A 56,344-nucleotide genomic window follows, 5' to 3' on the forward strand; every position below is an offset into this window, starting at 1 on the left:
CAGGATGAGCCCCGGCGGACGTGCCCGCGTCGAGCCGGAATTCTTCGCTGCCATGGTCAACGACCGCAGCGCCTCGGTCGATCCGGTCGACGACGATGTCTTCGACGACGAAGGGGCCGACCTCGATGATTTCGACGACGAGGAGCCAGTCCAGCGCCGCGCCAATGTGCGCAACTTCCGCTCGGACGCGGCGACCCGCGTGGAGGCTCCGGCACCGCGCCCGGTGCAAGGCGCGCGCGTCCAGCGCGAGGCGCAGACCTCGCTGATCGGCTCCGGCACGTTCGAGATGCCGTCGCTGCATTTCCTGTCCGAGCCGAAGAACGTGGCGAAAGACCCGAGCCTGTCGAAGGATGCGCTGGAGCAGAACGCAAGGCTGCTCGAAGGCGTGCTGGAGGATTTCGGCGTCAAGGGCGAGATCATCCATGTCCGCCCGGGTCCGGTTGTAACGCTCTATGAGCTCGAACCCGCGCCCGGCATCAAGTCATCGCGCGTCATCGGCCTTTCCGACGACATAGCCCGCTCGATGAGCGCGATCGCCTGCCGCGTCGCCGTCGTGCCGGGCCGCAACGCCATCGGCATCGAATTGCCGAACGCCAAGCGCGAGACGGTCTATCTCAGGGAGATCATGGCCAGCCGCGACTTCGAGACGACCAAGGCGAAGCTCGCGCTGGCGCTCGGCAAGACTATCAATGGCGAGGCGGTCATTGTCGACATCGCCAAGATGCCGCACGTGCTGGTCGCCGGCACCACCGGCTCGGGCAAGTCGGTCGCCATCAACACCATGATTCTGTCGCTGCTCTACAGGCTGACGCCGCAGGAATGCCGGCTGATCATGATCGATCCGAAGATGCTCGAACTCTCGGTCTATGACGGCATCCCGCATCTTTTGACGCCGGTCGTCACCGATCCGAAGAAGGCGGTGGTGGCGCTGAAGTGGACGGTGCGCGAGATGGAGGACCGCTACCGCAAGATGTCCAAGGTCGGCGTGCGCAACATCGACGGTTTCAACGCGCGCGTCAGCCAGGCCGAGAAGAAGGGCGAAAAAATCTCGCGCACGGTGCAGACCGGCTTCGACCGCCAGACCGGCGAGGCGATCTACGAGACCGAGGACCTCGACCTCGAGCCGATGCCCTACATCGTCGTCATCATCGACGAGATGGCCGACCTGATGATGGTGGCCGGCAAGGACATCGAGGGCGCGGTGCAGCGCCTGGCGCAAATGGCGCGCGCCGCCGGCATCCATGTCATCATGGCGACGCAGCGTCCCTCGGTCGACGTCATCACCGGCACCATCAAAGCCAATTTCCCGACCCGCATCTCCTTCCAGGTGACGTCGAAGATCGACAGCCGCACTATCCTTGGCGAGCAGGGCGCCGAGCAGCTGCTCGGTATGGGCGACATGCTCTACATGGCCGGCGGAGGGCGCATCCAGCGCGTCCACGGGCCGTTCGTCTCGGACGACGAAGTCGAGAGGATCGTCGGGCATCTGAAGCTGCAGGGCGTGCCGGAATATCTCGACGCCATCACCGAGGATGACGAGGAAGACGATGAGGACGGCGCCTCGGGCAGGGGCGGCTCGGGCGGCGGCGGCAATTTCGAAGATTCGGATGATCCCTACGACCAGGCGGTGGCGGTGGTGCTGCGCGACGGCAAGGCCTCGACCAGCTACATCCAGCGCCGGCTCGGCATCGGCTACAACCGCGCCGCCTCGATCATCGAGAAGATGGAGAAGGAAGGCATCGTCGGCCCGGCCAACCACGCCGGCAAGCGCGAGATACTGGTGCCGACGGAAGACGATAAGTTTTAGCCCGGCGGCGACCACAGGGGACGGCCGGCAACTTTGAACCTTCTGGCGCGTTCATGCGACCAAGCGCCGTGTGACCCGCCAAACTTAGGCCCAACTGGGGGTCCAGACACTGCGACGACACAAATCACAGGAAGTGACCGGCATGAAGACCCAGACTGAATTCGCCCCAACCCGCCGACAGGCGCTCGGCCTTGGCCTTGTGCTCGCGGGCGCAGCAGCCATCAACGTCGTGCCGGGCTTCCAGCTTCTGGCCCGGGCGCAGGCCGCGGTTCCGCCGGCTGCGCAAAAGATCGCCGACCACTTCTCCTCGGTCAAATCGATGAGCGGCGAGTTCGTGCAGTTCGGCCCGAAGGGCGAGCAGACCGGCGGCAAGTTCTTCCTCGAACGCCCCGGCAAGATCCGCTTCAACTATGACGGATCATCCAATTTCCGGGTGATCTCCGACGGCAAGTCGGTGGTCATCCTCAACAAGAAGCTGAACACCTCCGACCTCTACCCGCTGTCGAAGACGCCGCTGAAATTGCTGCTGGACGACAGGATCGACCTCTCCGGCGGGCGGGTGAAGGCGGTCAAGGAAGAGGACGACCTCACCACCATCCAGCTTTCCGACAAGTCGGTGTTCGGCAATGCCCGGATCACCATGATGTTCGATCCGAAGAGCTGTGAGCTGCGCCAGTGGACGATCACCGACGCGCAGGGCAAGGACACGACGGTGATGATCTTCAACGTCAAGGAAGGCGTCTCCATCCCGGACGACACCTTCGCCATCGACTATACGGCGAACAGAGAGCTCAATACGAAGACGCGGTAGATTCAGCTGCTGTGAAGGTTTTCCGGCGTCGGCGCTGCCCCTCACCCTTACCCTCTCCCCGTGAAGAACGGGGAGAGGGGGGCCACCGGCGGCGGAGCTTATCCCTTCTCCCCGTCACTATACGGGGAGAAGGTGCCGGCAGGCGGATGAGGGGCAGCCCCGACCTCTGCAATTATCGCCGGCTTGTCTTTATGGCGCGCGGCTGGCAGTAGTTCGGCGACCTACGCCGTCCCCGGACCCCGCCGCATGCCCTTCACCATCGCCACCTGGAACATCAACTCCGTGCGCTTGCGCATGCCGATCGTCGAGCGGCTGCTGAAAGAACATGCGCCGGACGTGCTCTGTCTGCAGGAAACCAAGGTTCCGGACGAGCTTTTCCCCGAAAAGGCCTTCCGCAAAGCGGGTTATGAGCACATCCTTTTCCATGGACAGAAAGGCTATCACGGCGTGGCGACCGTGGCCCGCCGCCCGATCGAGCTGGTCGAGAAGCGGCGTTTTTGCGAGATCGACGACAGCCGGCATCTGTCGGTCAGGGCTCAGGCCGGCGGCAGGTCGATCCTGCTGCATAATTTCTACGTTCCGGCCGGCGGCGACGAGCCGGACCCGGACATCAACCGCAAGTTCCGGCACAAGCTCGACTTCGTCCACGAAATGAACGGCGTGCCGGCAAGCCTGGACGATGCCTCGATCCTGGTCGGCGACCTCAACATCGCGCCGCAGGAGCATGACGTCTGGTCGCACAAGCAACTGCTCAACGTCGTCAGCCACACGCCGGTCGAGACCGAAAGTTTCGAAGCGATGCGGCGAGCCGGCGGCTGGGTCGACCTGATGCGGCTCAACGTGCCCGCCGAGCAAAAACTCTACACCTGGTGGAGCTACCGGGCGAAGGACTGGGAAGCATCGGACCGTGGCCGCCGGCTCGACCATGTCTGGTCGTCGGCCAATCTGGTGCCGAGCTTTGCCGGCTACGAGATCCTGAAGGCGGCGCGCGGTTGGGAGAAACCGTCGGACCATGTGCCGGTGATCGCGAAGTTTGACTTGGAGTAGCGTCGGCGACAGCTGGGGGCGCAAGCCTTCGCGTTCGTCATTCTAGGGCGAAGCGACGCGAAGCGGCGCCCAGACCCTAGAATCCATTCCGTTACCTGTGTCGAAGGATGCAACGATGCAGAACAGAGGGTAACTCCTTCCCTGCATATCGATCGTCGCCTGGAAACCTCATTCTGCAACGCGGCAAAGCGTCAACGTCACGGCATGGATTCTAGGGTCTGCGCGCGTCGCTGCGCTCCTTGCTCCGCCCTAGAATGACGAACGCGCCATTGAGCCGCCCCTTGTGCATCACCCCGTAAACCTCGGTGCCAGCGCCTCGATGCGGGCGAGCATCTGCTGGAGTTCCTCCAGGATGCGCTCGTGCAGCTGCGCCGCCAGTTCCGGATACTCTTCCAGGATGCGGCGGAACATCTTGCGGCTGAGCCGGATCACTTCCGAATCGGCCGCCGCCGAGGCGCTGGTCAGCCGGTTGGTGTCGGCGATCAAAGCGAGCTCGCTGAGCATTGCGCCCGGGCCGGCCGTGCCGATCGGGATGCGCTCGCCGCCATGCTCGCGATAGAGCGCGATCAAGCCGCTGACCACGATATAGGCCGAGTCGGCCTCGTCATCCTCGCGGTAGAGCTTGTGATCGGCCTGCAGGAAGGTGTTTTCCGCGCCGAAGGCGAGCAGACGCAACTGTTCCTGCGTGAAGCCCTGAAAAAGCTTCACGGCGGACAGGATGCGGATGTCGTCATCCAGCGCCATCCTAGCTGTGTCCCCGAGCGGTCAGTCCAGTCCCTCCTTTGGAGCACCGCGTGCTCCCGCACGCTTGCGCTCCAACCTTCCAATCACGCATCGTGCGATGCGTCCAGCGAGCCGATCCATCACCCTCCAGCACCAGGATCGTACCCGAAGCGGTCCCGCCCGACCGCTCTTTGCTGTTTGTTTCGACGCAATTCCGGATGGAAAACCGCTTCCACACTTTTCCTGGAATTGCTCTAGATCATGAAATGTTTAAGGAACCAGCTTGTAGCCGCCGCTTTCTGTCACAAGAATTTCGGCATTGGAAGGATCGCGCTCGATCTTCTGGCGTAGCCGGTAGACATGGGTCTCCAGCGTATGCGTGGTGACGCCGGAATTGTAGCCCCACACCTCTTCCAGGAGCACGTCGCGGGTCACCACTTTCTGGTCGGCGCGATAGAGATATTTGATGATAGAGGCCTCCTTTTCGGTCAGCCGCACCTTGGCGCCGCGCGGATCGATCAAAAGCTTCTGGCTGGGCTTGAACGTGTAGGGGCCGACCGAGAAGGTGGCGTCCTCGCTCTGCTCGTGCTGGCGAAGCTGCGCGCGGATGCGCGCCAGGAGCACGGCGAAGCGGAAGGGCTTGGTGACATAGTCGTTGGCGCCGGCCTCGAGGCCCAGAATCGTGTCGGAATCGGTGTCGTGGCCGGTCAGCATGATGATCGGCGCCTTGTAACCGCCCTTGCGCAGGATCTTTACCGCCTCGCGGCCGTCCATGTCGGGCAGGCCGACATCCATGATCAGCAGATCGACGAGGCCGCCGCGCGCCGCGGCGACGCCTTTTGCGGCGGTGGATTCCTGCTGGACGTCGAATTCCTCGTAAAGGGCCAGTTGCTCGACGAGAGTGGACCGCAAGTCGTCGTCGTCGTCAACGATCAGAATGGTGCGTGATGTCATGGATCAATCCGTTGTTTTAAAAAGAATATTCAGTTGACCTCCCCCCATTTATGCGGAAGCTCACCGGCGCAACAGCCGATCACAGTGATTTGTTCCGTGACACAATCATACAAGAAAAAACGCGCGCGCAATGAGGCGGGTGAATTTTTGCCGAAAGGCCTGCGTGTCCTGACTGTGCGCGCGAGGCCCGGCAACCCTGCGCAAGGGCTCTTGCAGGCCGGCAAAACGGTGTTTCCCTGCGCGATTGGGCGCGGCGGCATCTCGACAAACAAGCGCGAGGGCGACGGCGCGACGCCGCTGGCCGCGATGCGGATATTGTCGGGCTATTTCCGCAACGACCAGTTTCCCGGCGGGCGGCGGACGAGGCTGGCGATGGCGCCGATCGGCCCGGACCTCGGCTGGTGCGAGGTGCCGGACGACCGCAACTATAACCGGCCGGTAAAGATTCCTTATGGCGCGAGCCATGAGCGGATGAAGCGCGACGACCGGCTCTACGATGTCTGCCTGGTGCTCGACTGGAACCTCGCGCCGCGCCGGCGCGGCCGCGGCAGCGCGATCTTCTTCCACCTGGCGCGGCCGGGCTTCACGCCGACGCAAGGGTGTGTGGCGGTGACGGCCCGTACCATGGCAAGGCTGCTGCCGTTGCTGTCAGACAGGACGGTGGTGAAAGTGGTGAGGTAGGCAGTAGGCAGTAGGCAGTAGGCAGTAGGCAGTAGGCAGTAGGCAGTAGGCAGTAGGCAGTAGGCAGTAGGCAGTAGGCAGTAGGCAGTAGGTCTCTCTTTCCCTACTGCCTATATCGTCTTGGACGCTGCCAGCCCGCATCCAGCAAGCCGATGCGGCCAAGCTCCCTGTCCATCGCCTTGGTGACGTTCCGGCGCTCGGCACCGATGTCGCGCAACTGGCTGTCGGGGAGATCCTCGACGGACTCGTTGGGAAGCCGGGTGGCGACCCGGGCCTGGCGCAGCCAATCGCGTGCCGATCGCAGCCAAAGGGTGAAGCCGGAAGGGGATTCCTGGGTCGTGCAGGACTTCAGAACGATCTCGGTCATGGCTCTATCCGTGTTTCTCCGGACATCAAATCCGGTTTGATGGTGTTTCGATGAAGCCATCTTGCCGGATTGAAAAACAAACGGGAAACGAGTAGTTCTTATTTGATCATCAAGTTTTATTTGGAGATCATATGTCCAAGCTGCTGCCCGGAACGCGCGCGCTGAGGACCTTTGAAGCGGCGGCCCGGCACCTCAATTTCACCCGCGCGGCCGACGAGCTCGGCCTGACGCCGGCGGCGGTCAGCCACCAGATCAAGGAAATCGAGGATCAGCTCGACCTGGTGCTGTTCACCCGCACCAGCCGCACCATCCGGCTGACGGAAGCGGGCAACGTTCTGTTCGAGGCCTCGATCGATGCGCTCGACCTCCTCAGCCGCGCCGTTACCCGCGCGCGCAAAATGACCAGAGGCACGGCGCTCTTGAAGATCACGCTTGACGCGCAGTTCGCGACCAAATGGCTGATGCGGCGCGTCGACGATTTCCGCAGGCAGCGGCCGGGCATCGAGCTCCGCTTCGACATCGCCTCCAAGCTGCGCGACTTCGATCGCGACGATGTCGATGTCGGCATCCGTTTCGGCGCCGGCAAATATCCGGGGCTGTGCGCGGACCGGCTGTTCGAGAACGTCATCATTCCTGTCTGCAGTCCGGCTCTGCTGCGGTCCGGACCGTCGCTGAACGAGCCGCGCGACCTCTTCCATCACACGCTCGCTCATATCGAATGGTCCCGCCAGGGTATCACATGGCCGAACTGGCGCATGTGGATGGCGGCGGCCGGCGTCGATGATTTCGACGACAGCCGGACCATCGTGTTCGACAACTCGACGGATGTCGTCCAGGCGGCGCTCGACGGCGTTGCCGTCGCGCTCGCCGATTTCGCCATGGTGGCCAACGATCTGTCCGAGGGCAGGCTTATCCGACCCTTCGAGCTCGGCATCAAGGTCGCGCCGGAGTTCGCCTACTTCCTGGTTTATCCTGAAGCGGTGAAGGACGACGCGCGCATCGTCGCTTTCCGCGAATGGCTTCTCGACGAGGTCGCGAAAGACGCGGACGCGGCGTGATGCCCGAAACCGTCGTGCGTATGCTCTGGAGCAGTTCACCGTTTCACGGAAACGCCGAACTGCTCTAACTATTTGTTTCTACGCAATTCCGGACGGAAAACCGTTACACACTTTTCCTGGAATTGCTGAAAGCGCGTCGCGATCTTTCAGATTCGCTCCATGCGCTTCAGTTTTTGATTTTACGCATGTCTTTGTCCCGAAACCGGTTCCTACTTTCGGGAGACATGCTTTAGCCCGCGGGAGCTGCCGGGGCGCCGAACCAGCCGACGATCGCACCCATGATCAGCAGCACGCCAAGCCAGTGGCCGGCGTCGATCAGGGTGAGGCTCCAGCCGAAGCCTTCATAGCGGTGGTTGACCGAGAGCGTGGTGGCGACGAAGCCCAGCCAGAGCACGAAGCCGAACAGCAATCCTGCGACCGGGCTCGGCTCGCCGCCGGTTATCGCGCCGACCACCAGCGTCAGGACCAGCGCCATCACCAGTTCGGCGATGAAGCTGACGATGAACGGAACGGGCGAGCGCTTCATCGTCGCCGGATCGAGTTTCGCCGCCTGCAGCCAGGGCTTGCTCAGGGCCATGTACCAGACGGCGCCGAACAACCATGCGACGATAGCAGCGACGATCACCGCCAGCCAATTCACGACCGAAAAATCCATGAAATCCCCTCCCCGACGCATGTCGCTCAAAAGTGCGAGCGGTTTTGAGACAACGACATGCATGAATTGAATAGGCCGATGGAATCCCTGTTCGCCGGCGGCGTCAAGCGGGACCCCACCGCCATACCGTCGTGCGCTTGATCTCGGCATCCTCCAGCACGCGCGTCACCGGCACCTGGTAGACGGCGAGCGATTGCAGCCCTTTCTTCGGCAGATAGGCGCGGCCGGGATCGCCGACGAGGATGTCGGCGCCGCGCGCCTTCAAGCTCGTGAACCATGGCATCAGCCTGTCCGCCAGCGGCTTGTCGTAGAAGACGTCGCCGGCGAGCACGACATCCCAGCCGTCATCCGTATCGATGCAGTCCGCATCCAGGAATTCGGCTTTCACGCCGTTAGCTTCCAGGTTGAGCGCTATCACCGCCTCGCAAAAAGGGTCGATGTCGGCCGCAATCACTTCAGCCGCACCGGCCTTCAAGGCGGCGATGGCGACCATGCCGGAGCCGGAGGCGAAATCGAGCACGCGTTTTGCCCGCACCGTCGCCGGATGGTCGAGCACGTATCGAGACAGTCCTTGGCCGCCGGCCCAGGCGAATGCCCAGAAGGGCGGCGGCAGGCCGATCTCGGCCAATTCCTCCTCGGTGCGCAGCCACAGGTCATGCGCCTCGTCGGCCAGGTGCAGCAGCACTTCGGGCACATGCGGCGGCGCCATCAGCGCCGTGTTGTCGAGGATGAATCTTTTCGCGGTTTTTGGCGTCAGCCGTTTCACGGGGCCGGGTTGAGATCCGCCATGCGGCAGACCTCTTTCCATTCGGCCGGCGTCACCGGCTGCACGGAAAGCCGCCCGAGACGGACCAGCGCCATGTCGGCAAGCTTCGGATTGGCCTTGACCTGTTCCAGCGTCACCGGCTTCGGCACGTCCTTGAAAGCGCGGATGTCGACGCATTCCCAGCGCGGATCGTCCGTGGTGGTGTCGGGATGCGCGAGCGCGCAGACCTCGGCGATGCCGACGATGTCGAGGCCTTCATTGGAATGATAGAAGAAGCCGAGATCGCCGATCTTCATGGCCTTCATGTTGTTGCGGGCGGCGTAGTTGCGCACGCCGTCCCACTGCGTGCCGGCCTTGCCCTTGGCCTTCAGCGCCTCGAAGGAAAAGACCGAGGGTTCGGACTTGAACAGCCAGTAATTCATCTCAGTTGTCCCCTTGCCGTTTTCAATTGGCCATTATTCAGCGTTGGCGCTGCCCCTCACCCTACCCTCTCCCCGTAAGGACAGGGAGAGGGGGTCGCCAGCGTTGGAGCTTATCCCTTCTCCCCGTCAGACGGGGAGAAGGCTGGCAGGCGGATGAGGGGCAGCGCAAACTAACCTCATTCGGTCGCGGGCTTCTGGAAGACCCAGTTCCACGCCCGGATTTCGACGCTTTCGAACAGGCCGGCCTTGGCATAGGGATCGGTGGCCGCCAGGGCTTGCGCACCGGCCATGTCGGGCGCCTCGATCATCACCAGGCTGCCGTCGGGCTTGCCGTCGGCATCGAGGAAGGGACCGGCAAAGGCAAGTCTGCCTTCGCTGATCAAGCCTTCCAGGAAGGCCGCGTGCGCCGGCCGCGTGTCGATACGCAGCTGCAGGCTGCCGGGCTTATCCTTGCAAATCAACGCAAACAGCATCTCTAAAACTCCGAGGGTTCAGATGTCGGTTTCGGTTTTGAGCGGGCGCGTCATCAGCGCCGTCACGGCCTGACCGATGGTGATCTTGCCGTCGAGGATGGCGGCGACGGCGGACACGATCGGCGCCTCGATTTGGCGCTCGGCGGCTATGCGGGCGGCGATGCCTGCCGTCGGCACGCCTTCGGCGAGCGGCAGGCCGGCAAGCGGCTTGCCCTGGCCGAGCGCCAGGCCATAGGCGAAATTGCGCGACTGCGCCGAGGAGCAGGTGAGCAAAAGGTCGCCGAGGCCGGAAAGCCCCATCAGCGTCTCCGGCTTGGCGCCGAAGGCGGCGCCGATGCGGCGCAATTCGACGAAGCCGCGCGTCACCATGGCGGCCTGGGCGCTGGCGCCGAGCCCGGCGCCGGTGACGGCGCCGGCAGCGATGGCGAAGACGTTCTTCAGCGCACCGCCGATCTCGACGCCGATCAGGTCGTCGCTGGAATAGCAGCGCAGGTTCTCGGCCGAAAAGCGCGCGGCAAGCTCGGCCGCCAATTCTCCATTCCGGGCGGCGACGACGACGGCCGTCGGCAGGCCGCGCGCGACATCGCTGGCAAAGCTCGGGCCGGAAAGGGCTGCCACCGGGTTGTTCGGCAGGCTCTCCTCGACGATCGCCGACAGCAGCGCGCCGGTGTCGCGCTCGATGCCCTTGGCGCAGAGGACCAGCGGCACGCCCTTCGGCACATGGCCCGCGGCGGTAGCCAGCATCGCACGCAGCGATTGCGCCGGCGTCACCGCCAGCACGCAATTCGCACCGTCGAGAGCGGCGGCGATATCGCTGGTGGCGACGATGCCCGGCTCGATCGCGATGCCCGGCAGGTAGCGCGGATTCTCGCCGCGATCGATGGCAGCGACAGTCTCGTTGTCGCGCGCGTAAAGCCGCACGAAATGGCCGGCGCGCAGCATGGCCAAAGCCAGCGCCGTGCCCCAGGCGCCGCCGCCCAGCACCGCGACGCGCCAGCCGCTCGCCGGCCTCCTGCTGGTCGTGCTTTTCCCAGTCATGGCTTTCTTGGTCATGCCTTGGCACCGCGCCGGCCAGAGCCGACCAAGGGAGCGGAAACGCTGTCCAGCGGCCAGCGCGAGCGCGGCACGAAGTCGGCCGCATTCTCGCCCACTATCCCCGCGCGCAGCCGCTCGATGCCGGCCCAGGCGATCATCGCGGCATTGTCGGTACAAAGCTTTTGCGGCGGCGCGACGAATGCGAATCCGGCTTCGGAGCAAAGCGCTTCAAGTGTCGCCTTGATCGTCCGGTTGGCGGCGACGCCGCCGGCGACGACCAGTGCGGGATTCGCCTTATCGGAAAATTCCTGGCGGAAACGGGCCAGCGCCCGCGCGACACGGTCGCCCAGTGCATCCGCCACCGCCGCCTGGAAGGAGGCGCAGATGTCGGCGACGTCCTGGTCGCTGAGCGGCGCGATCGCCGTCGCAGCCTGGCGCACCGCCGTCTTTAGCCCCGAGAAGGAGAAATCCGGCTGCGCCGAGCCCTTCATCGGGCGCGGGAAGGCAAAGCGCCCGGCATCGCCGCTCGCCGCCGCCTTCTCGACATTCGGGCCGCCGGGATAGGGCAGGCCGAGCATCTTGGCCGTCTTGTCGAAGGCCTCGCCCAACGCGTCGTCGATGGTCGTCGCCCAGCGCTGGTAGTCGCCGACGCCGCGCACCGCGACGATCTGGGTGTGGCCGCCGGAGACGAGCAAAAGCAGATAGGGAAAATCGAGACCGTCGGTTAGCCTTGCGGTCAGCGCGTGGCCTTCGAGGTGGTTGATGGCGATCAGAGGCTTGTTCGCGGCGGCGGCGATCGCCTTGGCGGTCATCAGTCCAACGATCAACCCGCCGACCAGGCCCGGTCCTGCCGTGGCCGCGACGGCATCGACCTCGTCGAGCGATACGGCCGAATCGGCCAGCGCCGCCTCGACGATGCCGTCCAGCGCCTCGACATGGGCGCGCGCCGCGATCTCCGGTACGACGCCGCCGAAGGCCGCATGCTCCTCGATCTGGCTGAGCACGATATTGGACAGGATCTTGGGCGCGGAGCAGCCGTCCAGCGCCACCACGCTCGCCGCCGTCTCGTCGCAACTCGTCTCAATGCCCAAAACGCGGATCAATTCGTCGCTGTCCTCGAAGATTGTGTCTCCGGCCTTTCCTATATAGGAGGTCTGTCGATATTCAGGTGATGCCGGCCTGCAAATGGCGGTTTCTGCGCTTCCGGTGCTCACGTACCCAAAAGTACGCTCCGCTCCGGTTCTCGAAATCCACCATTTTCGGCTCGGCCTGACCTGAATCTCGGCAGACCTCGAAAATCGCCCCGGGGGTTATCACGGACCGCGCGCCATGCAAACTTTGAAAATCGGAACACGCGGCAGCCCGCTGGCGCTCGCGCAGGCGCATGAGACGCGGGCGCGGCTGATGAAGGCGCACGGCCTTCCCGAAGAGGCGTTCGAAGTGGTGCCCATCTCGACCAGCGGCGACCGCATCCAGGACCGGCCGCTGTCGGAAGCCGGCGGCAAGGGCCTGTTCACCAAGGAGATCGAGGAGGCGCTGCTCGACGGCCGCATCGACATCGCCGTGCATTCCTCCAAGGACATGCCGACGGTGCTGCCCGATGGGCTGGAGCTCTCCACCTTCCTGCCGCGCGAGGACGCGCGCGACGCCTTCATCGGCAAGACGGTGAAACGGATCGCCGAGCTGCCACGCGGCGCCAAGGTCGGCTCGTCGTCGCTGCGGCGCCAGGCGCTGATCCGCCGGATGCGGCCGGATCTCGACGTGGTGATGTTCCGCGGCAATGTGCAGACGAGGCTGCGCAAGCTGGATGAGGGCGTCGCCGAGGGCACCATCCTCGCCTATGCCGGGCTGAAGCGGCTCGGGCTCGAGAGCGTCGTTACCGACCTGATGCCGCTGGATGTCTTTCCGCCGGCGCCGGGCCAGGGCGCGATCGGCATCGAAAGCCGGATCGGTGACCGGGCGGTCGAAAAGATGCTGGCGGCCATCCGCGATGCGCCGACCGGCCAGGCATTGGCCTGCGAGCGCGCGTTCCTCGCCGCGCTCGACGGCTCCTGCCGCACGCCGATCGCCGGCCATGCGACGATATCGGGCAAAAAACTGTCTTTTGCCGGGCTGATCATCTCGCCCGACGGCACCGAATCGCATGAGGTCAAACTGGACGGCTCGGCCCAGGACGCGGCGGCAATAGGCGCGGAAGCCGCGCGGACGGTGCGCGCCAAGGCCGGCGCAAAATTCTTCGACGGCTGGGCCTAATGGTCCGCGTCCTGGTGACGAGGCCGGAACCGGGCGCCTCGCGCACGGCCCGGCGGCTCGAAGCCCAGGGATTTCAACCCATTGTGCTGCCGCTGACCGAAACGGTGGCGCTGCCGGTCGAGGCAAGCGTTTTTCCTGCTGCCGTTGCGGTCGCCATCACAAGCGCCAACGCGGTTCGTCATGCGCCGAAAGCGTTGATCGCGGCGCTTGCCGCCTTGCCTTGCCATGCGGTCGGGAAAAGGACGGCCGACGCCTGCCGCGCGGCCGGATTTACGTCCGTCTCCGAAGGTCCGGGCAATGCCGAAGCGCTGGCCGGCGCGATAGCCGACGAATTCGCAGGCAAAGAGATGGTCTATCTTTGCGGCCGTGTGCGCCTTCCGGTGTTCGAGGAGCGGCTCGCGGCGGCCGGCATACGGTTCCATGCGGTCGAGACCTATGACACGGCTCGGCTTGCCTGTTCGGACGAAGAGATCGTCGCGCGCCTTTCGACCAAGCCCGTCGACGCGGTGCTGCTCTATTCGGCCAAGGCCGCCGAGGCGCTGAGTCCGCTGATCCGTCGGCCCGCCTTGCGTGGTTTGTTCGAAAACGCGGAATTCCTCGCGCTGTCCGCCCGTGTCGCCAAGGCATTGGCCGAGGTCGGCGGGCAAAAGGTCCGCATTGCCTCGCAACCCGACGAGGACGCTCTGCTGGCGCTTTTGTCGCTGCCGCGCTGAGCCCGCGTCATCACACCGCCCCTTTTCACCGCTTGGTGATGTGCTAGAGCATCCCCTAGACCCTTCGAACCATCCACAAGCCAGTTCGCGGAGCCCAAGCATGGTCAAGACGCCGAAGACGCGACATTCGAAGGTCCGCCGCGAGCCGGTGACGATCGAGCTCGAGCCCGGCGCCGTCTCGCGAATCGCCGACGAGGATGCCGCCAAGACCGAGACCGATACGGAACCAACCGACGAGGCGAAGGCGGAGGAAGCCGCCGCCGCTTCGCAACCGGAAGTTCCGGAAGAGCCGATCCATGCCGAGCAGGCCGACATCGAGCCGTGGGAACACGCCGACGCGGCCCAGGCTGGGGCTGATGGATCCGAGGCCAGGAGCAACGAAGAGGCGGAGGCGCCCTATCCCGGAGGTTCGCAGGCTTCGAAGAGCGAGCCAAAGGGCTTCGGCTACGATTTCGAGGACGCGTCGGCGACCGGTTCCAGTTCCGCCGCCTCGGCGCCGAAGCCGAGCGAGAGCCGGGGCGACGATCGTGCGACGTCGCCATCCGGACGCGCCGGCGTGCGCACCATCGCAGCCGGTGTCATCGGCGGCGTGATCGCGCTGGCCGGCGCCGGCCTTCTGCAGGCGGTTGGCCTGCTCGGCTCTCCGGCCTCCAGCGGAGCGCATCTCGACGGCGTCACTGGCGAGATCGCCTCGCTGAAGAGCGAGATCGCGGCGCTGAAGGAGACGGACGCTGCCGGCGCCTCCGCCAAGGTCGATGGCCTGTCCTCGGCGCTCGACCAGGTGAAGTCGGATATCGCGGCGCTGAAGTCGTCGGCCGGGCAAAGCGGCGATGGCGCCGCGCTCAAGGCGCTCAACGACAAGGTCGGCCAGATCGAGACGGCGGTGGGCGACCTGCAGAAGGCCGGCAGCGCCGCGCCGGTCGATCTCGGCCCGCTCAACGAGAAGCTCGCCGGGCTCGACGCGCTGGTGAAATCGGCCGGCGACGCGGCGAAGGCGCAGGACGGCCGGATCGCGGCGCTGGAACAGTCGGTGTCGCAGCTCTCCGGCAAGGTCGAGGCGCAGGCCTCGCAGCCGAAGATAGCGCTCGCCATCGCCGCCTCGGCGCTGAAGGCTGCGCTCGACCGCGGCGCGCCCTTTGCGACCGAGCTCGACACTTTCGCGGCGATCGCGCCGGACGCGCCGGAGATCGTGGTGCTGCGGTCCTATGCCGAGAAAGGCGTGCCGACGCGCGCCACGATCGCCGCGGAGGCCGACGCCGCGGCCACCGCCATGGTCGAGGCGGCGACGCCGGTCGACCGGAATGCCGGCTTCTTCCAGAGCCTGGTGTCGAGCGCCGAATCGCTGGTCAAGGTGCGGCCGGTGGGCGCCGTCGAAGGCAAGGGCGCGCCGGAAACCGTCGCGCGCATCGAGGTGGCGGTCAACCAGGGCGACTACGCCAAGGCGCTCGGCGAATACGACACGCTGCCCGATGCGGCGAAGGCGGCCGCCGCCGATTTTGCCGGCAAACTGAAGGCGCGGCTCGAGGTCGAAAAGCAGATAGAAGCGCTGATTGCCGGCGCGACGAAGGTGTGAGGACCATTCGATGATCCGCATCCTCGCCTTCCTCGCCGTCGTCTTCGCGCTGGGGCTCGGCTTCGCTTGGCTGGCCGACCGTCCGGGCGAGATGATCGTCACCTTCAACGGCTACCAGTACCAGGTCACGCTGATGGTGGCGGCGGTGGCTATCGTCGCCGTGGTCGCCGCGGTGATGATCGTCTGGTGGCTGATCAAGTCGCTGTGGAACAGCCCCTATACGATCTCGCGCTATTTCAGGGTGCGTCGCCGCGACCGCGGCTACCAGGCGCTGTCGACCGGCATGATAGCGGCGGGCGCCGGCGACGGCGCGCTGGCGCGCAAGAAGACCAAGGAAGCGGCCAAGCTGATCCGCTCCGACCAGGAGCCGCTGATCAACCTGCTCGACGCGCAGGCCTCGCTGCTCGAAGGCGACCATGAGGGCGCGCGGGAAAAGTTCGAGCGTATGATCGACGACCCGGAAATGCGCTTGCTTGGCCTGCGCGGGCTCTATCTCGAAGCCGAGCGTCTGGGCGACCGCAACGCCGCGCGCCACTATGCCGGCCGCGCCGCGGCGGTGGCGCCGCAGCTTGCCTGGGCGGCGGAATCGACGCTGGAAGAACTGACCGAACGTGGCGACTGGGACGGCGCGCTGAAGCTGGTCGAGGCGCAGAAGTCCACCCGGCAGATCGAGCGCGACGCCGCCAACCGGCGCCGCGCCGTGCTGCTCACGGCCAAGGCGCAGGCGCTGGTCGACAGCGATCCGAATGCCGCCCGCACCGCGGCGCTCGAAGCCAACAAGCTGGCGCCGGATTTCGCGCCGGCGGCAGTCGTCGCGGCCAATATGCTGTTCAAGCAAAACGACGTGCGCAAGGGTTCCAGGGTCCTGGAGACGGCCTGGCGGGCGGAGCCGCATCCGGACATCGCCGAGCTCTACACCCATGCAAGGCCGGGCGATGCCGTGCTCGACCGCCTCAACCGGGCAAAGAAGCTGCAGGAAATGAAGAAGAACCACGCCGAATCGTCGATGGCCGTGGCGCGCGCCGCGCTCGACGCGCAGGATTTCGCCACCGCCAGGCGCGAGGCGGAAGCCGCGATCCGCATGGACCGCCGCGAGGGCGCCTATCTGCTTCTGGCCGACATCGAGGAGGCCGAAACCGGCGATCAGGGCAAGGTGCGGCAGCTGCTGTCGAAGGCGGTTCGGGCACCGCGCGATCCGGCCTGGGTCGCCGACGGCGTCGTCTCCGATCGCTGGGCGCCGGTGTCGCCGGTCACCGGCAAGTTGGACGCCTTCACCTGGCGCGCGCCGATGGAGCGGCTTGGCCAGTTGATCGAGAGCGAGACGGACGTCGCGCTGCCGGCAATTTCTGCCGCGCCGCCGGCCGTGCCGGCCGAGAAAGCAATCGACATTGTCCCCGATGCACCGGCCACGAAGCCGGCCGCTGAAACGTCGAACGGCATAGAGGAGGAAATCGCGGCCGCCTTGGGCGATGGCGCGGCCGCCGAGCAGGCTTCGGAGCCGCCGCCCTTGCCGGATGATCCCGGCGTCGCGCCGGAAGACCAGGCGGAAAAATCGCCGCGCCGGTTTCGTTTGTTTTGAGGTCCGGCTTTGGCGGACAGGGAAAAGGTATCGATGTTCGAACGCGTGTTGTCCTTCCTGAGGGATTTGCCGGCGGGTGGGGCCAAGCCGAGCGCGGACGATCCGCGCGTCGCAGCCTCGGCGCTGCTCTATCATGTGATGAATGCCGACGGCGTGCGCCAGGATGTCGAGTGGGAGCGCTTCAAGGAGATCCTGGCCGAGACCTATTCGATCAGCGGCGACGAGCTCGACGCGCTGGCGGCCGCCGGTGAGCGCGCCGACAATGAGGCGATCGACCTCTACGCCTTCACCAGCGTGCTCAAGCGCAATCTCGATGCCGAGGCGCGCAAGGCCTTCATCGGCCTGATGTGGGAGATCGTCTACGCCGACGGCGAATTGCACGAGCTCGAGGACAACACGGTCTGGCGCGTCGCCGAACTGATCGGCGTCGAGCGCCAGGACCGGATCGAAGCGCGCCGCAAGGCGGCGGCCGAAGCGCCGGACGCGCGCGGAACATCGAGCGACGAATAGGACCTCGCCTGCCCATGCCACCCAGACCGAGGCCGAGACCAAAAATCCTGATCGTGCTGCATCAGGAGACGTCGAGCCCCGGCCGCGTCGGCCATATGCTTCTGGAGGAAGGTTTCGACCTCGACATCCGCCGGCCGCCGCTTGGCGAGGAGCTGCCCTCAACGCTGGACGGCCACGCCGGCGCGGTCATCTTCGGCGGGCCGATGAGCGCCAATGATGGGGACGAGTTCGTCCGCCGCGAGACCGACTGGCTGGAGATCCCGCTCAGGGAAAACCGGCCGTTTCTCGGCATCTGCCTCGGCGCGCAGATGCTTGCCAACCATCTCGGCGGCAAGGTCGAAGGCCATGGCGAAGGGCTGGTCGAGATCGGCTGGTATCCGCTGAAGGCGACGGAAGCCGGCAAGAAACTGCTGCACTGGCCGGAGATGGTCTACCAGTTCCACCGCGAGGGCTTTTCGCTGCCGAAGGACGCGACGCTGCTCGCGACCGCCGAAACCTATCCCAACCAGGCTTTCCGTTATGGCGACAATGCCTGGGGCATCCAGTTCCACGGCGAGCTGACCAGGGTGATGATGCAGCGCTGGGTGGTGCGCGGCGCGCACCGCTTCGAATTGCCCGGCGCGCAGCCCGGCCGCGATCATCTCGGCGGCAGGCTGATCTGGGACATGCACCTGAAACGCTGGCTTGGCGAGTTTTTGGGGATGATATTTGGTAAGCCGGCGGTGGGGTAGGGCAATCCGGTTGGCGGGAACGGCTGAGCTTGATTCCGAAGATGGCTTACGTCTGCCAAGGCGTGGACGACTGCTTTGCGCCGCATCTCGGCCGTAGAGGTCGGCTTCGCAGCTTCCTGAAAGCGGACCTTGCCGGCGATTAGGCTGGAGGTCGTGGTCGCGCCAAAAACGGACGATCAGCCATTGCCTATGTCCTACGGATCGCCGACAGGGCTTGAGATCGAGCAGGTGCTTTGCCACAGGCGCCCCCAGTGCTGGCCCACGCGACGAGTTGGGATCAGTGACCCCACCCCTGATATGACGCGGGATCGCTTGTACGGCGCCCTACGGCGATTTGTGCCGGGCCGACGCCACCCACATTGCGGTCTTTGCGATCTCGGTGCGTTCCCAACTCGCGATCGGTATGCGCCAACCTGGCAGAGCTATTCCGGCAGCCCAGCCTTTCGCAAACCTTCTGAAAGCAGAGCCATATCGGCCGCACGCCTGATTGAAACGACGTCGGCGAGATTGGAAATTCGTTGGCTAGGATCGAGGGCAAGAATTCGGCTCACCACCTTTTGCGCATCCTCGGTTCGGCCAGCGTGAGCATAGCTTGCAGCCGCAAAGCGCAACGACGGCAAAAAGTCCGGCTTTTCCCGCAACGACCTTTCCGCCCAAGATGATGCCTCCTCAAATCGACCAGCTAAGAGATGAGCCACTACAACCGCATTCAGCATATCGAACATGAACGGGTCGACTGGGCTCATGCGTATCGCAGTGGCCAGGTGCTGGAGGGCGGTTTCCGTATCGCCGAGGTCGGCTCTGACCCAGCCGCTGAATAGCCACGCAGTAGCCAGGTTCGGATTGAGCGCAAGCGCGCGATCAATGAACGCTGCCCCGCTATTGTAGTTGCCCACGACAAACGCGAGCGCTTCCCCGCCGAGTGAGAGCGCAACCGCGTCATCCCTGCCCAAATCCACTGCCTTCAGAGCCAGGCGTTCTGTCTCGACGGTTTCCTGCTCACGATCGGCCATCCAGCCGTTCGCCTTGCGCATGACGGCACACAACGCGGCCATGCCGTATGCCGAGGCGAATTCAGGGTCGAGTTCGATGGCCTTGTAAAACAACTGAAGGGCGTTTGCGTTGGATTCCCTGGTCAACTGATGAAGACTTGCTATCCCGCGCAGATAGTAGTCGTAAGCGTCAAGGTGCTCGGTCGGCTTGCGCTTGGCCCGCTCGATCTCTGCCTGTTCCAGCTTCGGACCGATCGCGCCGACGACGCTCCGGGTCACTTCCTCCTGCAGGTCAAAAACGTCCTCCAGCCCGCCGTCGAAACGGTCGGCCCATAGATGTGCGCCCGTTGCCGCGTCGATGAGCTGCCCGGTGATGCGCACCCTGCTCGCCGCCTTGCGCACGCTCCCTTCAAGCACATAGCGCACACCAAGCTCGCGCCCGACCTGCTTAATGTCCACTGCCCGGCCCTTGTATGTAAAGCTAGAGTTGCGCGCGATGACGAACAGCCAGCGCGTCCGGGACAGCGCGGTGATGATCTCCTCCACCATGCCGTCAGCGAAGTAGCCCTGCTCGGGGTCGCCACTTATGTTGTCGAATGGCAAGACCGCGATGGACGGTTTTTCGGGAAGCGTCAGCCTCTCCCTTGTCGAGAATACCGAAGTTGGTTTTGCTCGACTGACCTGATAGGCGCGTACCGCCTCCACGATGTTGTGGACCTGATGGCTACCGAGGTCGGTGTAAGCATAGTCTAGTTTGCCCTTGACCTGCTCGTAGACGTTGCTCGCGACGCAGACGCCGCCAGGTTCTGCAAGCTTCTCGAGCCGCGCGGCGATGTTCACACCATCACCGTAGATCGTGTCGTCCTCTGCAATCACGTCGCCCAAATTCACGCCCATGCGGAAAGTCATGCGCTTGTCTTCGGGCAAACTTGCATTGTGAGCGGCCAATCCCTCCTGGGCTTCGACCGCGCACTGTACCGCGTCGACCGCGCTGGCAAATTCGACAAGCAGACTGTCGCCGGCGGAACCAACGATGCGTCCATGGGCCTCCGCGATCCTAGGCTCGATCACCTCGGCGCGAAGGTGCTTCAACTGCGTGAGCGTGCCAACCTCGTCGGCTCCCATGAGGCGGCTGTAGCCGACGACGTCGGCAGCAAGGATTGCGGTGAGGCGTCGCTCCATACTTGTGTCCTGCCTCTTCCGTAGGTCGAAGCTCCGGGCGGCGAGCGTATTCTAGTCCTACCTCGAATGCGAGCGTGCAGTGCCGGCGCCGACAGCGATCAACTCACCACGTCCCTTGGGCCATTCCTCACACGGCGTCGTTTATGGTCCGATCGCGGGTGCTGCCGACGGGCTACTTTGGGTCAGGTCACGACTATGTCCCCGTTCAACCGAACGTCCGCTTTTGAACAACCGCAGCCTGAACCTGCCAGTCCGCTGTCGGCCCCATCTAAGCCGTCGCCGGCGCGAGCTGATCGGCCAGCGCGTCGCCTCCAGCGGCTTATATCCAGCGCCCAATTGCCGCTGTAGAGGTGCCGCGCTTGCCGCAGCGCCGGGAACAGATAGGCCCACACGGCGACAGCGCCGATGCCGCCGATCATCATGGCCGGAACCGTGCCGATTGGTGCCGCCATCGTGCCGAGCTGACCAGGGTGATGATGCAGCGCTGGGTTGTGCGCGGCGCGCACCGCTTCGAATTGCCCGGCGCGCAACCCGGCCGCGATCATCTCGGCGGCAGGCTGATCTGGGACATGCACCTCAAGCGCTGGCTGGGTGAGTTCTTGGGGCTGATCTTCGGCAAGCCGGCTGTGGGATAGAGTAAAAGCCAATTTCTCTGAGTGGCAAAGCTTGAGCCAAAGACGACTTCGCTGGAAGTCGTGGTTGCGCCATGAAAGGTCATTCGAATGTGAGTCACGGAATCACCGGATTTTGTGCGCATGGCCGCTGAACGTCACCCACGATCGAGCGCCGCCAATGCCGTCGCTGGTAGAGTATGTTCACTCTGGCAGCCCTGTCTTCCTCAGCGCGCTGGCGAGTTTGTCCATCAGTTCAGGCCGCATTAACTCCATGCGCACGAAGCCGCTGATCGTCCACTCCGGCGCCACTTCCAGCAGTCGCGTGGCCGCCGCCCGCGCAGCATCAGCTCGACCTAGTTCCGCCTGTACAGCTGCGACCGCTGCATGAAGGACGCTGAAGCCCGGGTTTGCCTCAAGCGCCAATGCCGCGTAGGTCGCGGCCTCAGTCAGACGCCCTGTGAAAAAACAGGTCCAGGCGAGCGCGAGGTAGGGATGGTAGTTGAGTGGATCGAACGGGCTCAGTCTTAGAGCCCGTGCAGCGTCGTCGCTCGCCCGCTCGTAGCGCTCGGAGAACATGTGCACAAGCGAACTAAAGCCCAAGGCAAGCGCGGAATTGGGATTTACTTTGAGTGCTCGGTCGAGCGTCATGACGGCCGCGTCATAGTCATGCGTAATGTTGCCCAGAACGAAGGCACCGATGGCGAGTGCCTGCGCATCGTCCACGCCGAGCGTGAGGGCGAGGTGCGCGTGCCTTTGGGCCGCCCCGCGATCATCCGGGCGGAACCCTCCGCGCAGGAAACGCTGTTCGAAAACCCAGGCAGCGTAGGCATGTGCCGCGGCATATTCCGGATCGAGCTTCAGCGCCTGACCGAGCAGCGCCAGCGCCTGGTCGTTGTCCGCGGACGTGTTGGCAAACGCATGCGGCAGGGCGCGAAGATAGAGGTCATAGGCACCCAGGCTTTCCGTCCGCTTGAGACGCGCACGCTGGATCTCTGCGCGCCGGAGGGAAGGCTCGATGGCACCAACAATACTCCCTGTCAGCTGATCCTGCAGATCGAAAACATCTTCCAGAGGACCCTCGAACTTGTCGGCCCAGACATGCGTCCCGGCCGCACCCTCAATCAGCTGCCCGGTGATGCGCAACCGGTTCGCCGACTTCCGCACACTGCCTTCGAGGACGTAACGTACACCGAGATCCTTCGCCACCTGACGGACATCAACGGCCTTCCCCTTGTACGGGAAGGTCGAATTTCTTGCGATGACGAAGAAGCCCGGGAACTTGGATAAGCCGGTGATAACGTCTTCCACCAACCCATCGGCGAAGTAATCCTGCTCGGGATCGCCGCTCAGATTGGTGAAAGGAAGTACGGCGATTGAGGGTCGGTCGGGAAGCGCCAGCACTGTTTGTTGTTGGTCAATCACATCGACATTCCTGGGCTCGGTTCGCGTCTCGATGCGATAGACATGGACGGGTCGGGCGATGTTCTTCACGCTGTGTTCGCCCAGATCGGCAAAACCGATCGGAAGCTTCTCGACGACATGCTCGCGAACGGTGGCGCTGACGCAGATCCGGCCGGGCTCGGCAAGTGTTTGGAGTCGCGCAGCAACGTTGACGCCATCGCCAAAAATGTCGTCGCCCTCTACGATCACGTCACCCACATTGATGCCGACGCGAAAGCGGATGCGGCGACTTTCATCGACGTTCGCATTGCGGCTCTCAATTCCCTGCTGGATTACGATGGCGCAGCGCACCGCGTCGACGATCGACGCGAACTCTATGAGAAGGCCATCGCCCGTCGTCTTGAAGACGCGACCTTGATGTTGAGCGATCAGCGGATCGATCACTTCCTTGCGGTGGGCCTTCAGTGCTGCGAGCGTGCCTTCCTCGTCGATGCCCATTAGACGCGAGTATCCCACCACGTCAGCGGCAAGGATTGCCGCGAGCCGGCGCATCGTGCGGGACTCTTCGTTCATTCAATTGCCCTCAGGCCAGTGCCCGATCCCAATTGCCGCAAATTCATGCCAACAGTGCCGAGGCATTATTCTCGCATGTCCTGCGTCACAACGCGAGCCGAGCCCAATCCGCCGGACTATTGTTCGCAGAAAACCTGGCCGGGTCTGGCTGAGCGAATTTTTGCAGCTGATCTTCGGCAAACCGGCTGTGGGATCGAGCAAAAGCCAATTTCCCAGTGGCAGAGCCAAAGACGTGTGGAGAAAGCCGGCGTTGTTGCCGCTGCGCAAGCATGATCGCCACTGGGATGGCGAATGCATCGTCCTTCGTCGCCGGCGCTGTGTACCGGCAGCCTCCTTGGTATCGACGGAGCCGCAATCTGTGCTAAGCCGCCGCCCAACCAATCAAAGGACGACAGCTGTGAACGAACTGACCGTGGCCGAGGCGACCGAAAATATCTATGCCTCACTCCGAGCGGACAATGCCGATATCGATGCACATATCGCGACACTCAAGGCAGCGCTGTCGCGAGAGGGGAAGAAGCAGGCGGTGTTCGATCCGGCCAGGTTGGTGCAGAACAACCGCGCCGGCCGTAAGTTGATGCAGGCCTATTTTCGGCAGCGCGGCGTCAGCGTGAGCTTTTCGGAGTAGAATATCTCCAGACAGGATCTCATTCGTTGCCGGCGCAGCCTGCCTGGCCCACGCGTCGGATTCAGCGGCCTGATCCAGAACTCAATCAGTTCCGGCTGTTGAGATGCCGCACCTGCCGCAGCGCTGGGAACAGATAGGCCCAGAGGCCGGCGACCGCGATGGCGCCGATGCCGCCGATCACAACCGCCGGCACGGTGCCGATCAGCGCCGCCATGGTGCCGGCGCGGAACTCGCCGACCTCGTTGGAGGCGCCGACGAAGACCTGGTTCACCGCGTTGACGCGGCCGCGTACTTCGTCCGGCGTCCAGAGCTGGATCAGCGTCTCTCTGATATAGACGCTGAACATGTCCGTGGCGCCGAGCATGGCGAGGGCTGCGATCGACAGCCAGGTGATGGTGGAGATGCCGAACAGAACGGTGAAAGCGCCGAACAGCGCGACGAAGCCGAGCATGATCTTTCCGGCATGGTCGTGGATCGGGTGGCCGGCGAGCCAGACCGCCACGGCAATGGCGCCGATGCCGGGCGCCGAGCGCAGCAGGCCGAGGCCCCAGGGGCCAAGCTCCAGTATGTCGCGCGCATAGACCGGCAATAGCGCCGAGGCGCCCGACAGAAGCACGGCAAAAAGGTCGAGCGAGATCGCGCCGAGCACGATCTTCTCACTCCAGATATAGCCGAAGCCGGCAAACAGCGTCCGCATCGTCGGCTTGTCGGTGGCCGTCTGCTGGGCGGGCTTGGGAATGGTGAAGACGAGCAGCGCGGCGACGAGCATCAGGATCGCCGCGGTGGCGTAGGCGATCTCCGCCGAAAGGCCGTAGAGCAGGCCGCCGGCGACCGGGCCGACGATGGTCGCCGTCTGCCAGGCCGAGGAGTTCCAGGCAATGGCGTTGGCGAAATGTTCAGGCGGCACAAGATTGGCGACCAGCGAGGACGATGCCGGCCCGTAGAAGGCTCGGGCGATACCGAACATGGCGAGCACGACGAAGATCGGCAGCGGGCCGCCAAGGCCGCGCAGCGTCAACAACAGGAGAGCGAGCGCGCAGCCGGCTTCGACGAGCGACGACAATGTCATGATCAGGCGGCGGCCGAAGCGGTCGGCGACGACGCCGGTGACCAGCACCAGGAGCAGCGACGGCAGGAACTGGACGATGCCGACGATGCCGAGGTCGAAGGGATTGCGCGTCAGGTCGTAGATCTGCCAGCCGACGGCGACGGAGACGATCTGGGTGGCGAAAGTGGTGAGGAAGCGCGCCGTCCAGTAGCTGAGATACGGTCGGTGACGGAAGGCGGCGTAGCGCTGTTCAGGTGAAGTTGCTTCGATGGTCATGGTTCAAGGGCCCCGTTGCGGCATCGGCCGGCGGGGCACTTCCACGGCGGGCGCTGGTCCGGCCAGAACCCTTTAGCTGAGTTCGTCCTACCTTGCGCGAAAAAAAACGCGCCGGATGGAAGAAATCTGGAATTATCGTTCGCGAAGGAAAGAGGCTCAGCCTCTCAGAGCAGCCGAGATGGCTTCCAACCCGCCGCGCAATTCAGTCTCCTTCGGCCAGCCGAAGCCGACGCGAAAGAAGCGCTTCGGCATTTCGAACCAGTGGCCTGGCCCGACATAGGTGCCGTGCTCGTCCAGAAGCCTGGCGTAGAAGCGGTCGAGGTCGAAGCCGGCATCGACGTTCAGCCGCGGAAAGCCGACGACGCCGCCTTGCGGCCGCACCCAGTCGACCAGCGGTTCGCCGTCGATCCAGGATTGCACAATGTCGCGCCGCTTCGCCATCTCCGGCAGCAATGAAGCCAGGAAGGCGTCACGGCGCTCGAGCATGGCACGGGCGATCGCCTCGTCGATGACGCTGCCGCAGATGCCGATCTGCTCCTTGGCGGCGAGGAACGTCTCGCGCAACTCGGGGTCCCGGGTGACCAGCCAGCCGATGCGGATGCCCGGGATGCCGAAGGCCTTGGACAATGAAGAGACGCTGATGGCGCTTGGGCTGAGAGATGCCGCCGCAGGCAGCCGCTCGCCATAGGAGAGATCGCGGTAGGTCTCGTCGACCAGCAGCCGGCAATGCCGGCTCTCAGCGAGCGCGATCAGCGCGTCGAGATCGGCGCGGCTCATCATGGTGCCGGTCGGGTTGTGCGGGCAGGTGACGCTGATCAGCCTGGTGTTCGGCAGAACGGCAGCTGCGACGCGTTCGACGTCGATCGCGAAGCCCTCGTCGAAATCGAGATCGACATAGGAGATGGCGCAGCCGATCGCCTTGGGCGTCTCGATGTTGGTGGCGTAGTTCGGCCGCACGACCACCAGATGATCGCTGGCCGAGAGCAGCGAGGTGGCGATGATGAACAGCGCGCCGGCGGCGCCCGCGGTCACCAGAACGTCGTCAGGCGAGAGCCCATTGTCCTGCGCGGCGATCAGCGCGCGCAGTTCCTTCTCGCCGCGATGCTCGCCGTAGAACAAGGTGAGGTCGGGCAGCGAGAGACCGATGTCGGAGAGTTTTTGGTCGGCGATCGAGCTTTCGGAAAGATTGTAGCGGATGCGGTCGTAGCCGTATTCCTCCGGCGCTTCCTTCTCGATCACCATCCTTGCGTAGTTCATGGCCGTGCTCCCCGACAAAGTTTGGGTATCCAAGCCACAAAAGCAGGAAGCCTGCCAAGGCGGAATCGCCGGCAGGCTTCTTGAACCGTTGGTGCAGGCAGGTGACGCTTCAGGCGGAGGCCTTGGCCTTCCTGCCCCTCTTGACCGGTTCGGCTTCCGCCTTGCGGCCGAGGCCGATCGACTTGGCCAATTGCGAACGCGAAGCCGCATAGTTGGGCGCGACCATCGGGTAGTCCACGGGGAGGCCCCATTTGGTGCGGTAGGCCTCAGGCGACAGCCCGAAATGCACGCCGATATGGCGCTTCAGCGATTTGAACTTCTTCCCGTCCTCAAGGCAGATGATGTAGTCCGGCGTCACCGAGCGGCGGGGGTTGACGGCGGGGACGGGCGGGGGTGCAGGCGGCACCAGCGGCTGGCTGAGCCCGCCGATCGAAGAGGCGACGCTGGCGATGAGCCCGCCCAGGTCCGAAGCGGGCAGCCGGTTCTTGGCGACATAGGCCGACACGATGTGAGCGGTGAGCTCGAGCAGGTCGACTTCTTCCTTGGCTGTGTTGGTGTCCTCGTCCACGTAATTCCTCCTCTATGCCGCATGGCCGCGAAAATGGGGATGTGAGAGCAGCTGCCGCGTCCTTCGTGCGCCGGGGAAGACGCATGGCGCGGCAGGCCGGCGAATTCCTAGTCGGCAAATGTGCAGGGCGCAACGATCAGTCGCGCGGGTACACGTTATTTTGAACAACTATACTGAAATGTAACAATATCAGACGACCAGCGCCTTGTCGCGCCACAGTCGAAATCCACCTTCGAAGGCGCGAGTGTTGTCGCCACGCCTGGATTTCTCGGGCAATTCATCGAGCTTGTCGACATTGCCGCCGCCGATGACCACATAATCGGGCTGCAAGGCGGCGCGAAGCCTGTTGACGACGTCGAAAACGTATTTGCGCCATTTTTTCTTCCCGTGCTTTTCCAGGCCACGCTCGCCGACATAGTCCTCGAAGCTCAAGCCTTTCCGGTAGGGAAGGTGGGCAAGCTCCATCGGTTGCCCGACATTGTCGAGGATCATCGCGGCGCCCAGGCCGGTGCCCAGGCCGAGAAAAAGCATGCGGCCGCCCTCGTAGCTGCCGATCGCCTGCATGAGCGCGTCGTTGACGAGTTTCACCGGCTTGCCGAAAGCGGCGCTGAAATCATAGCCCTTCCAACCCTTGCCGAGATTGAAGGGATCGAGTGAAGGCTTGTTGTCCCGCACCGGACCGGGATAACCCATCGAGATGACGTCGTAGCTCAGGCCCTCGGCGAGTTTGTTCACCGAAGCAACCACCCGCTGCGGCGTCAGGCCCGGTCCGGATTCGGCGCGGCGCATCTCGCCGCCGGCGCTGGTGAGGATCTTCACATGCGAGCCGCCGACATCGATCGTGAGCACGACCTGATCGCCTTTCGCCGCAGCCGGTTTTGCCGCCTTCGCCATTTCGTTGCCTCCGAAACTATTTCGTCGGGTTGATCCAGCCATTGGGCGGGCCGAAGCCGTTCATGGCATCGGCCGGCCCCCAGGTCTTCGGCGCATAGATCTGCGGCGGCGTGGTGTCGCCAAGCACCGGCCCGACGATGCGCCAGGCCAGCTCGGCCGCATCCTGGCGGGTGAAGAGCTGGCCGTTGCCGTTCATCGCATCGCCGATCAGCCTCTCATAGGGCGGCATGTCGCCTTTGGTGTCGTCGAGCGCGGTGAGTTCCACCTGCTCGCCGATCATGTCGTCGCCGGCGACCTTGCGCTGCGCGCCGATCGAGATCGCCACCTGCGGATCGATGCGGAAGCGGACATAGTTGGCGTCGCCCGGCTTGATCGGGTCGAAGACGTCGAGCGGCGGCCGCTTCAGCCGCACGATCACTTCGGTGGCGTGCACCGGCATGTTCTTGCCGGCGCGGATGAAGAAGGGCACGTCCCGCCAGCGCCAGGTGTCGACGAAGAACCGCACTGCGGCGAAGGTCTCGACCGGCGAGTTGGGCTTGACGCCCGGCTCCGCCAGATAGCCGTCGAACTGGCCGCGCACGACATCGTCCTTGGCAAGCGTGCGGATGGCGCGGAGCACCTGCACCTTCTCGTCGATCAGGTCGTCGGCCGAGCGCCCGACCGGCGGCTCCATGGCTAAAAGCAATAGAATGTTGAGCAGATGGTTCTCGATGACGTCGCGGATGCAGCCGACGTCGTCATAGAAGCGGCCGCGGCCCTCGATGCCGAAATCCTCGGCCATGGTGATCTGCACGCTCTCGACGAAGTTGCGGTTCCAGATCGGTTCGAGGAAAGCGTTGGCGAAGCGGAAATAGAGCAGGTTCTGGATCGCTTCCTTGCCGAGATAATGGTCGATGCGGAAGATCGACTGTTCGTCGAACACCAGATGCAGCACCCGGTTCAGCCAGCGCGCGGACTGGAGGTCGTGGCCGAAAGGCTTTTCCACCATGAGCCGCGCGCCGCGCGCGGTGCCGGACTGCTCCAACCCTTGCACGACGGTTTCGAACATGGTCGGGGGGACTGCCATATAGTGCAATGGCCGCTGCGCGGCGCCGAGCGCCGTCTTCAGCTTCTCGAAGGTGGCGCTGTCGCGGTAGTCGCCGCTGACATAGCGCAGCAGCGAGGCGAGCTTGGCGAACACCTTGTCGTCGACTTTGCCCAGCGCATTGACGATGCCGTCGCGAGCCCGGTCCACCAGCTTGCCAGGATCCCAAGGCTCGAAGGCGACGCCGATCACCGGCTCGGCCAACGTCCCCTTGGCGACCATATGATACAGCGCCGGAAATATCTTCTTATGCGCAAGATCGCCGGTCGCTCCGAAAAGCACCAGCGTGTCGGACCTCTCCTGGCTCATGCCGTCTCTCCCCTCAGGCGCCGGTCTTCGGCTTCTCGACATGGCCGCCGAAGGCATAGCGCATGGCGGACAGAAGCTTGTCGGCGAAGGCGGATTCGCCTTGCGAGGAGAAGCGGTCGAACAGCGCCGAGGACAGCACCGGCGCCGGAACGCCGGTATCGATCGCCGCCTTCAGCGTCCAGCGGCCTTCGCCCGAGTCCGACACCCGGCCGCCGAATTGCGTGAGCGCGGGGTCGTTCTTCAGCGCGCCGGCGGTGAGGTCGAGCAGCCAGGAGCCGATGACGCTGCCGTGCCGCCAGACCTCGGCCACTTGGGCGAGGTCGATATCGAATTGGTAATATTGCGGATTTTCGAGCGGACTGGTCTCGGCATCCGCCGTGCGGCCGCGCTTGCCGACATTGGCCGATTTCAGGATGTTGATGCCCTCGGCATAGGCGGCCATGACGCCGTATTCGATGCCGTTATGCACCATCTTGACGAAATGGCCGGCGCCGCTCGGCCCGCAATGCAGATAGCCAAAGGCCGCGGTTCCGGCGTCCTTCGGCGGGTTGGAGCCTGGGTCGGCGCCGGGCGCCAGCGTGGCGAAGACCGAATCGAGATGCTGCACGGCTTCATCGGGGCCGCCGATCATCAGGCAGTAGCCGCGCTCGAGACCCCAGACGCCACCGCTGGTGCCGACATCGACAAAGTTGATGCCCTTGGTTGCCAGCTTCGCGGCCTGGTCGACGGCATCGTGGTAGTAGGAATTGCCGCCGTCGATGATGATGTCGCCAGGCTCCATCAACGCTGCCACCTGGTCGACGATCCTGCCGGTGATCGCCGCCGGCAGCATCAGCCAGGCGCAGCGCGGCTTGGCGAGCTTGGCGACGAATTCTTCCAGCGAGGCGGCGCCAATGGCGCCGTCCTTGACCATGCCGGCGACGCTTGCCGAATTGATGTCGTAGACGACGCATTCATGGCCGTCGCGCATCAGGCGCCGCACCATGTTGGCGCCCATCCTGCCCAGTCCCATCATTCCGATCTGCATGGTGTCATCCCGATTGCTTGAGGAAGAAGAAATCTTACTGGCTATCCGAAGGGTCGATGCCGATGGTGAAGTCGACATTCTCCCAACGGCTGGCTTCGGGCCAGAAAAAAGTGAAGACGATCGTCGATCCCGGCGGCAGGCTGGTAACGGCCAGGTCGACCAGATGGACGCCGAACGCGTTCTCGGCCGTCTTGTCATCCTGCACCGTCAGCCATTTGTCGCTGCTCCAGTGAACCACACCGCGCGCGGATAGTTCCACGCGCAGGACCTTGCCGGCGGGAATGGAGCGGATCTTGTTGTTGAAGCGCCATAGCCGGAAGGGCGAGACGGTCTTTCGCTTGATGTAGCGTTCGACGCCCTGCGGCGGCATGTCGAAGACCTTGCGATCGCGCAGCGAGCGCAGGAGCTTGATATGCTCGGCATGCGCCCAGACCAGCGGCATAGCGCTGCCCGACGGCGCGCCGAGCCGCAATTCGCGCTCCGGTATGTCGGGTCTGTCCCAGAGCTGCTCCGGCAGAAGGCCGCCCACACCGGCGGAGCGCTCGAAGGTTTCCAGCAGTTCGGCCGCTTTGTCGGGCCGTCCCGCCGCCAGTTCGTAATGGGCGCGTTCGCCAGTAAGCAGCGGCCACGCGCGACCTTTGCCGGTGCCGTCGAAAGGCGAACCGTCTTCATGTTCGCCATAGCCGTCGCCACTATAGCGATACCAGACCGGCCCTTGCGGCAACTCACATCGAAGCTCAGCATCGATGGCTTTGATCGTGTTCAGGATGCGCGGATCGTCCGCCGGCCTCAGACCAAAGCGGACCAGCGCCAGCGCATCGGGGCTGACGATCGCTTCGGCTGGCTTATCGGTGTCGGCCGGCGGGCGGTTCTTGATCGGCACGAAGCCGTCCTTCGGCGAAGCGGCGCCGGCACCGTCGGGCGGCGCAATGCGGACATAATAGCCTTCGATGCTTTCCCTGGCGCAGAGCTCGGTGCCAGTGACATAGGTCCAGCGCTCTATCTCTGCATTCCAGCAATCGGCGGTCTCGCGCAAATATTTTGCCGGCTCATTTTTGCCGCAGGCATCCAGCATGTCGGCCGCCGCAAGCAGCGCCGCGATCTCGACCGCCAACGTAAACGGGCTGTAGCCGGCGTCCTCTTCCCAGCGGTCCTCGCCGGTGACGGGGCCGTTGCGCACGACATAGGAGGCCGCGCTCTCGATCATGGCTAAGAAATCGTCGAGCTTGGCGCGCGGCAGATGACCGGCGCGGCGGAGCGCATCGGCGAGCAGCAGCGGAAAGGCGCATTCATCCATCTGGATGCCTTGCCAATAGGGCGTTCCGCTCGACCAGCAATTTTGCGGCCAATGACCGTCCGGCTGCTGGATCGAACGCAGATAGGTGAGGATCTCAAGCGCCTGCCTGGCGTCGCCGGCGGCGAGGAAGCCGCCCGCCGTCTCCACCAGGTCGCGCGGCCAGACCAAATGGTAGCCACCGAGATCGTCGTCGCCCTTGTTGAAGCCCCAGGGGATCGAGAGACTGGCGACGGCGGCTCCAGGCCTGGCGGTCGATAGATGCGAGGCAAGAACCGCCGTGCTGATGCGGTAGGTGTTCAGCCCAGAGGCGGCATGACGGTCGAGCTTTTCCAGGCCGGCCTGGAATTTCCGCCAGTTCGCGACATAGGTTTCAGCGGCCGCCTCAAAACCCTGGTGGAGACTGGCCAGCGCGATCTCCGCCGCCTCTTCCGGCCAGGCGCCGAAGCCGAGCGCCAGCAGGGCCGTGCCCTTGCCCGCCGAGAAGCCGATCTCGCCGGTCAGCGCCACATTGCCATCCTCCGCACGCTGGCTAACGGGATCGAGCGCACCGCCATTCCGGAGCTGCTGCCAGCCGTCGGAGACGCCGACATAGCCGGCCGAGCAGGCGCCCCAGGGCAGAGAGCAGGCCAGCGCGACCGAGACGCCGCGACCTGATGCAAACAGCACGCGATGTCCCTTGTGCTCGCCGACCCAGGCCGTGTTGCCCGTGCCGGCATTGACCAGATGCGGCGCGAGCAGCGCGTAGACGCGGTAGTCCGCGATTGAGCCTTTGAGGACGGCGAACGTGATTTCCTGCAGCAGGACGGGGTGTTTCGGGTCCGTAATGATGCGCTTTTCCATCCGGTAGGAACCGTCGGCCGCCGTGTTGGCCAGGCGGTAGGCGGGCACGCCGTCCTCGAACGGCTCGATCACGTGGGCGGCATCGCGCTTTTCTTCCGAGAAGGAACCGCCGGGACCGATGACGATCAGCCCCATGTCGCGCGTGCAGGCGCTGTCGAGGCGCGGATAATAGATCTCATTCAGTATGCCGTGACTGATGGTGAACCAGAGCGGGCTTTTCGCCGAAAGCGCGGTGCCGACGCCGCTCTTGGCGCTTGACGTCCAGCGCGCGGGAATTCCCGGGGCGCCTTTAGCAACGGTCGGCGTCACTGCCATCAATTGGCCTCCTGCCGCCGTTCCTAGACCAGGAGCCGGCGGCTTTTCAATCGTCGCACCTGAAGTTGATCGCCCCCCGCCGTCGCGTGAGCCGTCGTTGACAGCGGCACCGTCAAGCGCTCACTATTTTGCAAGCAGGGAGGAATGCGGGAAACAAGGCTTGCAGCCGCGCCATATGGGCACGGCGCGTCTTTCCGCGGCATTCATGAGGGCGGCAAGGGAGGAGACATGTCGGAGGTATCTCCCCAGCTGATCGACCGGCTGCTCGCGATTTCGCGGGCTTTGGCCGGGCATATCGATCCGGGCTCGGCGTTCCGGGCGACGGCGATCGAAATCGGCACGCTCATCCCGCACGACCATATCGACCTGGCGGTGCTGTCGCTCGATGGGCGGATGCATGCCTGCTACGAGGCCGGTTTCCACACCAGCTGGAGCGAGCTTGCGCAGCACCCGGTCGAGGGCAGCCCGATCCGCCGCGTGCTGCGGGGTGAGACGCCTTATCTCCTGACCGACAATGCGCTCGTCGACGATCGCTTCCATTTCGAAGGCGCCTTCGACGGGCCGATCTTCGTCGCCAAGCTGCGCAGCCGCATCATCGTGCCGCTGCGGGCACGCGGCACCGTCGTCGGCGCGCTCAACATCAGCCGGCACGAGGCCGGCTGCTACACGCAGGCTGACGTCGACGTCGCCCAGCAATGCGCCGATCTCATCGCGCCCTATATCTTCGCGCTGATCCAGACCGAGGAAGCGCGCCGCGCCATGCTCGCTGAAAGCGAGGCGCGCAACCGGGCGGAGCTGCTCAGGGTCGGCGCCTCGCAGCTGACCGCCGGCATGGAGCGCGAACGCCGCCGGATGGCGATGGACCTGCACGACCAGACGCTCGCCGACCTCGCCCGCATCGCGCGCCAGGTCTCGGCCTTCCGCAGCCGCGGCGTGGCGCGTACGGCGCAGCTTGCCGATCTCGAGCAGGAGGTGGCGGGCTGCCTGGCGGAGCTTCGCCACATCGTCGACGACATGCGGCCGAGCGTCTTGGAACTGTTCGGCCTGCGCGATGCCGTCGAGGCGCATCTCAACCGCAGCGTCGCCAGGGCCAAACCGCCGATCGCGGTGCGCATCGCCGACACCAGCGACGGCAGCGCCGACGGCCTGTCGGAAACGCTGCGGACGGCCCTCTACCGGATCGTGCAGGAAGCCATCAACAACGCTGTGCGCCATGCCGGACCGAGCCGCATCGAGGTGCAATTGGCTTCGACGGCAACCACGTTCAGCGTGACCGTCACCGATGACGGGCATGGCTGCGGCGCGGTCGACCCTGCCGCCCAAGGCGGCATCGGCCACATGCACACGCGGGCCGCCCTTGTCGGGGCGCGGCTGCGTTTCGAGCCGGCCAGCCGCAAGGGCGGTACGCGGGTCGTCATCGAGATCGACCGCGAGCCCGAAGAGGGCAAGGGTTCGGCACGCAGCACTGCGGCGGCGGAAAGCCAGCCGGTGGCGGAGGCGTTCTGATGTTGGTGATGATCGCGGAAAACGACGGCCTGCACCGCAGCTTCGCGCGGCGCACCGTCGAACAATTGTGGCCCGGCGACGTCGAGGTGATCGAAGCCGGCGACGGCGAGGACGCCATCAACCTGGCGGCCGAGCGGCAGCCGCCGCATGTCGTGCTCGACCTGCAGCTGCCAAAGGCGACAGGCATCGAGGTGGCCCGCGCCATCTGGAGCCGGCGCGCCGGCACGCATATCCTGTTCTGGTCGAACTTCGCCGACGAGGCCTATGTGCGAGGCGTGGCGCGCATCGTGCCGCCGGGCTCGGTCTACGGCTATGTGCTGAAGTCGGCGACGGAAGAAGGCATGCGTTCGGCGCTGCGCGGCGTGTTCCGCGAGGGGCATTGCATCATCGACCGCGAGATCCGCGGCATCCAGCACCGCGTCCAGGACCGGTTCGAGGGCATCACCGATGGCGAGTATGAAAGCCTGATCGACATCGCGCTCGGGCTGACCGACAGGGCGATCGCGGCGCGCCGCGGCCTGTCGATCCGCGGCGCGCAGAGCCGCATCAAGCATGTCTACGACAAGCTGGGAATCGTGCCGCCGGAAGAGGGCGCCGGCGAGGCGTCGGTCTTCAATTCGCGCACCCGCGCGATCTACCTCGCCATGGCGCGCGGCCTGATCAACGTCGACGCGCTGCGGCGCGAGCAGGAACAGCTCGACGCCTGGCTCGCGCAGGCGACGCCGCCGCAGGACCAGTAGCCTTCGGCTTCCGCCGACTGTGCGAAACCACAGTCGGCGCTGCGCTTAGACCCGTATCGCACGGCTCGCATCCCGACTACGTTTTGTCCGACAAGAACAAGAATATCGGGAAGCGCCATGCCGTTCGTCAGCATACGGATACTCGAAGGCCATTCGCAAAAGCGCAAGAACGAGATCTCGCGCCGCGTCACCGAAGCGATCAGCGAAGTGGCCGAGCTGCCCATGGAAGCGATCTGGGTGGTGATTGAGGACGTGCCGGGCAGCGACTGGTTCGTCGCCGGCAAGCCGGTTCGCGAGCCGAAGGGCTCGTAATGTCGATCCCGGCGCGCGCCCGTCATTCCGGCTTTGGCGACGTCGTCGGCAATGCGGCGATGGAGCGGCTTGCCACTGGCTACGGCTTCATCGAAGGGCCGGTGTGGCATCCTTATGAGAAATGGCTGGTCTTTTCCGACATTCCACAAAGCCGCATGTACCGGCTCGGCGCTTCGGGCGAGATCGAGCTGTTCCGCGCGCCCAGCCATAAGGCCAACGGCAACACGCTCGACCGGCAGGGGCGGCTGGTGACCTGCGAGCACGCCACCAGCCGCGTCACGCGCGCCGAGCCGAACGGCACGACAACGGTTCTGGCCACGCATCACGAGGGCAAGCAGCTCAACAGTCCGAACGACATCGTGGTGGCCACCGGGGGCTCGATCTACTTCACCGATCCGACTTACGGCCGGGCGGAGTTCTACGGCGTGCCGCGACCGCAGGAGTTGCCGTTCCAGGGCGTCTACCGAATAGACGGCAACGGCGCGCGGCTGACCTTGCTCGCCGACGATTTCGTGCAGCCCAACGGGCTTTGTTTCTCGCTCGATGAATCGAGGCTCTTCGTCAACGATACCGAGCGCGGCCACATCAGGGTATTCGGCGTGGAAGCGAACGGCGATCTCAATGGCGGTGCGGTTTGGGCGGTGACGGAAGGCGACGGGCTCGGGGCGCCCGACGGGATGAAGATCGACAGCCGGGGAAACCTCTATTGCACCGGCCCGGGCGGCATACACGTCTTCGATGCCTCGGGCGATCTTCTCGGCGTCATCGCGACGCCGGAAGATTGTGCCAATTTCACCTTCGGCGACGAGGACCTGAGGAGCCTCTACATCGCCGCGTCGACGTCGCTGTACCGGCTGAGGGTGCGGGTGCCGGGACTGAGGCTGTTTTGAGCGGCGACGCTCGGATCGGATTGGAGTGAACCGGCCCGGAAGGCCGATGGAAGTGCAGCAGTCAACACATCTGGGAGGATATGACATGAAAAAACTACTGGTCTTGAGCGCCCTTGCAGCCATGCTCGCCTCGGGCACGGCGCTTGCCGACACGAGCGGCAAGAAGATCGCCTTCTCCAACAATTACGCCGGCAATTCGTGGCGCCAGGCGATGCTCGACAGCTACGGCATCGTCACCAAGAAGGCGGTCGACGACAAAGTGGTCGGAGCCGCCGATGTCTTCACCACGGCGGACAAGGAAGTGCCGACCCAGGCCGCGCAGGTGCAGAACCTGATCCTGCAGGGCTATGATGCCATCGTCATCAACGCCGCCTCGCCGGATGCGTTGAACGGCGCCATCAAGCAGGCCTGCGACGCCAACATCGTCGTCGTCTCCTTCGACGGCATCGTCACCGAGCCTTGCGCCTACCGCGTCGTCGTCGACTTCAAGGACATGGGCAAGCAGGAAGTCGAGCAGATGGCCAAGTTCCAGCCGAAGGGCGGCAATCTGCTGGAGATCCGCGGGCTTGCCGGCACCTCGATCGACGATGCCATCCATGCCGGCATCCTCGAAGGCGTCGCCGCCCATCCCGAGTTCAAGATCGTCGGCTCGGTAACCGGCGACTGGGACCAGACGACGGCGCAGAAGGCGGTGGCGACCATCCTGCCGTCGCTCCCCGACGTCGTCGGCATCGTCGACCAGGGCGGCGACGGCTATGGCGCCGCGCAAGCCTTCGCCGCCGCCGGCAAGCCGCGCCCGACCATCATCATGGGCAACCGCCAGGACGAGCTGAAGTGGTGGAAGGAGCAGAAGGAGAAGGACGGTTACACGACCTGGTCGGCCTCGATCGCGCCCGGCGTGTCGACGCTCGCCTTCTGGGTGGCGCAGCAGGTGCTCGACGGCCGCAAGGACATCCCGCACGATCTCCTGGTGCCCTATCTCGCCTTCACGCAAGATGATTTCGAGGCCGCGTTGCCGAAGATCAAGGAGGGCGGCGTCGCCACCCACGAATACACGCAGGAAGAAGCCGTCGCGGCCATCAAGGCGAACATCAAGCAATAGCGGCTCGAAATTTGCCAGCCGCATCGCCAACCGGATAAAAGTTGAGGATGCTTCAGGCTATTGCAGATATCGTCAAGCTGGACGGCGCCGAAAAGCATTTCGGCGCCGTCCGCGCGCTCAACGGCGTCGACTTCCATGTCGGTGCCGGCGAATGCGTCGGGCTGGTCGGGCACAACGGCGCCGGCAAGTCGACGCTCATGCATATGGTGGCGGGCACGCTGCGCCCCGACGGCGGGCAGATCGCGGTGCGCGGCAATGCCGAAGCCAGCTATTCCGTGGCGCGCGCGCTCGAGCTCGGCATACGCTGCGTGTTCCAGGAGTTGTCGCTCTGCCCCAACCTAAGCGTCGCCGAAAACACGCGCATCAACCATCCCTCGCTCAGCGGTCTCGGCTGGCGACGCAAGGCCGCTGACCTTATTCAGGCCAAGCTCGACGAGATCTTTCCAGACCACGGCATCTCGGCCGACGACATTGCCGGCGACCTCTCGATCGGCAGGCGGCAGATGGTGGAGGTGGCGCGCGCCTTCACCCTGACGCGCGAACCACTGCACCTGGTCATCCTCGACGAGCCGACCTCGTCGCTCGACGCGCATACGGCGGGCCAGTTGCTCGCCTTCGTGCGCCGCTTCGTCGAAGCGGGCGGCAGCTGCATCCTGATCTCGCATGTGCTGGGCGAAGTGCTGCAGAACGCCGACCGCATCGTGGTGATGCGCGACGGCAAGGTGGTCGCGGCCGACGCCGCAAGCGCGTTCGACCGCGACAAGCTGGTCGCCGCGATGGGCGGCGCCGAGGGCCACCAGAAGGCCGCCGCCGAGGCACGGAAGGCCGAAGCCGGCGCGCTCAGGGTGCGGGCGCGCCCGGCGCGGCAGCAGGACGGCAAGGAGCTTGTCGCCCGCGCGGGCGAGATCATCGGCCTCGCCGGTCTCGCCGGGCATGGCCAGACCGACCTGCTGCTCGCGATCTTCGCCGCGGCGTCCCGTGCCAAAGCCGGTGTCGAGGTGACGGCGCCGGTGGCGCTGGTCGCCGGCGACCGCCAGGCGGACGGCATCTTCGCGCAATGGTCGATCGCGCAGAACATCGGCGTCCGCTCGCTTCAACGCCTGCGCAACGGCCTGCTGATCTCGCCGCAGCGCGAGGCGGAGTTGGCCGAGTTCTGGAAGAAGAAGATCGGCATCCGCACGCCGGACATGAACAACAACATCTATTCGCTGTCGGGCGGCAACCAGCAGAAGACGCTGTTTGCCCGCGCGCTCGGCTCGGACGCCGAGATCGTGCTGATGGACGACCCGATGCGCGGCGTCGACATCGGCACCAAGCTCGAAGTCTACGGCCTCGTGCGCGAGGAGGCCGCCAAGGGGCGCACCTTCCTCTGGTACACCACCGAAACCGAAGAGCTCGACAATTGCGACCATGTCTATGTCTTCAAGAACGGCCGGATCGTCGCCAACCTCGGCCGCGACGAGCTGACGGAAGAAAAGATCATCCAGTCCTCGTTCGGCGATGCGGCCTGAGATGACGGTGATCGCTCCCGGCACGCTCCCGAAATCCTCGCCGCGCGGCAATGCGGCCAGGGCGCGCCTGCTGCGCGGCCTGTTGCCGGCGCTGTCGCTGGCGCTGGTGCTGATGGCCATTGCCTGGCTCAACCCGCGCGCCATCAGCTATTTCGGCTTCAACCTGATGCTCAACCTGGCGATCCCGATCGCTCTGGCGACGATCGCGCAGATGTTCGTCATCGCCGGCAACGAGCTCGATCTTTCGATCGGCACCTTCGTCGGCTTCGTCGGCTGTGTCAGCGCGACATGGCTTCGGGACGCGCCGCTCGTCGGCATCGCGGTGCTGCTCGGCTCGATCGGCGTCTATGCGCTGCTCGGCGCGCTCATCCATCTGCGCAACTTGCCGTCGATCGTGGTGACGCTCGGCATGAGCTTCGTCTGGCAGGGACTTGCGATCCTCATCCTGCCGAAGCCGGGCGGCAAGGCGCCGGACTGGCTGCTGGCCGTCATGTCCTTCAAGCCGCCCTACATCCCGTTCCCGATCCTCGCCGCGCTGCTCATCGCGGCCGTCGTGCATTTCGGCCTGATGCGCACCTCCTATGGCGTCATCCTGCGCGGCTCAGGCGGCAATGCCGCGGCGCTCAGGCGCGCCGGCTGGTCGCTGCTCCGCACCAAGATCGCGCTGTTCGCGCTGACCGGCCTGTTCGGCGTGCTCTCCGGCATGGCGCTGATCGGCATCACCACCTCGGCCGACGCCAATATCGGCAACGGCTACACACTGCTGTCGATCGCCGGCGTCATTCTCGGCGGCGGTGAGTTCGTCGGCGGCCGCGTGTCGCCCATTGGCGCGGTCCTCGGCGCGCTGACGCTGGCGTTGGCAGCCTCGCCGTTGCTCACCTTCATGCACATCCCGCCCGACTGGCAGGTCGCCGCCAATGGCGCGATCCTGATCATCGTGCTGGCGGCGCGGGTGCTGATCAGCCGCAGGGAGAGGTGAGAAATGGTCTCTGTGCGGACGCTGCTCGAAAAACCCTGGCTCTGGTCGTTCGTCGGCGCCCTTTTGGTGTGGGTGGCGACGGTTGCCTTTACCGGCGGCTACGGCGCCGGCGGCATGGTCACGGCGGCGCTTTCGCTGGCCGTCTTCACCGTCATCGTCGGCGTCGGCCAGATGTTCGTCATCACGCTCGGGCCCGGCAATGTCGACCTGTCGCTGCCGGCCAATATCGGGCTCGCCAGCGCGGTGGCGATGAAGGTTATGGGTGGCAGCGATTCCATGATTGTCGTCGGGCTGCTTGCCGCGCTCGCCTGCGGTGCTGCGATCGGCGCCATCAACTACCTGCTGATCTGGGCGCTGCGCATCCCGCCGATCATCGCCACGCTCTCGGCGAGCTTCATCATCCAGTCGGTCGACATCAGCTATGGCCGCGGCCTGCAGATCAAGCCGCCGCCGGGCTTCGCCGATTTCACCAATTGGCAAATCCTCGGCATTCCGGTGCTGGCGATGCTGACGGTGGTCTTCACCATCGGAGCGGCGCTTGCGCTGCAGCGCATGATCTATGGCCGCTCGGTGCTGGCGATCGGCCAAAACATCCGCGCCGCCTGGCTCGCCGGCGTCAATGTCGGCCGCATCCGTTTCCTCACCTACACGCTGTGCGGCGCGCTCGGCGGCATCGATGGCGCATTGCTTGCCGGCTATTTCCGCGGCGCCAATGTCGATATCGGCAACGAATACCTGCTCGCCTCGATCGCGGTCGTCGTCATCGGCGGCACGTCGGTCGCCGGCGGCAAGGCCAATGTGCCGGGCGTCTGGGGCGCCGGCTTGTTCCTGGTGCTCCTGCTCACCATGCTCAACACCTTCGGCGTCAGCGCGGGGGTGAGGTTGGTGCTGACCGGGCTGATCATCGTCGGGGTGATAACGGCGGCGGGTGGGGAAAGGGCTGTACGGTGAGGTGCCGCGCCTTCGTCATCCTCGGGCTTGACCCGAGGATCCATGCCGTGACATCGGCCGAAGAACGCAGCGCTTGAAAAGAGGCGCCAGTCACCTGCGTCGAAGTGTCGAGCAAAACCTGCACCGCTGCGGCGCTCTGACGTAACGGCATGGATCCTAGGGTCTGCGCTGCGTCGCTGCGCTCCTTGCTTCGCCCTAGGATGACGACCGAAAGGATGTCGCGCCTCCCCGACAACCATTGTGCCAGCGCAACATCCGGTTCCCATTCGCCGCCTGGCCTAGTAAACCCGTCCGCGATCGCAGCCGGTCTCGGGAGGTTTCGCTTGTCCAGTTTCGTCAGCGTTGCAAACGCGAACGGCGTGGCGGCGGTCACCATCGACAACCCGCCGGTCAATGCGCTGAGTTTTCATGTCCGCAAGCCGCTTTACGAGGCGCTTATCGCGCTGCGCGACGATCCCGCCGCCAAGGCCATCGTCATCGCCTGCGCCGGCCGGACTTTCGTCGCCGGCGCCGATATCACCGAATTCGGCAAGCCGGTCGAACAGCCGGAGCTTCGCGCCATCATCGCCCTGCTGGAAACCATCGCCAAGCCGACGGTCGCCGCCATCCACGGAACGGCGCTTGGCGGCGGACTGGAGCTGGCGCTCGGTTGCCATTTCCGCGTCGCCGATCGGGGCGCCAAGCTCGGCCTGCCCGAGGTGAAGCTCGGCCTGCTGCCGGGCGGCGGCGGCACGGTGCGCCTGCCGCGCCTGGTGGGTGCTGCAAAAGCGCTCGGCATGATCGTTTCGGGAACGCCGATTTCGGGCGGCGAAGCAAAGGCTGCGGGTCTTGTCGACGAGACCTTCGACGGCGATCTGTTGGCGAACGCGGTTCGTTTCGCCAGCGAAATGGCCGATCGAGGCGGGCCGTTCGTTCCGGTACGGGATCGCAACGAGCGACTTGCCGAAACCGTTCTTGCCGCCTTCGACGCCCAGGCGGTCGACCTCGCCAAAAAAACGCGCGGACTGGAAGCGCCGCTTGCCTGCGCCGATGCCGTGCGCAATGCCATCACGCTACCCTTCGACGAGGCACTGGCCGCCGAGCGCCAGCTTTTCGCAAAACTCGTTTCGGGCGACCAGTCGCGGGCGCAGCGGCATCTGTTCTTCGCCGAGCGCGAGGCGGCGAAGGTGCCGGGCAAGGACCTGCAGAAGCGCAGGATAGAACGCGTCGGCATCGTCGGCGCCGGCACGATGGGCGGCGGCATCGCCATGGCCTTCGCCAATGGCGGCTTTCCGGTGACCTTGCTGGAGACGAGCGAGGAAGCGCTGCAGCGCGGCCTGGCGATGATCGAGAAGAACTATGCGGTCTCGGTGAGCCGCGGCTCATTGACCGAGGCGGCGAAACAGCAGCGGCTGGGTCTGTTCAAGGGCAGCGCCGACTATGGCGATCTCGCCGATTGCGACCTGATCATCGAGGCCGTGTTCGAGGACATGGCGGTGAAGAAGGAAGTGTTCGGCAAGCTGGATGCCGTCGCCAAACCCGGCGCCATCCTTGCCACCAACACCTCCTATCTCGACGTCGACGCGATCGCCGCTTCGATCTCGCGGCCGCAGGACGTTCTCGGCATGCATTTCTTCTCGCCGGCCAATGTCATGAAGCTGCTGGAGATCGTGCGCGCCGGGAAGACCGCGCCCGACGCGCTGGCGACGGTGACCGATCTCGCCCGGCGCATCGGCAAGGTGGCAGTCGTCGTCGGCGTCTGCCATGGTTTCGTGGGCAACCGTATGCTGTCCGCGCGAGGTGCGGAAAACGAAGCGCTGCTGCTGGAAGGCGCGACACCTGCCCAAGTCGACAAAGCGTTCAGCGATTTCGGCTGGCCGATGGGACCGTTCCAGATGGGCGACCTCGCCGGCCTCGACATCGGCTGGCGCAACCGCAAGGCGCGCGGCCAGACGGCGGTGATTGCCGATACGCTGTGCGAGCAGGGCCGCTTCGGCCAGAAGACCGGCCGCGGCTGGTATCGCTATGAGAGCGGCTCGCGCGAGCCGGTGGCCGATCCCGAAGTCGACGCGCTGATCCGCGCCAAGGCGGCCGAGTTGGGTATCGCGCCACGCGCGATCGGCGCTGGTGAGATCATCGAGCGCACGCTCTATCCCTTGGTCAACGAGGGCGCGAAGATCCTCGAGGAAGGCATCGCGGCGCGGGCGTCCGACATCGACGTCGTCTGGGTCAACGGCTACGGTTTTCCGATCGGCAAGGGCGGACCGATGTTCTGGGGTGGCCTCGAAGGCGCGGCCAGGATCGTCGAGCGGCTGGAGCATTGGCACCATAGCACTGGCCGCGCCATCTTCGAGCCGGCGCCGGTGTTGAGGAGGTTGGCCGAGACGGGGCGCTGGGAGGGATAGTAAAGCTATCTGGAACGAGCGCCGGAGTTCCTTCACACCCCCCTCTGCCCTGCCGGGCATCTCCCCCGCAAGGGGGGAGATCAGCAGTTTTGGCGCCTCGCTCCTCTTGCGGCGTCCGAGATTGGCGAAGGCCGTCGTGATGGCTGATTTCCCCCCTTGCGGGGGAGATGGCCGGCAGGCCAGAGGGGGGTGCTGTCCCGCCGACGTTCCCAGCTTCCATACGGCAACCACATGCCAAATTTGACCATGTGGACAAAAGTGGGGCGTCGTTCCATAGTCTTGGCGTCTGACATTTTTTTGAACGGCCGGCTCGACACGGCCGTCGAGCAGAGGGGAACTTCAATGAAAAAAGATCATAGCAAAACGCAGCGCGCCGGCCTGTCGCGCCGCAACGTGTTGGAACTCGGCGCGCTGGGCCTCGCGGCGGTGGCGCTGCCGGGCGTGGCCTTCGCCAAGGACAAGAAGCTGAAGGTGGCGGCGATCTTCGCTACGCCGATCGAGGAGCCGTGGGACAACCAGATCCATGTCGCCCTGCAGAAGGCCGAGAAAGAGCTCGGCATCGAATACAAATGGTCGGAAAAGGTGCAGACCGCCGATTTCAGCCGCGTGATGCGCGAATATGCGCAGGGCGGCTACCAGCTGGTGCTGGGCGACGCTTTCGCCGCCGAGCGCGAGTCGCGTCGCACGGCAAAACAGTTCCCGAAGACCGCCTGGCTGTTCGGCTCCGGCGCCGGTCCTGCCGAACCCAATTTCGGCGTCTTCGACAACTGGATCCACGAGCCCGCCTATCTCTCCGGCATGATCGCCGGCAAGATCTCGAAGTCGGGCACGGTCGGCGCGGTCGCGGCGATGGGCATTCCGGAAGTGAACCGGCTGGTCAACGCCTTCTTTGCCGGCGCCAAGGAGGTCAACCCGAACGTCAAGAAGAAGGTTGCCTTCATCGGCTCCTTCTTCGATCCGCCGAAAGCCAAGGAAGCGGCGGTGGCGCAGATCGATGCCGGCGTCGACGTCATCTACGCCGAGCGCTTCGGCGTCATCGAGGCGGCGGTCGAGAAGAAGATTCTTGCCATCTCCAACATGTCCGACCAGTCGAGCCTCGGCCCCGACACGGTCATCACCGGCCCGGTGTGGGACATGTATCCGACGGTCGAGCAGGCGATCAAACTGGTCAAGGCCGGCGTCTTCACCGCGCAGGACTATGGCGACTTCTCGCGGATGGCCAAGGGCGGCTCGTATCTGGCGCCCTACCACAAATTCGACAAGACGCTGCCGGCGGAGGTCAAGGAGCTGGTCGAGAAGAAGAAGGCGGAGATTCTGGAAGGCAATTTCCGCGTCGACGTCGACGAGAACACGCCGGTTTCGGATTAAGCGCCGTCTATCCCTCCCCCTCGAGGGGAGGGTGGCCCGCAGGGCCGGGAGGGGTCGCCCGCGACGCGCTCCATTCTTGTTCAGTCATAGGTCGAGGCGGTTGAGGCGACCCCTCCCGCCTCGCTTCGCTCGGCACCCTCCCCTCAAGGGGGAGGGGAACCAGGAGTTCCCCCTTGTCCGCCCCCCTCATCGAAATGCGCGGCATCACCAAGGCCTTCGGCGCCGTCAAGGCGAACGAGGCCGTCGATCTCAGCGTCGCGCCAGGCGAAATCCTCGGCCTGCTCGGCGAGAACGGCGCCGGCAAGACGACGCTGATGAACGTGCTGTTCGGCGCCTATGCGCCCGATGCCGGCGAAATCCTGGTCGAGGGCAGGCCGGTCGCCATCCACAACTCGGCCGACGCGCTGGCCGCCGGCATCGGCATGGTGCACCAGCATTTTCATCTCGCGCCGCGGCTGACGGTGCTGGAGAACCTTTTGATCGGCATTCCCGGCAAGGTCGGCCGCATCGACCGCGCCGGCGGGTTGGCGCGGCTGAAGGAGATCGGCCGCAAGCATGGCTTGAGCCTCGATCCGAACTTGCCGGTGTCGGCGCTGTCGGTCGGCGAGCAGCAGCGGCTGGAGATCATCAAGGCGCTGTTTCGCGGCGCGAAGCTTCTGATCCTCGACGAGCCGACGGCGGTGCTGGCGCCGAGCGAAGTGGATGGCCTCTTCGCCGCCTTGCGCTCGATGGCGGCGCAAGGGCTCGGCATCATCTTCATCTCGCACAAGCTCAACGAGGTCCGGGCGCTCACCCATCGCTGCCTGGTGCTCAGGCACGGCAAGGTCGCCGGCCGCGTCGACCACCCGGCAAGCACCACCTCGGCCGAGATGGCGAAGCTGATGTGCGGCCACGAGATCGTGCCGCCGACAAGAAAGGCTTCGACGCCCGGCGTCGCCGTGCTGACGCTGGACGGCATTTCCACCTCCGGCCATGCCGGCACACCGCTGCTCGACGTCTCGCTTTTCGTCCGGGCGGGCGAGATCCTGGGCATCGCCGGCGTTTCCGGCAACGGCCAGCGGGCGCTGGCCGACGTCATTTCCGGCATGCTGCCGCCCAAGGCCGGCACGATGACCATAGCCGGCAAAGCGGTTGCGCAATTCTCGCCGCGGGCGCTGCAGGCGCTTGGCCTCGGCCGCATCCCCGAGGACCGGATGACCACCGGGCTGGTCACCAACCTGCCTTTGGCCGACTCCATGGTGCTGCCGCGCATCGGCACCGAGGCCTTCAGCCGCAAGGGGCTGCTCGATCCGGCCGCGATCCGCGCCTTCGCCGAAGCCCAGATCAAGGCTTACGACATACGCTGCCCGGGGCCGATGGTGCGTGCCGGCGCGCTGTCCGGCGGCAACCTGCAGAAGGCGCTTCTGGCGCGCGAGCTGGCTTTCGATCCAAAAGTGCTGATCGTCTCGCAACCGACGCGCGGCCTCGACATCGGGGCCGCGCGCTTCATCCACGAAAAATTCCTCGCCATGCGTGCCAAGGGCTGCGGCATCATCGTCATCGGCGAGGACCTCGAGGAGTTGCTGATGCTCTCCGACCGCATCGCGGTGATGTATGAGGGCCGCATCGCCGGCACGCTTTCGGGCGCGGACGCCACCGTCGCGAGGCTCGGCCTGATGATGACCGGCGCGGAGGGAAGGGCGTAAACCATGGGATTTCCCCTTTCCGACGTCGGTGCCGCCCCTCACCTGCCTGCCGGCATCCTCTCCCCGTATAGGGACGGGGAGAGGGACGCTCTCATCGACGGTTTCGCCAACAGCCAGCGTTCCAAGAAAGGTCGCCGAGGTTGCGGCCAGCCCCCTTCTCCCCGTCACTATACGGGGAGAAGGTGCCGGCAGGCGGATGAGGGGCGGCGCGGACGCTCGCGGAAGTACTCGTCCAGCCCGCGGCGGTTGCCGGCCAGCTATCACGGCGCGGAGGGGCACGCCTGATGTTTCGTCTCGAAGTCCGTACCTCGACGCCAGCCTGGTTCAATCTTGCTTTGCCGCTATTGGCCATCGCCATTGCACTGGTGCTGTGCAGCGGCCTCATCGTGGCGGCCGGCGCCGGCGTGATTGAGGCCTACGGCGTGATGCTGTCGGCCTCGCTCGGCGACAGCTACGCCATCACCGAGACGCTGGTGCGAGCCGCGCCGATGATCTTCACCGGCCTCGCGGTGGCGATCGCCTTCCGGGCAAAATTCTGGAACATCGGCGCCGAGGGCCAGCTGCTCGCCGGCGCGGTGGCGAGCTGCTTCGTCGGCGCGATCCCGATGCCGGGCACCCTCGCCATGCTGTTGATGGCGCTTGTGGGCGCGGCTGCGGGCGCTCTCGTCGCGCTGGTGCCGGCGACGCTGCGGGTCAAATTCAAGGTCGATGACGTGGTGAGCTCGCTGCTGCTCAACTCGGTCATCTATTATGCGCTGATGGCGCTGATCGAGGGGCCGTGGAAGGACAGCTTCAGCGGCTATCCGATCTCGCCGCCGATCGAGGACTCGGCCAATTTCCCGGTCCTGCTCGAGGGCACAAGATTGCATCTCGGCGTCGTCGTGGCGCTGATCGCGGCGCCGCTCTGCTGGTTCCTGATCGCGCGCACCACGCTCGGTTTCCGGATCCGCGTCACCGGCGAGAACCAGGAAGCCGCGCGCTATGGCGGCATCAACGTGCAGCGCGTGCTGCTTTCCACGGCACTGCTCTCCGGCGCGCTTGCCGGGCTCGCCGGCGTCGGCGAAGTCGGCGGCGTGCATTTCCAGGTGATGAGCGACATCTCGCCGGGCTATGGCTATTCCGGCATCGTCGTCGCCATGCTCGCCCGGCTCAACCCGCTCGGCGTGGTGCCGGCGGCGATCTTCCTTGCCGCCGTCATGACCGGCGCCGAGGCGATGTCGCGGGCGACGGGGGTGCCGGCCTTCCTCAGCGACGTCATCCAGGGCACGGCGCTGCTTGCCATGCTGGTGGCGCTGCTCTTCACCGCCTACCGCATCCGCCGCGTGGGGGCTTCCGCATGAGCGCGGTGTTCGAGCAGATTTTCCAGGTCGGCTTCCTTGCCGCCATCATACGCATCGCCACGCCACTAGCCTTCGCGACGCTCGGCGAAATGTTCTCCGAGCGCGCCGGCGTGCTCAATCTCGGCATCGAAGGCATCATGCTGCTCTCGGCCATGGCCGGCTTCACCGCTGCCAGCTTGAGCGGCAGCCTATGGCTGGGCGTGCTGGTGGCCGTGCTTACCGGCGCGCTGATGGGTGCGCTGCATGCGCTGTTCACGGTGGCGCTGGGTCTCAGCCAGCATGTCTGCGGCATCGGCGTGACGCTGTTCTCATCCGGCCTTGCCTATTTCCTCTACCGGCTGATCTTCGGCCAGCAGTCCGTGCCGCCGAGCATCGATGGTTTCAAGCCGGTGCCGATCCCGCTGCTTTCCGACATTCCTATCCTCGGCCCAGCGGTGTTCAACCAGTTCACGCTGGTCTATCTGGCTGTTATCGCCATCCCGCTCGCGGCCTTCGTGCTCTACCGCACCCCCTGGGGGCTTTCAGTGCGCATGGTCGGCGAGAATCCGCGCGCGGCGGATTCCGCCGGCGTCAGCGTGATCGCCACGCGCTTCCAGGCGGTGATCCTCGGCGGCGCGCTGATGGGGCTCGCCGGCGCGTTCCTCACCATGGCGCAGTTCAACGCCTTCACCTTCGGCGTGGTGTCGGGGCGCGGTTGGGTGGCGATCGCGCTGGTCGTGTTCGGCCGCTGGGATCCATGGCGCTCGGCGGGAGCTGCGTTGCTCTTTGCCTTCGTCGACGCGCTGCAACTCAGGATGCAGGCGAGCGGGCTCGGGCACATTCCTTACGAAGCCTTCCTGATGCTGCCCTTCATCTTCACCATCGTCGCCATGGCGTTCATGTCGCGCAATGCGGTGGCGCCGTCAGCGTTGCTGAAGCCGTTCCGGAGAGAGGAGCGGTAGTGCCCTTTCCTCTCCCTCCGGAGGGGGGAGAGGTGGCGCTGCGAAGCAGCGACGGAGTGGGGAAACCACCTTGCAACCGTCGCCGACGGATGCGTAAAAATCTTCCTATGCCGCGCCAAGGGTCGACCCCCACTCCGTCGAGCTGCGCTCGACACTTCCCCCCGATCGACGGGGTAGAGGAAGGGCGCCAAGCTGTCCTTGGGCGAACCTGGACCTTGGAAGCCTCAGATCGCCGTAAAGGCGTTGTCGACGAAGAGATGCGCGCCGTTGACGAAGCTCGATTCGTCGCTGGCGAGGAACAGCGCCGCCTTCGCCACTTCCTCCGGCTCGCCGATGCGGCCCTGCTGCGCGGCCATGGCGGCATCCGAAACGTCGACGCCGAGCTTGCCGAGGTCGGCGACCTCGCGCAGGCCGTGCGGCGTGCGGATGAAGCCGGGGCAGACGGCATTGCAGCGGATGTTGCGGTCGCGGAACTCCACCGCGATGGCGCGCGCGAACATATGGCAGGCGCCCTTGGTCGTGTCATAGAGCACTTCGTTCGGCGTCGCCGCCACCGCCGAGATCGACGAGGTGCAGACGATCGAGCCGCCGCCGGCGGCGATCATGCCGGGGAGCACGGCGCGCGTCATCAGGAACATCGAGCGCACGTTGACGGCGTGCAGCCAGTCCCATTCCTGCAAGGTCGTCTCCAGGAACGGTTTGATGACGATGGTGCCGGCGTGGTTGAACAGCACGGTGACCGGCCCGAATTTCTCTGCGGCCGCCTTTGCCGCCGCTTCGACCTGCGTTTCGTCCGAAACGTCGGCCACGAAATGCTCGGCGACATGGCCGCGCGCCCGGATCGCCGCTGCAGTCTTGCCGGCCGCCTCGTCGTTGCGATCGATGATCGCCACCTTGGCGCCTTCCGCGGCAAACAGCTCGGACGCCGCTCCGCCCATGCCCGTCGCACCGCCCGAAATGATGGCGACCTTGCCCGCCAGCCTTCCACCCATGTCTTTTCTCCGTTCTGTTCTGGAGGGTCTCTTCTGCCCAGCCGGGATGCTAGACCGGCCGCCTGGGATGGCCAAGCTCTATCGGGCAAGGGCTTTTTGGCTTCAGGAGGCCGCTCCGATTGGCCGATTCCAGCTCAATCCAAGGCCAGTGCCGCACACTCTGGCGGGCGGGATCCTCCCTGAGGGAGGGTAAGAAAAACCACCAATTTCTGGAATCTGAGAATGTTGTTTCAAAAACGTCTAAAAAATAGCAATCGACAAAGTCTACTAACTTTATAGATTAATGGCCGAGACGGAGGCCGATATGTCCTATATCCAGAACGCCCAGACCGCCCGCAAGGGCCAAAGGCTGACCGCCGGTGAGAGCTGGAGGCCCGCCTATGGGGGCACTTTTGCCTATCTCGTCTTCGCGCTGGCATTCGTGTTCACCGGCGCGGTGGTGCTGGGTCTCATTCCCTAATCGCATGGGCCCTAATCGCATGGGCCCTAATTGCATCGGGCCTGAGTCTCGGTATCTGAAAATCTGAGTTGAGTAGTCGGAGCAGATGACTGGCCGCGCGCCAGGGCGCTGTCGCGCGCCTTGTTCGCGGGTTTTCAAGAGCGGGGCAATCCAACGTGATGGAGGAGATGGCGATGCCGATCGAGTTCACGCATGTTCCCGGTAAGCCTGCCAATGGCAGCTTCTTCTACGATTTTGCCGAGACCGCGACCAAGCTGTCGCTGATCGAGGATGCCGGTTTCCGCAAGCTGGTGGTCGACGATCCAGCCGGCCTGCTCACCAATATGGATATCGCCGACCAGACGCTCGAGCGCACGGCGTCATTGGAAGTGGTGCTGACGCACTGGGCCGGCGTGATCGAGCCGACGGTGGCGGCGCGGCAGCTGGCGGCGCTCGACCGCAGAGGCGGCGGCCGCTTGTCGCTCAGGATGCTGAGCGAGCCGCTCGAGGACAGCGATGCCGAGGTGCGGCCCGTCGGCCACGGCGTGGTGTGGCAGCGCATCGACGAATATCTGGTGCTGTTGAAGCGCCTTTGGTCCAACGACAAGCCTTTCGATCACGAAGGCGCATTTTATAGCGTCAAGGGCGGTTTCGTGCCGCGCAAGGGTCCGCATGGCGCCGATCTCACCATCCGTCTTGGCGGGCAATCCGGCACCGCGTTGAAAGTGGCTGGCCGGCACGCCGATGTCTTCGAATTGGCCGCCGGCACGCCGGACGAAGTCGCGCAGTTGATGCAGCGCGTGCGCAGCGCCGCCGCCGAGCATGGCCGCGCCGGCAGGCTGCGCTTCGCTTTGCCCGTCCGTATTCGTCCCGAGGGCTGGTCGGGCACCTTCGACCACAAGGCGGTCGAGGTCGCGGGACCGCCGGCACGGCTTGCGCTCTCGCTGTTGCCCTACGCCGCGCTCGGCATCGAGGAATTCATGATCGGCGGCATCGACCGTCCCGGCGAGATCGCCCGGATCGGGCGCGAGACGGTCACGCTGATCGCGAATTCGCTGGCGCGGCGCGAGGCGGACACGCCGTCGCCAGGAACGTTCGCGTCGCGCTCTTTCACCGGGGCGCACGTCCGCTGAGACTGCGGATCGAGGCGAGACCTGCGGCCGCCGGTCTCATCGAGGATCGATGGCCGGCGGCGGTTGTGAGGCATAGTCGACGCCGTCCATGACATAGTCGGCGAAGAGGAAATCGCGGATGCCGGCGATCCGGCCATTCTCCCAATCGAGGAGGATGAAGTAGCGCGGCGGCCCGTCCGGACGGTCCGGGCTGGTGACCAGGATGGCCGGCCGGCCTTCGATGGTGCCGGTCGTGAAATGCCAATGCGTCTCGTCTGCATAGCGGCCAAAATAATTGCCGACATACTCCTTGCCTTCGGCGCGAAGCCGATTGACCAGCTCCAGCTTCACGTCGTCCGCAAGCAGGCCGCGCAAGGCATCGAAATCCCGGGCGTTGAAGGCGGCGACATAGTCGCCGAGGCGCCGCATGTCCTGCCGGTTGAGCATCGGGCGCGGCGCTGCTGCCCGAGGTGCTGCCGCCAGCTTGCGCAGGTTTTCGCGGCCCCGCTGCAGCGCGCCCTTGATCGCGGTCTCGGTGGTTTCGAGGATCTCGCCGATCTCTTCCAGGCTGTGGCCGAGAACATCCTTCAGCACGACGGTGCATCGCTGCGCCGGCGGCAGCTGCATCAGCTCGGCAAGGCTCGCCTCGGCAGCGATACGCGCATCGAAGGCCGAGTCCTCGTCTGCGATCGTATCGAGCTCGACGTCACTCTCATGCGCCTTGAAGCGGCTTCGCTTGCGCAGGAAATCAAGCGCTGAATTGTGCGCGATGCGAAACAGCCAAGGCTCGGTCTTATCGGGCATGTCGCCATTCCTGATCGCCACGAAACCTTTGGCCAGGGCTTCCTGGACGATGTCTTCGCCATCGATGACCGATCCCACCATGCGCGAGCAATAGCGGTGCAGCTTGGCCCTCAGGCCTGCGGCTTCGCGCTCGAAGGCGCGAAGCCTGGCTTCGGTCGTTGCAACGGGATGATCATGCGAACCGGTCACGCGGCCTCCTAGTCTTCCACGCCGCCCGTATGGGAATAGCTCGTATGCCCCATCACGCTCTCGCCGGTTCCATGCTCCATGATCGTCTTCATGTACTCGGCGAAGCGAGGGTCGCCGCGGAAGGCGGCGATGTCTTCGGCCGAGCGCCATTGCGAGATGTTGACCACCTTGCTGCCGTCGCCGCCGACGACCACGGATGAGGCCAGCGAGCCCGGCTGCTTGCTGAAGAAGTTCCGCGTCCCTTCGGCAAGCACCTCGGCGAGGTCCTGCTGCTTGCCGGGCTTGGCGGTGAAGACGTTGATCAAGGTCACTGCGGTCGACATGGCTTGGCTCCGTTTGTCCTGGCGGAGGCCGTTGTGGCTTCCGCAATCGTCACAACCGTCAAGACGAACGCGATGTCGGGAACGGAACGGTGCATGCAAAAAAATTGATTGGCGGCCAACAAGCGCCTGTCAATCGGCAATGCATCGGTCATTTTCAGGAAAAATTCCTCCCCACCGTTCCGAAAGGTCCCCGTCATTCGTCTTGGTGGGTGCCGATGCTTCTGGCGCCGGCATCAACCAAGGGAGAGAAAAATGTCGATCTTGTCATCCATCAGCCGCCTGGTGACCGAATACGCGGCCGTCCATGCCCGCTACCGGGCGGCGCGGACACTCTATTTGCTGCCGATGGATATCCGCAAGGATATCGGCTGGCCGGAGGTCGCCGATTTGGGCGATCCCGCAATCGTCAGTTCGCCGCGCCCGCGAGTCGTGACAGCGCGGTGATGACGGCCTCCGTCACCGTCAGCGCGCCGAAGACGCCGTCCTCGACGGTCACCATGTGCAGGGCGGCGTCGTGCGCCTTTTGGTCGCCGCTGGCGCAGGCGTCCGCGATCGTTAGGCATTGGAAATTGCGGTCGCAGGCCTCGCGCAAGGTGGTGTGCACACAGACATCGGTGGTGCAGCCGGTGAAAAGCAGATGCGTTATACCCCGCGCGCGCAGTACCAGCTCCAGGTCGGTATAGGTGAAGGCGCCGTTGCAGGTCTTGTCGACGACGATGTCTTGCGCAGCCACCTCGATGTCGGCGACGATCTGGAAACCGGGGCTGGAGCGCAGCAATATGTCGGTGCCGTCCAGTCCCGCCCGCTTGCGGCGCCATTTCTCGTAAGGCGTCATGTCGGCCATGTCGGCGCGATAGCCTTGCCTGGTGTGAATGACGGTCAAGCCGGCGGCGCGAGCGCCCTTTATCAGCCGGTTCACGGCCGGCAGAATCGCCCTCAGCGGCGCGGGGTCATAGCCTTTCCTGGCGAAGTAGCCTGTCGGCGACAGAAAATCCTCCTGCAGGTCGATCACCAGCAGCGCGGTGTTTTGCGGCACCAGCCGGCCGTCATAGGGGAAGTCGAAAGGTGTCGCCTTGATCATCGCCTGCTGCCTCGGTTGCAGCCCCATCGTGACTCAGCGGCGGCATCACCGTCCAGACCTCACTGCGGCTCCCGATCGGGGTCGCGGCGATTTGTTGATCAGTAAAGTCACCTTTATAGTTGACTATTTACCTCATGTTTTCTAGTCAACCGGCGTTGGCCACCCTGGCGACAGCCCTAGGCAGCGGCCGGTTGGGAGACGGATGTTGACCGGAGCAGATATCCAGACAGCCTTTCATGTCGAGGCGGTGCGCTTTGCCGTCGGCGAGCGCACGCTGCTCGGGCCTGTCTCGCTCGAGCTGCAATGCACGCGTGTCTACGGGCTGATCGGCCATAACGGTTCCGGCAAGTCGACGCTAATCAAGCTTCTGGCGCGCCAGCAGCCGGCAAGCTCCGGCGACATCCGCTTCGCCGAGCGCCCGCTCGCCGGCTGGGGCGCGCGCGAGCTGGCGCGGGCTCTCGCCTATCTTCCGCAGACGACGCCGGCGGCGACCGGCCTCACGGTGCGCGAGCTGGCGGCGCTCGGGCGCTATCCCTGGCATGGCGCGCTCGGCCGGTTCGGGCCGGAAGACAAAAGCCATGTCGAGGAGGCGCTGGCGCTAACCGACATGAGCGCTTTCGCCGACCGGCTGGTGGATGAGCTTTCCGGCGGCGAGCGGCAGCGCGCCTGGCTCGCCATGCTGGTGGCGCAGAATGCCGGCGTGATGCTGCTCGACGAGCCGATCTCGGCGCTCGACATCGCGCATCAGGTCGAGGTGCTCGGTTTGGTCCGCGAGCTCAGCCGCAAGCGCGGCCTTTGCGTCGTCGTGGTGCTGCACGACCCCAACATGGCGGCGCGCTATTGCGACGAGCTGATCGCGCTGAAGGAAGGACGGCTGCTGAGGCGCGGCACGCCGGACGAGATCATGCGGGGCGACGTGCTCAAGGACATTTTCGGCGTCGAGATGGGCGTGCTCAAGCATCCCGTCAGCGGCCAGCCAATCGGTTACGTGCAATGAAGAAGCGAGGACGAACCTTGTCCCGGAACAGTTTTTTTGCGGCGCTGGCCGCGTCCGCCATTCTTTCGGCTGGCCCTATTCTTTCAGCCAGTATAGCGCTGGCGCAGGAGCAACCGGCAACGCCGGCGCCGGCCGCACAGGCGCCCACCCAACAGCCCATGACACCGCCGGCAGCCGTGCAGGCACCGGTCGGGCCGAATACCCAGCCGGCTCCGAGCAACGCCGGGGGTGAAGAGCCTTCCGCCATTTCGCTCACGCTGCCGCATGACCTTTCGCCCCGGGGCATGTTCATGGCGGCCGACATCGTCGTCAAAGCCGTCATGGTCGGGCTTGCCTTCGCCTCGCTGGTCATCTGGACGATCTGGCTCGCCAAGTCGCTGGAGATCCTCGGCGGCAAGCTCAGGGCGCGCCGTGCGGCCGTTGCCATCGGCAATGCCGCGACGCTGATGCAGGCCGGCCGCGCGCTCGGCCATGGCAACGGACCCGGCGCGCTGCTGGTGCGGGCGGCGGAGGAAGAGCGAGCACTTTCGGCCGGCGCGCTGGACCATGCCTCGGGCGACGGCCTGAAGGAGCGCGTCACCTCCAGGCTTTCGCGCATCGAGGCGGCGGCGGCACGGCGCATGTCGCGCGGCACCGGCCTGCTCGCCACCATCGGATCGACGGCGCCGTTCGTCGGCCTGTTCGGCACCGTCTGGGGCATCATGAACGCATTCATCGGCATCTCGCAGGCGCAGACCACCAATCTGGCGGTGGTAGCGCCGGGCATTGCCGAAGCGCTGCTCGCCACCGCCATGGGCCTGGTCGCGGCCATTCCGGCGGTCGTCATCTACAACATCTTCGCACGCTCGATAGCCGGCTACCGACAGATCCTCGCCGACGCTTCCGCCGGCGTCGAGCGGCTGGTCAGCCGCGATCTCGATTTCCGCACGGTGCCGCCGGCAACGGCAATGGCGGCGGAGTAGACGGCGATGGCGGCGCGGATCCGTGAGACGGCAGGCGAGGATCTCGAGGAAAGCCACGAGATCAACGTCACGCCGTTCATCGACGTCATCCTGGTGCTTTTGATCATCTTCATGGTCGCGGCACCGCTGGCGACCGTCGACGTCAATGTCGACCTGCCTGGATCGACCGCGACGCCGGCGCCACGGCCCGAGACGCCGCTGTTTCTGACGCTGAAAAGCGATCTCACGCTGGCGATCGGCAATGACAGCGCGCCGCGTCCCGCCTTCGCCGCGGTGCTCGACAGCCGCACCAAGGGCGACAAGCAGACGCGCATCTTCCTGCGCGCCGACAGAAATATCGGCTATGGCGAACTGATGGAGGTGATGAACCTTTTGCGCGCCGCAGGCTATCTCAAGGTGGCGCTGGTCGGATTGGAGACGGCATCCGGTGCTGGCGGCACGGCTCCAGCCACGGGCGGAAGTCCCGCGCCGGCGACAAGCGGCAGCCCGGCGCCATGACGCGAATGATCGCCACCTTGTCCTCCCATCCGCGCTTCGGCCTCCGCGAAGCCGGCCTGTGGACGAGTGCTGCCGCGATCATTCTCGCCGCGCATGTCGCGGTCGCCTATGCGGTGCAGAACCTCAGCTTCGCCGAAGTGCCGGACGGCGGCCCGCCGCCGGCTCTGGCGATCGAAATGGCGCCGATGGTGATTGCACCCGCGGTGCCGGAAGACGTCGCGACACTCGACGCCGTCACGCCGGATCCGCCCGATGCGGCAGAGGAGACGCCGACGGTCAGCGAAGTGAGGCCGGTCGCCGACCCGGCGCCGGTCGTGGAAAAGGCCGAGCCGGTGACCGAGCAGCCGGTCGAGGCCGATAAAGTGGAAGAGGCCGAGCCGGCAGAGCCGACCGTGGCAGCGCTGGGCGAAAAGCAGCCGCTGGACGAGGTCGTGCCTGACCCTGTCGAGGCCGTGGCTCCCGACGTCGTCATTCCACTGCCGCAGCCGAAACCGGTCGACACGGACGTCAAGGCGGACAAGCCGGTCGAGGCGAAGAAGAAAGCGGAAAAGAAGCCTGCCGAAAAGCCGAGGGAGCGGCCAAAGAAGGAAAAGCCGGCACCCCCCAAGACGGTGACGACGGCCAGCATCGATGCCAAGGCGGGAACGAAGGCCGCAGCGCCGCAATCCTCCGACGCGTCGCCGCGGTCGAGCGTCAGCCCGTCGCGGTGGAATACCAGCCTGGCGGCCTGGATCAGGCGGCACACGCGCTATCCAAGCGCGGCGCGCTCGAGAAA

At 65.1% G+C, this 56,344-nt stretch carries 54 protein-coding genes and 1 pseudogene (2 of these 55 only partly in view); 33 read left to right on the top strand and 22 right to left on the bottom strand.

Going from position 1 to position 56,344, the window contains the following annotated elements; translation table 11 throughout:
* The 3 genes from ABID26_RS31670 to ABID26_RS31680 all read left to right on the top strand — a co-directional run.
* Positions 1-1,807: the 3' portion of a DNA translocase FtsK gene (locus ABID26_RS31670; protein ID WP_126097182.1), read on the top strand. The gene continues 845 nt to the left of window position 1, outside the view; only the last 1,807 of its 2,652 coding nucleotides appear in the window; the start codon falls outside the window, past its left edge; its stop codon occupies positions 1,805-1,807.
* Between the two features lie 142 nt (positions 1,808-1,949).
* Positions 1,950-2,618 (top strand): outer membrane lipoprotein carrier protein LolA, encoded by a 669-nt coding sequence (locus ABID26_RS31675; protein ID WP_292374008.1) that lies wholly within the window; start codon positions 1,950-1,952, stop codon positions 2,616-2,618.
* Between the two features lie 246 nt (positions 2,619-2,864).
* On the top strand, positions 2,865-3,665 hold the full coding sequence (locus ABID26_RS31680) for an exodeoxyribonuclease III (RefSeq protein ID WP_126097184.1): 801 nt from the start codon (positions 2,865-2,867) through the stop codon (positions 3,663-3,665).
* A 288-nt stretch (positions 3,666-3,953) separates the two neighbouring features.
* On the opposite strand, the gene ABID26_RS31685 is transcribed toward ABID26_RS31680, so the two are convergent.
* Together ABID26_RS31685 and ABID26_RS31690 are read right to left on the bottom strand one after the other, a co-directional pair.
* The gene (locus tag ABID26_RS31685; RefSeq protein ID WP_126097185.1) at positions 3,954-4,409 is read right to left on the bottom strand and encodes a Crp/Fnr family transcriptional regulator; all 456 of its coding nucleotides are present in this window, start codon (positions 4,407-4,409) and stop codon (positions 3,954-3,956) included.
* 249 nt (positions 4,410-4,658) lie between these two features.
* Complete coding sequence (locus tag ABID26_RS31690) at positions 4,659-5,342, bottom strand: response regulator transcription factor (protein WP_126097186.1); 684 nt, start codon at positions 5,340-5,342, stop codon at positions 4,659-4,661.
* 84 nt (positions 5,343-5,426) lie between these two features.
* Between ABID26_RS31690 and ABID26_RS31695 the strand changes: the two genes are divergently transcribed.
* Positions 5,427-6,023, top strand: coding sequence for a L,D-transpeptidase family protein (locus ABID26_RS31695; protein ID WP_126097187.1), 597 nt, complete (start codon positions 5,427-5,429; stop codon positions 6,021-6,023).
* A gap of 103 nt (positions 6,024-6,126) precedes the next feature.
* Here ABID26_RS31695 and ABID26_RS31700 read toward each other — a convergent pair whose 3' ends face one another.
* Entirely contained in the window at positions 6,127-6,390 is a 264-nt protein-coding gene (locus ABID26_RS31700; RefSeq protein ID WP_354417574.1) for a hypothetical protein, read from the bottom strand.
* Between the two features lie 131 nt (positions 6,391-6,521).
* Here ABID26_RS31700 and gcvA point away from each other — a divergent pair, with 131 nt between their 5' ends.
* On the top strand, positions 6,522-7,448 hold the full coding sequence (gene gcvA / locus ABID26_RS31705; RefSeq protein ID WP_292303535.1) for a transcriptional regulator GcvA: 927 nt from the start codon (positions 6,522-6,524) through the stop codon (positions 7,446-7,448).
* A 229-nt stretch (positions 7,449-7,677) separates the two neighbouring features.
* On the opposite strand, the gene ABID26_RS31710 is transcribed toward gcvA, so the two are convergent.
* The 6 genes from ABID26_RS31710 to tsaD all read right to left on the bottom strand — a co-directional run bounded on the left by ABID26_RS31710 (position 7,678) and on the right by tsaD (position 11,899).
* Positions 7,678-8,103, bottom strand: a complete 426-nt coding sequence (locus ABID26_RS31710; protein WP_292345877.1) for a DUF1761 domain-containing protein — start codon at positions 8,101-8,103, stop codon at positions 7,678-7,680.
* 103 nt (positions 8,104-8,206) lie between these two features.
* On the bottom strand, positions 8,207-8,911 hold the full coding sequence (locus tag ABID26_RS31715; protein WP_292345879.1) for a class I SAM-dependent methyltransferase: 705 nt from the start codon (positions 8,909-8,911) through the stop codon (positions 8,207-8,209).
* Positions 8,866-9,291, bottom strand: a complete 426-nt coding sequence (locus ABID26_RS31720) for an EVE domain-containing protein (RefSeq protein WP_292345881.1) — start codon at positions 9,289-9,291, stop codon at positions 8,866-8,868. Before ABID26_RS31720 ends, ABID26_RS31715 begins: the two co-directional genes overlap by 46 nt.
* A 176-nt stretch (positions 9,292-9,467) precedes the next feature.
* A complete protein-coding gene (locus tag ABID26_RS31725; RefSeq protein WP_292342338.1) occupies positions 9,468-9,764 on the bottom strand; it encodes a YciI-like protein in 297 nt (98 codons plus the stop codon).
* An 18-nt stretch (positions 9,765-9,782) separates the two neighbouring features.
* Complete coding sequence (locus ABID26_RS31730) at positions 9,783-10,817, bottom strand: NAD(P)H-dependent glycerol-3-phosphate dehydrogenase (protein ID WP_435528627.1); 1,035 nt, start codon at positions 10,815-10,817, stop codon at positions 9,783-9,785.
* On the bottom strand, positions 10,814-11,899 hold the full coding sequence (gene tsaD, locus ABID26_RS31735) for a tRNA (adenosine(37)-N6)-threonylcarbamoyltransferase complex transferase subunit TsaD (RefSeq protein WP_292374012.1): 1,086 nt from the start codon (positions 11,897-11,899) through the stop codon (positions 10,814-10,816). The genes ABID26_RS31730 and tsaD overlap by 4 nt, the downstream gene beginning before the upstream one ends.
* A 229-nt stretch (positions 11,900-12,128) precedes the next feature.
* On the opposite strand from tsaD, the gene hemC reads away from it, so the two are divergent.
* The 6 genes from hemC to ABID26_RS31765 all read left to right on the top strand — a co-directional run bounded on the left by hemC (position 12,129) and on the right by ABID26_RS31765 (position 18,158).
* Positions 12,129-13,052 carry a hydroxymethylbilane synthase gene (gene hemC / locus ABID26_RS31740; protein ID WP_292374006.1) on the top strand — a complete coding sequence of 308 codons (924 nt, stop codon included), beginning with the start codon at positions 12,129-12,131 and terminating at the stop codon, positions 13,050-13,052.
* The gene (locus ABID26_RS31745; RefSeq protein ID WP_292303546.1) at positions 13,052-13,765 is read left to right on the top strand and encodes a uroporphyrinogen-III synthase; all 714 of its coding nucleotides are present in this window, start codon (positions 13,052-13,054) and stop codon (positions 13,763-13,765) included. The genes hemC and ABID26_RS31745 overlap by 1 nt, the downstream gene beginning before the upstream one ends.
* A 100-nt stretch (positions 13,766-13,865) precedes the next feature.
* Positions 13,866-15,338 (top strand): COG4223 family protein, encoded by a 1,473-nt coding sequence (locus ABID26_RS31750; RefSeq protein WP_292374004.1) that lies wholly within the window; start codon positions 13,866-13,868, stop codon positions 15,336-15,338.
* Between the two features lie 10 nt (positions 15,339-15,348).
* Entirely contained in the window at positions 15,349-16,917 is a 1,569-nt protein-coding gene (locus tag ABID26_RS31755) for a heme biosynthesis protein HemY (RefSeq protein ID WP_126097198.1), read from the top strand.
* 33 nt (positions 16,918-16,950) lie between these two features.
* Positions 16,951-17,427: a tellurite resistance TerB family protein gene (locus ABID26_RS31760; protein ID WP_126097199.1), complete on the top strand. Its 477-nt coding sequence runs from the start codon at positions 16,951-16,953 to the stop codon at positions 17,425-17,427.
* 14 nt (positions 17,428-17,441) lie between these two features.
* Positions 17,442-18,158 carry a glutamine amidotransferase gene (locus ABID26_RS31765; RefSeq protein ID WP_126097200.1) on the top strand — a complete coding sequence of 239 codons (717 nt, stop codon included), beginning with the start codon at positions 17,442-17,444 and terminating at the stop codon, positions 18,156-18,158.
* Positions 18,159-18,580: 422 nt separating this feature from the next.
* Here the strand turns inward: ABID26_RS31765 and ABID26_RS31770 are convergent, their stop codons facing one another.
* Positions 18,581-20,332, bottom strand: coding sequence for an adenylate/guanylate cyclase domain-containing protein (locus ABID26_RS31770; RefSeq protein WP_126097201.1), 1,752 nt, complete (start codon positions 20,330-20,332; stop codon positions 18,581-18,583).
* Positions 20,333-20,721: 389 nt separating this feature from the next.
* Here ABID26_RS31770 and ABID26_RS31775 point away from each other — a divergent pair.
* Positions 20,722-20,967: pseudogene (locus ABID26_RS31775) on the top strand (hypothetical protein); the annotation flags it as partial.
* A gap of 180 nt (positions 20,968-21,147) precedes the next feature.
* On the opposite strand, the gene ABID26_RS31780 reads toward ABID26_RS31775, so the two are convergent.
* Positions 21,148-22,920 carry an adenylate/guanylate cyclase domain-containing protein gene (locus ABID26_RS31780; RefSeq protein ID WP_126097202.1) on the bottom strand — a complete coding sequence of 591 codons (1,773 nt, stop codon included), beginning with the start codon at positions 22,918-22,920 and terminating at the stop codon, positions 21,148-21,150.
* A gap of 397 nt (positions 22,921-23,317) precedes the next feature.
* On the opposite strand from ABID26_RS31780, the gene ABID26_RS31785 reads away from it, so the two are divergent.
* Complete coding sequence (locus tag ABID26_RS31785; protein WP_126102490.1) at positions 23,318-23,548, top strand: hypothetical protein; 231 nt, start codon at positions 23,318-23,320, stop codon at positions 23,546-23,548.
* An 85-nt stretch (positions 23,549-23,633) separates the two neighbouring features.
* On the opposite strand, the gene ABID26_RS31790 is transcribed toward ABID26_RS31785, so the two are convergent.
* From ABID26_RS31790 to ABID26_RS31820, 7 genes are all read right to left on the bottom strand, one after another.
* Positions 23,634-24,872, bottom strand: a complete 1,239-nt coding sequence (locus ABID26_RS31790) for an MFS transporter (RefSeq protein WP_126097203.1) — start codon at positions 24,870-24,872, stop codon at positions 23,634-23,636.
* Positions 24,873-25,028: 156 nt separating this feature from the next.
* Positions 25,029-26,129, bottom strand: coding sequence for a pyridoxal phosphate-dependent aminotransferase (locus ABID26_RS31795; protein WP_126097204.1), 1,101 nt, complete (start codon positions 26,127-26,129; stop codon positions 25,029-25,031).
* A gap of 109 nt (positions 26,130-26,238) precedes the next feature.
* Complete coding sequence (locus ABID26_RS31800) at positions 26,239-26,697, bottom strand: Ros/MucR family transcriptional regulator (protein ID WP_126097205.1); 459 nt, start codon at positions 26,695-26,697, stop codon at positions 26,239-26,241.
* A 189-nt stretch (positions 26,698-26,886) separates the two neighbouring features.
* The gene (locus ABID26_RS31805; protein WP_126097206.1) at positions 26,887-27,591 is read right to left on the bottom strand and encodes an ROK family protein; all 705 of its coding nucleotides are present in this window, start codon (positions 27,589-27,591) and stop codon (positions 26,887-26,889) included.
* Between the two features lie 16 nt (positions 27,592-27,607).
* Positions 27,608-28,984: a glucose-6-phosphate dehydrogenase gene (zwf, locus tag ABID26_RS31810; RefSeq protein WP_126097207.1), complete on the bottom strand. Its 1,377-nt coding sequence runs from the start codon at positions 28,982-28,984 to the stop codon at positions 27,608-27,610.
* A gap of 13 nt (positions 28,985-28,997) precedes the next feature.
* Positions 28,998-30,011: a phosphogluconate dehydrogenase (NAD(+)-dependent, decarboxylating) gene (gnd, locus tag ABID26_RS31815; protein ID WP_126097208.1), complete on the bottom strand. Its 1,014-nt coding sequence runs from the start codon at positions 30,009-30,011 to the stop codon at positions 28,998-29,000.
* Between the two features lie 34 nt (positions 30,012-30,045).
* Positions 30,046-32,463, bottom strand: coding sequence for a glucan 1,4-alpha-glucosidase (locus tag ABID26_RS31820; protein ID WP_292304144.1), 2,418 nt, complete (start codon positions 32,461-32,463; stop codon positions 30,046-30,048).
* Positions 32,464-32,691: 228 nt separating this feature from the next.
* Between ABID26_RS31820 and ABID26_RS31825 the strand changes: the two genes are divergently transcribed.
* The 13 genes from ABID26_RS31825 to ABID26_RS31885 all read left to right on the top strand — a co-directional run bounded on the left by ABID26_RS31825 (position 32,692) and on the right by ABID26_RS31885 (position 48,172).
* The gene (locus ABID26_RS31825; RefSeq protein WP_245460170.1) at positions 32,692-33,969 is read left to right on the top strand and encodes a GAF domain-containing sensor histidine kinase; all 1,278 of its coding nucleotides are present in this window, start codon (positions 32,692-32,694) and stop codon (positions 33,967-33,969) included.
* On the top strand, positions 33,969-34,709 hold the full coding sequence (locus ABID26_RS31830; RefSeq protein ID WP_126097210.1) for a response regulator transcription factor: 741 nt from the start codon (positions 33,969-33,971) through the stop codon (positions 34,707-34,709). The genes ABID26_RS31825 and ABID26_RS31830 overlap by 1 nt, the downstream gene beginning before the upstream one ends.
* Positions 34,710-34,826: 117 nt before the next feature.
* On the top strand, positions 34,827-35,021 hold the full coding sequence (locus ABID26_RS31835) for a tautomerase family protein (RefSeq protein WP_126097211.1): 195 nt from the start codon (positions 34,827-34,829) through the stop codon (positions 35,019-35,021).
* Positions 35,021-35,911, top strand: a complete 891-nt coding sequence (locus ABID26_RS31840) for an SMP-30/gluconolactonase/LRE family protein (protein WP_126097212.1) — start codon at positions 35,021-35,023, stop codon at positions 35,909-35,911. Before ABID26_RS31835 ends, ABID26_RS31840 begins: the two co-directional genes overlap by 1 nt.
* An 85-nt stretch (positions 35,912-35,996) precedes the next feature.
* Positions 35,997-37,013, top strand: a complete 1,017-nt coding sequence (locus ABID26_RS31845) for an ABC transporter substrate-binding protein (RefSeq protein ID WP_126097213.1) — start codon at positions 35,997-35,999, stop codon at positions 37,011-37,013.
* Positions 37,014-37,060: 47 nt separating this feature from the next.
* On the top strand, positions 37,061-38,524 hold the full coding sequence (locus ABID26_RS31850; RefSeq protein WP_126097214.1) for a sugar ABC transporter ATP-binding protein: 1,464 nt from the start codon (positions 37,061-37,063) through the stop codon (positions 38,522-38,524).
* Between the two features lies 1 nt (position 38,525).
* A complete protein-coding gene (locus tag ABID26_RS31855; protein ID WP_189521420.1) occupies positions 38,526-39,503 on the top strand; it encodes an ABC transporter permease in 978 nt (325 codons plus the stop codon).
* Between the two features lie 3 nt (positions 39,504-39,506).
* A complete protein-coding gene (locus ABID26_RS31860; protein WP_126097216.1) occupies positions 39,507-40,454 on the top strand; it encodes an ABC transporter permease in 948 nt (315 codons plus the stop codon).
* A gap of 323 nt (positions 40,455-40,777) precedes the next feature.
* Entirely contained in the window at positions 40,778-42,838 is a 2,061-nt protein-coding gene (locus tag ABID26_RS31865; protein WP_126097218.1) for a 3-hydroxyacyl-CoA dehydrogenase NAD-binding domain-containing protein, read from the top strand.
* A 342-nt stretch (positions 42,839-43,180) separates the two neighbouring features.
* Entirely contained in the window at positions 43,181-44,206 is a 1,026-nt protein-coding gene (locus tag ABID26_RS31870) for a BMP family protein (protein WP_126097219.1), read from the top strand.
* 173 nt (positions 44,207-44,379) lie between these two features.
* On the top strand, positions 44,380-45,891 hold the full coding sequence (locus tag ABID26_RS31875; RefSeq protein WP_435528628.1) for an ABC transporter ATP-binding protein: 1,512 nt from the start codon (positions 44,380-44,382) through the stop codon (positions 45,889-45,891).
* A 284-nt stretch (positions 45,892-46,175) separates the two neighbouring features.
* A complete protein-coding gene (locus ABID26_RS31880; RefSeq protein ID WP_126097221.1) occupies positions 46,176-47,231 on the top strand; it encodes an ABC transporter permease in 1,056 nt (351 codons plus the stop codon).
* Positions 47,228-48,172, top strand: a complete 945-nt coding sequence (locus tag ABID26_RS31885; RefSeq protein WP_126097222.1) for an ABC transporter permease — start codon at positions 47,228-47,230, stop codon at positions 48,170-48,172. Before ABID26_RS31880 ends, ABID26_RS31885 begins: the two co-directional genes overlap by 4 nt.
* Positions 48,173-48,396: 224 nt before the next feature.
* On the opposite strand, the gene ABID26_RS31890 is transcribed toward ABID26_RS31885, so the two are convergent.
* Positions 48,397-49,164 carry an SDR family NAD(P)-dependent oxidoreductase gene (locus tag ABID26_RS31890; protein WP_126097223.1) on the bottom strand — a complete coding sequence of 256 codons (768 nt, stop codon included), beginning with the start codon at positions 49,162-49,164 and terminating at the stop codon, positions 48,397-48,399.
* 304 nt (positions 49,165-49,468) lie between these two features.
* Here ABID26_RS31890 and ABID26_RS31895 point away from each other — a divergent pair, with 304 nt between their 5' ends.
* Together ABID26_RS31895 and ABID26_RS31900 are read left to right on the top strand one after the other, a co-directional pair.
* Positions 49,469-49,624, top strand: coding sequence for a hypothetical protein (locus tag ABID26_RS31895; RefSeq protein WP_126097224.1), 156 nt, complete (start codon positions 49,469-49,471; stop codon positions 49,622-49,624).
* A 173-nt stretch (positions 49,625-49,797) separates the two neighbouring features.
* Positions 49,798-50,736, top strand: a complete 939-nt coding sequence (locus tag ABID26_RS31900) for an LLM class flavin-dependent oxidoreductase (RefSeq protein ID WP_126097225.1) — start codon at positions 49,798-49,800, stop codon at positions 50,734-50,736.
* A gap of 36 nt (positions 50,737-50,772) precedes the next feature.
* Here the strand turns inward: ABID26_RS31900 and ABID26_RS31905 are convergent, their stop codons facing one another.
* Positions 50,773-51,708: a sigma-70 family RNA polymerase sigma factor gene (locus ABID26_RS31905; RefSeq protein ID WP_245460171.1), complete on the bottom strand. Its 936-nt coding sequence runs from the start codon at positions 51,706-51,708 to the stop codon at positions 50,773-50,775.
* A gap of 8 nt (positions 51,709-51,716) precedes the next feature.
* Positions 51,717-52,031, bottom strand: coding sequence for a putative quinol monooxygenase (locus ABID26_RS31910; protein WP_126097227.1), 315 nt, complete (start codon positions 52,029-52,031; stop codon positions 51,717-51,719).
* Between the two features lie 252 nt (positions 52,032-52,283).
* Here ABID26_RS31910 and ABID26_RS31915 point away from each other — a divergent pair, with 252 nt between their 5' ends.
* Positions 52,284-52,475, top strand: coding sequence for a hypothetical protein (locus ABID26_RS31915; protein WP_126097228.1), 192 nt, complete (start codon positions 52,284-52,286; stop codon positions 52,473-52,475).
* On the opposite strand, the gene ABID26_RS31920 is transcribed toward ABID26_RS31915, so the two are convergent.
* Positions 52,438-53,112 (bottom strand): cysteine hydrolase family protein, encoded by a 675-nt coding sequence (locus tag ABID26_RS31920; RefSeq protein ID WP_126102491.1) that lies wholly within the window; start codon positions 53,110-53,112, stop codon positions 52,438-52,440. The two genes, ABID26_RS31915 and ABID26_RS31920, sit on opposite strands and share 38 nt — an antisense overlap.
* A gap of 202 nt (positions 53,113-53,314) precedes the next feature.
* Here ABID26_RS31920 and ABID26_RS31925 point away from each other — a divergent pair, with 202 nt between their 5' ends.
* The 4 genes in view from ABID26_RS31925 to ABID26_RS31940 are tightly spaced (at most 17 nt apart) and all read left to right on the top strand, a layout consistent with a single transcriptional unit that may run on beyond the window.
* Positions 53,315-54,109 carry an ATP-binding cassette domain-containing protein gene (locus ABID26_RS31925; RefSeq protein WP_126097229.1) on the top strand — a complete coding sequence of 265 codons (795 nt, stop codon included), beginning with the start codon at positions 53,315-53,317 and terminating at the stop codon, positions 54,107-54,109.
* 17 nt (positions 54,110-54,126) lie between these two features.
* Positions 54,127-55,071 (top strand): tonB-system energizer ExbB, encoded by a 945-nt coding sequence (gene exbB, locus ABID26_RS31930; protein WP_354417586.1) that lies wholly within the window; start codon positions 54,127-54,129, stop codon positions 55,069-55,071.
* 6 nt (positions 55,072-55,077) lie between these two features.
* Complete coding sequence (gene exbD, locus ABID26_RS31935; RefSeq protein WP_292302970.1) at positions 55,078-55,569, top strand: TonB system transport protein ExbD; 492 nt, start codon at positions 55,078-55,080, stop codon at positions 55,567-55,569.
* Positions 55,566-56,344, top strand: the 5' portion of a protein-coding gene (locus ABID26_RS31940) for an energy transducer TonB family protein (RefSeq protein ID WP_126097232.1). The gene runs 205 nt beyond the window's last position; only the first 779 of its 984 coding nucleotides appear in the window; the start codon lies at positions 55,566-55,568; its stop codon lies beyond the right edge, outside the window. The genes exbD and ABID26_RS31940 overlap by 4 nt, the downstream gene beginning before the upstream one ends.

The organism is Mesorhizobium shonense, from assembly GCF_040545255.1.
Classification (GTDB): domain Bacteria; phylum Pseudomonadota; class Alphaproteobacteria; order Rhizobiales; family Rhizobiaceae; genus Mesorhizobium; species Mesorhizobium shonense.

Coding starts and splice junctions, on each gene's coding strand:
- ABID26_RS31675 (WP_292374008.1), top strand. CDS start 1,950: ATGAAGACCCAGACTGAATTCGCCCCAACCCGCCGACAGGCGCTCGGC.
- ABID26_RS31680 (WP_126097184.1), top strand. CDS start 2,865: ATGCCCTTCACCATCGCCACCTGGAACATCAACTCCGTGCGCTTGCGC.
- ABID26_RS31685 (WP_126097185.1), bottom strand. CDS start 4,409: ATGGCGCTGGATGACGACATCCGCATCCTGTCCGCCGTGAAGCTTTTT.
- ABID26_RS31690 (WP_126097186.1), bottom strand. CDS start 5,342: ATGACATCACGCACCATTCTGATCGTTGACGACGACGACGACTTGCGG.
- ABID26_RS31700 (WP_354417574.1), bottom strand. CDS start 6,390: ATGACCGAGATCGTTCTGAAGTCCTGCACGACCCAGGAATCCCCTTCC.
- gcvA (WP_292303535.1), top strand. CDS start 6,522: ATGTCCAAGCTGCTGCCCGGAACGCGCGCGCTGAGGACCTTTGAAGCG.
- ABID26_RS31710 (WP_292345877.1), bottom strand. CDS start 8,103: ATGGATTTTTCGGTCGTGAATTGGCTGGCGGTGATCGTCGCTGCTATC.
- ABID26_RS31715 (WP_292345879.1), bottom strand. CDS start 8,911: ATGGAAAGAGGTCTGCCGCATGGCGGATCTCAACCCGGCCCCGTGAAA.
- ABID26_RS31720 (WP_292345881.1), bottom strand. CDS start 9,291: ATGAATTACTGGCTGTTCAAGTCCGAACCCTCGGTCTTTTCCTTCGAG.
- ABID26_RS31725 (WP_292342338.1), bottom strand. CDS start 9,764: ATGCTGTTTGCGTTGATTTGCAAGGATAAGCCCGGCAGCCTGCAGCTG.
- ABID26_RS31730 (WP_435528627.1), bottom strand. CDS start 10,817: ATGACCAAGAAAGCCATGACTGGGAAAAGCACGACCAGCAGGAGGCCG.
- hemC (WP_292374006.1), top strand. CDS start 12,129: ATGCAAACTTTGAAAATCGGAACACGCGGCAGCCCGCTGGCGCTCGCG.
- ABID26_RS31745 (WP_292303546.1), top strand. CDS start 13,052: ATGGTCCGCGTCCTGGTGACGAGGCCGGAACCGGGCGCCTCGCGCACG.
- ABID26_RS31750 (WP_292374004.1), top strand. CDS start 13,866: ATGGTCAAGACGCCGAAGACGCGACATTCGAAGGTCCGCCGCGAGCCG.
- ABID26_RS31755 (WP_126097198.1), top strand. CDS start 15,349: ATGATCCGCATCCTCGCCTTCCTCGCCGTCGTCTTCGCGCTGGGGCTC.
- ABID26_RS31760 (WP_126097199.1), top strand. CDS start 16,951: ATGTTCGAACGCGTGTTGTCCTTCCTGAGGGATTTGCCGGCGGGTGGG.
- ABID26_RS31765 (WP_126097200.1), top strand. CDS start 17,442: ATGCCACCCAGACCGAGGCCGAGACCAAAAATCCTGATCGTGCTGCAT.
- ABID26_RS31770 (WP_126097201.1), bottom strand. CDS start 20,332: ATGGAGCGACGCCTCACCGCAATCCTTGCTGCCGACGTCGTCGGCTAC.
- ABID26_RS31780 (WP_126097202.1), bottom strand. CDS start 22,920: ATGAACGAAGAGTCCCGCACGATGCGCCGGCTCGCGGCAATCCTTGCC.
- ABID26_RS31790 (WP_126097203.1), bottom strand. CDS start 24,872: ATGACCATCGAAGCAACTTCACCTGAACAGCGCTACGCCGCCTTCCGT.
- ABID26_RS31795 (WP_126097204.1), bottom strand. CDS start 26,129: ATGAACTACGCAAGGATGGTGATCGAGAAGGAAGCGCCGGAGGAATAC.
- ABID26_RS31805 (WP_126097206.1), bottom strand. CDS start 27,591: ATGGCGAAGGCGGCAAAACCGGCTGCGGCGAAAGGCGATCAGGTCGTG.
- zwf (WP_126097207.1), bottom strand. CDS start 28,984: ATGAGCCAGGAGAGGTCCGACACGCTGGTGCTTTTCGGAGCGACCGGC.
- gnd (WP_126097208.1), bottom strand. CDS start 30,011: ATGCAGATCGGAATGATGGGACTGGGCAGGATGGGCGCCAACATGGTG.
- ABID26_RS31820 (WP_292304144.1), bottom strand. CDS start 32,463: ATGGCAGTGACGCCGACCGTTGCTAAAGGCGCCCCGGGAATTCCCGCG.
- ABID26_RS31825 (WP_245460170.1), top strand. CDS start 32,692: ATGTCGGAGGTATCTCCCCAGCTGATCGACCGGCTGCTCGCGATTTCG.
- ABID26_RS31830 (WP_126097210.1), top strand. CDS start 33,969: ATGTTGGTGATGATCGCGGAAAACGACGGCCTGCACCGCAGCTTCGCG.
- ABID26_RS31835 (WP_126097211.1), top strand. CDS start 34,827: ATGCCGTTCGTCAGCATACGGATACTCGAAGGCCATTCGCAAAAGCGC.
- ABID26_RS31840 (WP_126097212.1), top strand. CDS start 35,021: ATGTCGATCCCGGCGCGCGCCCGTCATTCCGGCTTTGGCGACGTCGTC.
- ABID26_RS31845 (WP_126097213.1), top strand. CDS start 35,997: ATGAAAAAACTACTGGTCTTGAGCGCCCTTGCAGCCATGCTCGCCTCG.
- ABID26_RS31850 (WP_126097214.1), top strand. CDS start 37,061: ATGCTTCAGGCTATTGCAGATATCGTCAAGCTGGACGGCGCCGAAAAG.
- ABID26_RS31855 (WP_189521420.1), top strand. CDS start 38,526: ATGACGGTGATCGCTCCCGGCACGCTCCCGAAATCCTCGCCGCGCGGC.
- ABID26_RS31860 (WP_126097216.1), top strand. CDS start 39,507: ATGGTCTCTGTGCGGACGCTGCTCGAAAAACCCTGGCTCTGGTCGTTC.
- ABID26_RS31870 (WP_126097219.1), top strand. CDS start 43,181: ATGAAAAAAGATCATAGCAAAACGCAGCGCGCCGGCCTGTCGCGCCGC.
- ABID26_RS31880 (WP_126097221.1), top strand. CDS start 46,176: ATGTTTCGTCTCGAAGTCCGTACCTCGACGCCAGCCTGGTTCAATCTT.
- ABID26_RS31885 (WP_126097222.1), top strand. CDS start 47,228: ATGAGCGCGGTGTTCGAGCAGATTTTCCAGGTCGGCTTCCTTGCCGCC.
- ABID26_RS31890 (WP_126097223.1), bottom strand. CDS start 49,164: ATGGGTGGAAGGCTGGCGGGCAAGGTCGCCATCATTTCGGGCGGTGCG.
- ABID26_RS31895 (WP_126097224.1), top strand. CDS start 49,469: ATGTCCTATATCCAGAACGCCCAGACCGCCCGCAAGGGCCAAAGGCTG.
- ABID26_RS31900 (WP_126097225.1), top strand. CDS start 49,798: ATGCCGATCGAGTTCACGCATGTTCCCGGTAAGCCTGCCAATGGCAGC.
- ABID26_RS31910 (WP_126097227.1), bottom strand. CDS start 52,031: ATGTCGACCGCAGTGACCTTGATCAACGTCTTCACCGCCAAGCCCGGC.
- ABID26_RS31915 (WP_126097228.1), top strand. CDS start 52,284: ATGTCGATCTTGTCATCCATCAGCCGCCTGGTGACCGAATACGCGGCC.
- ABID26_RS31920 (WP_126102491.1), bottom strand. CDS start 53,112: ATGATCAAGGCGACACCTTTCGACTTCCCCTATGACGGCCGGCTGGTG.
- ABID26_RS31925 (WP_126097229.1), top strand. CDS start 53,315: ATGTTGACCGGAGCAGATATCCAGACAGCCTTTCATGTCGAGGCGGTG.
- exbD (WP_292302970.1), top strand. CDS start 55,078: ATGGCGGCGCGGATCCGTGAGACGGCAGGCGAGGATCTCGAGGAAAGC.